This is a genomic window from Streptomyces sp. NPDC053750 (genome assembly GCF_044544295.1).
In the GTDB taxonomy this organism is placed as follows: domain Bacteria; phylum Actinomycetota; class Actinomycetes; order Streptomycetales; family Streptomycetaceae; genus Streptomyces.
Genome location: NZ_JBITXB010000007.1, coordinates 1 through 56,844 on the forward strand (window position 1 = coordinate 1; position 56,844 = coordinate 56,844).

52 protein-coding genes and 1 pseudogene (1 of these 53 only partly in view) are annotated in these 56,844 nt (G+C 71.1%); 38 read left to right on the forward strand and 15 right to left on the reverse strand.

The features are described 5' to 3' along the window. Positions 1-107 precede the first annotated feature (107 nt). From ACIGO6_RS20655 to ACIGO6_RS20690, 8 genes are all read left to right on the forward strand, one after another. Positions 108-752 (forward strand): HAD family hydrolase, encoded by a 645-nt coding sequence (locus ACIGO6_RS20655; RefSeq protein WP_399878220.1) that lies wholly within the window; start codon positions 108-110, stop codon positions 750-752. A gap of 58 nt (positions 753-810) precedes the next feature. Then, entirely contained in the window at positions 811-2,094 is a 1,284-nt protein-coding gene (locus tag ACIGO6_RS20660; protein ID WP_399878930.1) for an MFS transporter, read from the forward strand. Further along, positions 2,045-3,217 (forward strand): acetoin utilization protein AcuC, encoded by a 1,173-nt coding sequence (locus tag ACIGO6_RS20665; protein WP_399878223.1) that lies wholly within the window; start codon positions 2,045-2,047, stop codon positions 3,215-3,217. Before ACIGO6_RS20660 ends, ACIGO6_RS20665 begins: the two co-directional genes overlap by 50 nt. 243 nt (positions 3,218-3,460) lie before the next feature. Next, a complete protein-coding gene (locus ACIGO6_RS20670; RefSeq protein ID WP_399878225.1) occupies positions 3,461-4,276 on the forward strand; it encodes a phosphatase in 816 nt (271 codons plus the stop codon). Between the two features lie 129 nt (positions 4,277-4,405). Next, positions 4,406-4,618: a helix-turn-helix domain-containing protein gene (locus ACIGO6_RS20675; protein WP_004984898.1), complete on the forward strand. Its 213-nt coding sequence runs from the start codon at positions 4,406-4,408 to the stop codon at positions 4,616-4,618. 109 nt (positions 4,619-4,727) lie between these two features. After that, positions 4,728-4,826, forward strand: coding sequence for a 30S ribosomal protein bS22 (locus tag ACIGO6_RS20680; protein WP_003948845.1), 99 nt, complete (start codon positions 4,728-4,730; stop codon positions 4,824-4,826). Between the two features lie 212 nt (positions 4,827-5,038). Beyond that, complete coding sequence (locus ACIGO6_RS20685) at positions 5,039-6,100, forward strand: NAD-dependent epimerase/dehydratase family protein (RefSeq protein ID WP_399878229.1); 1,062 nt, start codon at positions 5,039-5,041, stop codon at positions 6,098-6,100. 14 nt (positions 6,101-6,114) lie between these two features. Next, the gene (locus tag ACIGO6_RS20690; protein WP_399878232.1) at positions 6,115-7,209 is read left to right on the forward strand and encodes a lysophospholipid acyltransferase family protein; all 1,095 of its coding nucleotides are present in this window, start codon (positions 6,115-6,117) and stop codon (positions 7,207-7,209) included. A gap of 67 nt (positions 7,210-7,276) precedes the next feature. Here the strand turns inward: ACIGO6_RS20690 and ACIGO6_RS20695 are convergent, their stop codons facing one another. From ACIGO6_RS20695 to ACIGO6_RS20705, 3 genes are all read right to left on the reverse strand, one after another. Next, positions 7,277-8,524 carry a DUF5667 domain-containing protein gene (locus ACIGO6_RS20695; protein WP_399878235.1) on the reverse strand — a complete coding sequence of 416 codons (1,248 nt, stop codon included), beginning with the start codon at positions 8,522-8,524 and terminating at the stop codon, positions 7,277-7,279. Positions 8,525-8,795: 271 nt separating this feature from the next. Continuing rightward, complete coding sequence (locus ACIGO6_RS20700; RefSeq protein ID WP_399878237.1) at positions 8,796-9,587, reverse strand: ECF subfamily RNA polymerase sigma factor, BldN family; 792 nt, start codon at positions 9,585-9,587, stop codon at positions 8,796-8,798. A gap of 312 nt (positions 9,588-9,899) precedes the next feature. Continuing rightward, the gene (locus ACIGO6_RS20705; protein WP_399878240.1) at positions 9,900-10,829 is read right to left on the reverse strand and encodes an HAD family hydrolase; all 930 of its coding nucleotides are present in this window, start codon (positions 10,827-10,829) and stop codon (positions 9,900-9,902) included. Positions 10,830-11,003: 174 nt separating this feature from the next. Here ACIGO6_RS20705 and ACIGO6_RS20710 point away from each other — a divergent pair, with 174 nt between their 5' ends. The 6 genes from ACIGO6_RS20710 to ACIGO6_RS20735 all read left to right on the forward strand — a co-directional run bounded on the left by ACIGO6_RS20710 (position 11,004) and on the right by ACIGO6_RS20735 (position 18,827). Continuing rightward, positions 11,004-11,381, forward strand: coding sequence for a glutaredoxin family protein (locus ACIGO6_RS20710; protein WP_399878243.1), 378 nt, complete (start codon positions 11,004-11,006; stop codon positions 11,379-11,381). Between the two features lie 274 nt (positions 11,382-11,655). Beyond that, positions 11,656-12,423, forward strand: coding sequence for a redox-sensing transcriptional repressor Rex (locus ACIGO6_RS20715; protein WP_399878246.1), 768 nt, complete (start codon positions 11,656-11,658; stop codon positions 12,421-12,423). Further along, complete coding sequence (locus ACIGO6_RS20720) at positions 12,420-14,162, forward strand: glutamyl-tRNA reductase (protein ID WP_399878249.1); 1,743 nt, start codon at positions 12,420-12,422, stop codon at positions 14,160-14,162. The genes ACIGO6_RS20715 and ACIGO6_RS20720 overlap by 4 nt, the downstream gene beginning before the upstream one ends. Then, the gene (hemC, locus tag ACIGO6_RS20725; RefSeq protein ID WP_399878251.1) at positions 14,159-15,118 is read left to right on the forward strand and encodes a hydroxymethylbilane synthase; all 960 of its coding nucleotides are present in this window, start codon (positions 14,159-14,161) and stop codon (positions 15,116-15,118) included. Before ACIGO6_RS20720 ends, hemC begins: the two co-directional genes overlap by 4 nt. Next, positions 15,115-16,812 carry a uroporphyrinogen-III synthase gene (locus ACIGO6_RS20730; protein ID WP_399878254.1) on the forward strand — a complete coding sequence of 566 codons (1,698 nt, stop codon included), beginning with the start codon at positions 15,115-15,117 and terminating at the stop codon, positions 16,810-16,812. The genes hemC and ACIGO6_RS20730 overlap by 4 nt, the downstream gene beginning before the upstream one ends. Positions 16,813-18,032: 1,220 nt before the next feature. Continuing rightward, positions 18,033-18,827, forward strand: a complete 795-nt coding sequence (locus ACIGO6_RS20735) for a hypothetical protein (protein WP_399878258.1) — start codon at positions 18,033-18,035, stop codon at positions 18,825-18,827. A gap of 137 nt (positions 18,828-18,964) precedes the next feature. Here the strand turns inward: ACIGO6_RS20735 and ACIGO6_RS20740 are convergent, their stop codons facing one another. Together ACIGO6_RS20740 and ACIGO6_RS20745 are read right to left on the reverse strand one after the other, a co-directional pair. Beyond that, a complete protein-coding gene (locus tag ACIGO6_RS20740; protein WP_399878260.1) occupies positions 18,965-19,798 on the reverse strand; it encodes an ABC transporter permease in 834 nt (277 codons plus the stop codon). Beyond that, positions 19,795-20,769, reverse strand: coding sequence for an ABC transporter ATP-binding protein (locus ACIGO6_RS20745; protein WP_399878263.1), 975 nt, complete (start codon positions 20,767-20,769; stop codon positions 19,795-19,797). Before ACIGO6_RS20745 ends, ACIGO6_RS20740 begins: the two co-directional genes overlap by 4 nt. A 241-nt stretch (positions 20,770-21,010) precedes the next feature. Between ACIGO6_RS20745 and ACIGO6_RS20750 the strand changes: the two genes are divergently transcribed. Both ACIGO6_RS20750 and ACIGO6_RS20755 read left to right on the forward strand, forming a co-directional pair. Next, positions 21,011-21,475, forward strand: coding sequence for a hypothetical protein (locus ACIGO6_RS20750; RefSeq protein WP_399878266.1), 465 nt, complete (start codon positions 21,011-21,013; stop codon positions 21,473-21,475). A gap of 14 nt (positions 21,476-21,489) precedes the next feature. Continuing rightward, on the forward strand, positions 21,490-21,822 hold the full coding sequence (locus ACIGO6_RS20755) for a transcriptional regulator (RefSeq protein ID WP_399878269.1): 333 nt from the start codon (positions 21,490-21,492) through the stop codon (positions 21,820-21,822). A gap of 49 nt (positions 21,823-21,871) precedes the next feature. On the opposite strand, the gene ACIGO6_RS20760 is transcribed toward ACIGO6_RS20755, so the two are convergent. Then, on the reverse strand, positions 21,872-23,779 hold the full coding sequence (locus tag ACIGO6_RS20760; protein ID WP_399878272.1) for an ABC transporter ATP-binding protein: 1,908 nt from the start codon (positions 23,777-23,779) through the stop codon (positions 21,872-21,874). Beyond that, complete coding sequence (locus ACIGO6_RS20765) at positions 23,776-25,527, reverse strand: ABC transporter ATP-binding protein (RefSeq protein ID WP_399878274.1); 1,752 nt, start codon at positions 25,525-25,527, stop codon at positions 23,776-23,778. Before ACIGO6_RS20765 ends, ACIGO6_RS20760 begins: the two co-directional genes overlap by 4 nt. Positions 25,528-25,732: 205 nt before the next feature. On the opposite strand from ACIGO6_RS20765, the gene lxmK reads away from it, so the two are divergent. The 9 genes from lxmK (at position 25,733) to ACIGO6_RS20810 (ending at position 34,783) form a co-directional block, all read left to right on the forward strand. Continuing rightward, on the forward strand, positions 25,733-26,830 hold the full coding sequence (lxmK, locus tag ACIGO6_RS20770; protein ID WP_399878277.1) for a class V lanthionine synthetase subunit LxmK: 1,098 nt from the start codon (positions 25,733-25,735) through the stop codon (positions 26,828-26,830). Next, on the forward strand, positions 26,827-27,792 hold the full coding sequence (locus tag ACIGO6_RS20775; protein WP_399878280.1) for a T3SS effector HopA1 family protein: 966 nt from the start codon (positions 26,827-26,829) through the stop codon (positions 27,790-27,792). The genes lxmK and ACIGO6_RS20775 overlap by 4 nt, the downstream gene beginning before the upstream one ends. Before the next feature lie 93 nt (positions 27,793-27,885). Beyond that, entirely contained in the window at positions 27,886-28,095 is a 210-nt protein-coding gene (locus ACIGO6_RS20780; protein ID WP_399878283.1) for an LxmA leader domain family RiPP, read from the forward strand. A 75-nt stretch (positions 28,096-28,170) separates the two neighbouring features. After that, positions 28,171-28,365, forward strand: coding sequence for a hypothetical protein (locus ACIGO6_RS20785; RefSeq protein ID WP_399878286.1), 195 nt, complete (start codon positions 28,171-28,173; stop codon positions 28,363-28,365). Positions 28,366-28,558: 193 nt separating this feature from the next. Continuing rightward, on the forward strand, positions 28,559-29,521 hold the full coding sequence (locus tag ACIGO6_RS20790) for an LLM class flavin-dependent oxidoreductase (RefSeq protein WP_399878289.1): 963 nt from the start codon (positions 28,559-28,561) through the stop codon (positions 29,519-29,521). After that, positions 29,518-30,114: a flavoprotein gene (locus ACIGO6_RS20795; protein ID WP_399878292.1), complete on the forward strand. Its 597-nt coding sequence runs from the start codon at positions 29,518-29,520 to the stop codon at positions 30,112-30,114. The genes ACIGO6_RS20790 and ACIGO6_RS20795 overlap by 4 nt, the downstream gene beginning before the upstream one ends. Further along, positions 30,111-31,010, forward strand: a complete 900-nt coding sequence (locus ACIGO6_RS20800) for a hypothetical protein (protein WP_399878295.1) — start codon at positions 30,111-30,113, stop codon at positions 31,008-31,010. Before ACIGO6_RS20795 ends, ACIGO6_RS20800 begins: the two co-directional genes overlap by 4 nt. Positions 31,011-31,031: 21 nt before the next feature. Further along, on the forward strand, positions 31,032-33,632 hold the full coding sequence (locus tag ACIGO6_RS20805) for an insulinase family protein (RefSeq protein WP_399878297.1): 2,601 nt from the start codon (positions 31,032-31,034) through the stop codon (positions 33,630-33,632). Positions 33,633-33,913: 281 nt separating this feature from the next. Next, entirely contained in the window at positions 33,914-34,783 is an 870-nt protein-coding gene (locus ACIGO6_RS20810; protein ID WP_399878300.1) for a nitroreductase/quinone reductase family protein, read from the forward strand. Here ACIGO6_RS20810 and ACIGO6_RS20815 read toward each other — a convergent pair. Beyond that, on the reverse strand, positions 34,780-35,238 hold the full coding sequence (locus tag ACIGO6_RS20815; RefSeq protein WP_399878303.1) for a MarR family winged helix-turn-helix transcriptional regulator: 459 nt from the start codon (positions 35,236-35,238) through the stop codon (positions 34,780-34,782). The genes ACIGO6_RS20810 and ACIGO6_RS20815 overlap by 4 nt on opposite strands. 111 nt (positions 35,239-35,349) lie before the next feature. On the opposite strand from ACIGO6_RS20815, the gene hemB reads away from it, so the two are divergent. Then, on the forward strand, positions 35,350-36,342 hold the full coding sequence (hemB, locus tag ACIGO6_RS20820) for a porphobilinogen synthase (protein WP_399878306.1): 993 nt from the start codon (positions 35,350-35,352) through the stop codon (positions 36,340-36,342). Between the two features lie 43 nt (positions 36,343-36,385). Here hemB and ACIGO6_RS20825 read toward each other — a convergent pair whose 3' ends face one another. Then, complete coding sequence (locus ACIGO6_RS20825; protein ID WP_399878308.1) at positions 36,386-37,117, reverse strand: DUF4232 domain-containing protein; 732 nt, start codon at positions 37,115-37,117, stop codon at positions 36,386-36,388. A gap of 210 nt (positions 37,118-37,327) precedes the next feature. Between ACIGO6_RS20825 and ACIGO6_RS20830 the strand changes: the two genes are divergently transcribed. The 5 genes and pseudogenes from ACIGO6_RS20830 (at position 37,328) to ACIGO6_RS20850 (ending at position 42,597) form a co-directional block, all read left to right on the forward strand. Further along, positions 37,328-38,683: a helix-turn-helix domain-containing protein gene (locus ACIGO6_RS20830; RefSeq protein WP_399878310.1), complete on the forward strand. Its 1,356-nt coding sequence runs from the start codon at positions 37,328-37,330 to the stop codon at positions 38,681-38,683. A gap of 102 nt (positions 38,684-38,785) precedes the next feature. Continuing rightward, positions 38,786-39,688, forward strand: a complete 903-nt coding sequence (locus ACIGO6_RS20835; RefSeq protein ID WP_399878313.1) for an SAM-dependent methyltransferase — start codon at positions 38,786-38,788, stop codon at positions 39,686-39,688. Between the two features lie 103 nt (positions 39,689-39,791). Beyond that, the gene (locus ACIGO6_RS20840) at positions 39,792-41,024 is read left to right on the forward strand and encodes a PLP-dependent aminotransferase family protein (RefSeq protein WP_399878315.1); all 1,233 of its coding nucleotides are present in this window, start codon (positions 39,792-39,794) and stop codon (positions 41,022-41,024) included. 195 nt (positions 41,025-41,219) lie between these two features. Next, positions 41,220-41,554 (forward strand): annotated as a pseudogene (locus ACIGO6_RS20845) (IS200/IS605 family accessory protein TnpB-related protein); the annotation flags it as partial. A gap of 194 nt (positions 41,555-41,748) precedes the next feature. Then, positions 41,749-42,597: an arylamine N-acetyltransferase gene (locus tag ACIGO6_RS20850; protein ID WP_399878317.1), complete on the forward strand. Its 849-nt coding sequence runs from the start codon at positions 41,749-41,751 to the stop codon at positions 42,595-42,597. 34 nt (positions 42,598-42,631) lie between these two features. On the opposite strand, the gene argS is transcribed toward ACIGO6_RS20850, so the two are convergent. Beyond that, a complete protein-coding gene (gene argS, locus ACIGO6_RS20855; protein ID WP_399878320.1) occupies positions 42,632-44,389 on the reverse strand; it encodes an arginine--tRNA ligase in 1,758 nt (585 codons plus the stop codon). Positions 44,390-44,543: 154 nt separating this feature from the next. On the opposite strand from argS, the gene lysS reads away from it, so the two are divergent. Next, entirely contained in the window at positions 44,544-46,307 is a 1,764-nt protein-coding gene (gene lysS / locus ACIGO6_RS20860; RefSeq protein WP_399878323.1) for a lysine--tRNA ligase, read from the forward strand. Positions 46,308-46,400: 93 nt separating this feature from the next. On the opposite strand, the gene ACIGO6_RS20865 is transcribed toward lysS, so the two are convergent. The 3 genes from ACIGO6_RS20865 to ACIGO6_RS20875 all read right to left on the reverse strand — a co-directional run bounded on the left by ACIGO6_RS20865 (position 46,401) and on the right by ACIGO6_RS20875 (position 49,726). Beyond that, the gene (locus ACIGO6_RS20865) at positions 46,401-47,756 is read right to left on the reverse strand and encodes a DUF2637 domain-containing protein (RefSeq protein ID WP_399878325.1); all 1,356 of its coding nucleotides are present in this window, start codon (positions 47,754-47,756) and stop codon (positions 46,401-46,403) included. 122 nt (positions 47,757-47,878) lie between these two features. Further along, complete coding sequence (locus tag ACIGO6_RS20870; RefSeq protein WP_399878328.1) at positions 47,879-48,748, reverse strand: DUF3558 family protein; 870 nt, start codon at positions 48,746-48,748, stop codon at positions 47,879-47,881. A gap of 117 nt (positions 48,749-48,865) precedes the next feature. Then, complete coding sequence (locus ACIGO6_RS20875; protein ID WP_399878330.1) at positions 48,866-49,726, reverse strand: DUF3558 domain-containing protein; 861 nt, start codon at positions 49,724-49,726, stop codon at positions 48,866-48,868. A gap of 204 nt (positions 49,727-49,930) precedes the next feature. Here ACIGO6_RS20875 and ACIGO6_RS20880 point away from each other — a divergent pair, with 204 nt between their 5' ends. Continuing rightward, positions 49,931-51,124, forward strand: coding sequence for an RtcB family protein (locus ACIGO6_RS20880; RefSeq protein WP_399878333.1), 1,194 nt, complete (start codon positions 49,931-49,933; stop codon positions 51,122-51,124). Between the two features lie 21 nt (positions 51,125-51,145). On the opposite strand, the gene ACIGO6_RS20885 is transcribed toward ACIGO6_RS20880, so the two are convergent. Then, positions 51,146-51,925: an SDR family NAD(P)-dependent oxidoreductase gene (locus ACIGO6_RS20885; RefSeq protein ID WP_399878335.1), complete on the reverse strand. Its 780-nt coding sequence runs from the start codon at positions 51,923-51,925 to the stop codon at positions 51,146-51,148. Positions 51,926-51,975: 50 nt separating this feature from the next. Then, positions 51,976-52,314, reverse strand: a complete 339-nt coding sequence (locus tag ACIGO6_RS20890) for a YnfA family protein (protein ID WP_399878338.1) — start codon at positions 52,312-52,314, stop codon at positions 51,976-51,978. Between the two features lie 94 nt (positions 52,315-52,408). Between ACIGO6_RS20890 and ACIGO6_RS20895 the strand changes: the two genes are divergently transcribed. The 5 genes from ACIGO6_RS20895 to ACIGO6_RS20915 all read left to right on the forward strand — a co-directional run. Then, positions 52,409-53,521, forward strand: a complete 1,113-nt coding sequence (locus ACIGO6_RS20895; RefSeq protein ID WP_399878341.1) for an LLM class flavin-dependent oxidoreductase — start codon at positions 52,409-52,411, stop codon at positions 53,519-53,521. Continuing rightward, positions 53,518-54,144 (forward strand): CE1759 family FMN reductase, encoded by a 627-nt coding sequence (locus tag ACIGO6_RS20900; RefSeq protein WP_399878343.1) that lies wholly within the window; start codon positions 53,518-53,520, stop codon positions 54,142-54,144. Before ACIGO6_RS20895 ends, ACIGO6_RS20900 begins: the two co-directional genes overlap by 4 nt. Before the next feature lie 61 nt (positions 54,145-54,205). Continuing rightward, on the forward strand, positions 54,206-54,991 hold the full coding sequence (locus ACIGO6_RS20905) for a response regulator transcription factor (protein WP_399878345.1): 786 nt from the start codon (positions 54,206-54,208) through the stop codon (positions 54,989-54,991). Beyond that, positions 54,992-56,473: an ATP-binding protein gene (locus ACIGO6_RS20910; protein WP_399878349.1), complete on the forward strand. Its 1,482-nt coding sequence runs from the start codon at positions 54,992-54,994 to the stop codon at positions 56,471-56,473. A 172-nt stretch (positions 56,474-56,645) separates the two neighbouring features. Beyond that, positions 56,646-56,844: the start of a hypothetical protein gene (locus ACIGO6_RS20915; RefSeq protein ID WP_399878351.1), read on the forward strand. The gene runs 323 nt beyond the window's last position; only the first 199 of its 522 coding nucleotides appear in the window; it begins with the start codon at positions 56,646-56,648; its stop codon lies off the right edge, out of view.

The following is a 56,844-nucleotide window of genomic DNA, read 5'->3' on the forward strand; positions in this document are numbered from 1 at the left end:
GGTACTGCAGGGGGGACCCTGTGGGAGAGTAGGACGCCGCCGAACAAATATTGCGAGAAAACCCCGCACCGTCACGGTGCGGGGTTTTCTGCGTTTACTGTCTCTGTATGCGCTACGACCTGGTTATCTTCGACAACGACGGCGTCCTCGTCGACAGTGAGCCGATCTCGAATCGGCTGCTGGCCGGCTACCTGACCGAGCTGGGGCATCCGACGTCGTACGACGACTCCCTTCGGGACTACATGGGGTCCGCGATGCACCGGGTCCATGACCTCGTTCTGGAGCGCACGGGGCGTCGGCTGCCGGAGGACTTCGACGACGTCTTTCACCAGCGGGTGTTCGCTGCCTTCGAACGGGACCTCGAGCCGGTGCCGGGGGCCGGTGGTGTGCTGGAGAAGCTAGCGGCGGACGGGGTGGCGTACTGCGTGGCTTCCTCCGGGAGCCATGAGCGGATTCGGGTGGGGCATCGGAAGACCGGGCTGGACCGGTGGTTCGACGACGCGCGGATCTTCAGTTCCCAGGATGTGGGGCGGGGGAAGCCGGCGCCGGATCTGTTCCTGCACGCGGCCGAGCGGATGGGGGTCGCGCCGCAGCGGTGTGTCGTGGTGGAGGACAGCCCGCTCGGGGTGCGGGCGGCTGTGGCTGCCGGGATGGATGTGTACGGGTTCACCGCGATGACGCCGGCCGCGCAGCTCGCCGAGGCCACCCAGCTCTTCGGTGACATGGGGGAGTTGGCTGACCTGCTGGTATGACGCCGGGCCTGGGGTGGTAGCGCCAAGCCCGGTGAAGGTGAGTGAAATTCACCTTTGGCTGGATCTACCCACGGGTAAGCCAGGGCCCTACGCTCCCGCCATGACTGATGTGCTGCGGCGCGGCAGGGCCTCGCTCGCCTTCGGCTTCTTCGCGCAGGGTGTCGCCTTCGCTCTGCTCGTGACGCGTATCCCGGCCATCCAGGACCGGTACGGCGTCTCCGACGCGCTGCTGCCGGTCTTCCTCGCTGCTGTGCCGATCCTGGCCGGCGTAGGGAGCGTGGCGACCGAGCGGCTGGTGCGGCGGGTCCGGCCCAGTCGGCTGCTGCGCTGGTCCCAGCCCGTGGTGCTCCTGGCGCTGCTCGGCGTCGGTGCGGGAGACCGGATGGCGGGGCTGGCGGTGGCGCTGGCCGCCTTCGGGCTGGCCGTGGGGGTGCTGGACGCGTCGATGAACATGCTCGGCGTGAGTCTGCAGCGGTCGTACGGGCGCAGCATCATGCTGGGGTTTCATGCGACGTACAGCCTCGGCGGGATTCTGGGTGCCTCGCTGGCGTGGGTGGGGGCGCACGGGGATCTGGCGTTGTGGGTGTCGTATCTGCCGGTTGTCGTGGTGCTGTTGCCGGCCGCGTTGGCGGGGAGTCGGTGGTACGTCGACGGGGACGGTGTGGGTGGGAAGAGCGCCGAGGAGCGGTCGAGGAAGGGGGAAGCAGCCGGCGTCGGGTTCAAGGTGTTGTTGCCGCTGTGTCTCGTGATGACCTTCGCGTACATCGGGGACTCGACCGTCTCCAACTGGAGCGCGAAGTACCTCCAGGACGTGCTGGGGAGTTCCGAGCAGCTGGCCACCGTGCCGTACAACGTGTACATGGTGACCACGCTGGTGGGGCGGGCCGTGGGGGACTTCGGGGTGCGGCGGTTCGGGGCCGTGGCGGTGGTGCGGGGTGGGGCGGTCGTGGCGGCGGGCGGGTTCGCCGTGGTGGCGGCGGCGCCGGGGGCGTGGGTGGGGATGCTCGGGTTCACCCTGCTGGGGCTCGGGTTGTGCGTGCTGGTGCCGCAGACGTTCGCCGCGGCGGGGCGGCTCGCCGACGACAGGCACGGTCCTGGGGCGTCCGATGCGGCGGTGGCGCGGCTCAACGTCTTCAACTATGTGGGGTTCCTGGTCGGTTCGCCGTTGGTGGGGGCGTTGGGGGACGCCTGGAGCTACCGCGGGGCCATGCTCGTACCGATGGTGTTGGTGCTGGTGACGCTCGTGTACGCCAGGTCGTTCGAGGCTCAACCGGACCGATACGGTGGCGGGCATGAGCGGCCGCGCACAGCTGATGTGGGACGAGGCAGTAACGGGGTATGACTTCGGTCCGGAGCATCCGATGGATCCGGTCCGGCTGGCCCTGACGCGAAGTCTGGTCGGTGCCCTGGGGCTGGACCGGGAGGTGGAGGTCGTCGCGGCGCGGGCGGCCGGGGAGTCGACGCTGCGGCTCGTCCACCGGGAGGACTACATCGACGCGGTGAAGGCGGCGTCGGTGGACCCTGGGGCGGCGGACGGGGCGTACGGGCTCGGGACGGTCGACGATCCGGCCTTCGAGGGGATGCACGAGGTGTCCGCGCTGATCGCCGGGCAGTCGGTGGGGGCGGCGGAGGCGGTGTGGCGCGGGGACGCGCTGCACGCGGTGAACTTCGCGGGCGGGCTGCACCATGCGATGCCGGGCGCGGCGTCCGGGTTCTGCGTGTACAACGACGCGGCGCTGGCGATCGCGCGGCTGTTGGAGCTCGGGGCCGAGCGGGTCGCGTACGTCGATGTGGACGTGCATCACGGGGACGGGGTGCAGGCGGCGTTCTGGGAGGATCCGCGGGTTCTGACGGTGTCGCTGCACGAGCATCCGCGGACGCTGTTCCCGCAGACCGGGTGGCCGGAGGAGACGGGCGCCGAGTGCGCGGAGGGGACTGCGGTGAACGTCGCGTTGCCGGCCGGGACCGGGGACGCGGGGTGGCTGCGGGCGTTCCACGCGGTGGTGCCGGAGGTGATCGCGGACTTCCGGCCGCAGGTGCTGGTGACGCAGCACGGGGCGGATACGCACTTCGAGGATCCGCTGGCGCATCTGGCGGTGTCGCTGGACGCGCAGCGGGCGGTGCAGGTGGCGTGTCATGAGCTGGCGCACGAGTACGCCGACGGGCGGTGGGTGGCGCTGGGGGGTGGTGGTTACGCCGTGGTGGAGGTGGTGCCGCGGTCGTGGACGCATCTGGTGGGGATCGCGGCGGGGCGGCCGGTGGAGCCGGAGACGGTGATTCCTGAGGGGTGGCGGCAGGAGGTGTATGCGCGGACGCGGCAGTTGGGGCCTCAGCGGATGACTGATGGGCGGTGGCCGGTGTCGTGGGCCTCTTGGGAGGAGGGGTACGACCCCGCGGATCGGTTGGATCAGGCGGTGGTCGCGGCTCGGCGGGCGGTGTTTCCGTTGCGGGGGCTTTTGGCTTGACGGGGCGGTGGCTCTTGGGTGGCCGGCGCTTGTAGGTGGCCCGCCGCTGGTGTCGACCAAGGGTGGGTGACGCGGCCCGGCGCTGCGGGGTGCCGCCTGCGCCCACCCGTGCCGCCCCAGCGGCACGACTGCCGCAGCTACGACGGCACGACTGCCCGCGGCTACGGCGGGGTGTTACGCCGACCGTGGGTAGGTTTGTGGGTTTCTCCGTGTGGGGGTGGGGGATGCGTCAGCATCGGTTCTGTGCTGACCCGTGGAGCTCTTCGGGCTCATCTTCTGGACGTGCGTCTTGCCGGGGTCGTGGCGACTTCCCGGGAGGTGAGTCTGCGGAGTTACCGCTTGTTCGCCGCCCGGGATCCGCGGGTGCTGATCGGGATCGACCCGGAGGGTGAGTGGGGGCAGCGGGAGCTGCTCGGGCTGATGGCGGAGAGGTGCGGGGTTTCGGCCGATCCGGACGACACTTCGGGCCAGGATGTGATCGATCCCGATCGCACCCTGGCCGCCCTCGACGCCTTCGCCGATCGGCTCGCCGCGGTTGCTCAGCGTCGCGGACCGGTGCTCCTCGGCACCGGGCACCCGCACCGACTGCTCGGTTTCTACGCCGCGTTGGCCGATGCGCTGTCGGCGGCCGGATGTGCCGTCCTCACTCCGGCGCAGGGCCACCGTGTCGACATAACGACCCGGTTCGGCCTACGCACCTACAACCTCGACTACGTCCGGGGAGTCGCGTTGGTGCGGGAACCCGCCGCGGGACGCGCCGGTGGTGAGCCCGGCGCACACACGCATTCCCCGCTCCCGGTTCGTACCGCGCTGGCCGTCGCGGCCGAGGCCGGCGGGCCGCTTCCCGAGCTGGTGATCGGGGACCACGGCTGGGTCTGCGGTGCAGGTCAGCTGGGGCTTGAGGCCGTCGGGCCGGCCGATACGGACGATCCCGCGCTCTTCGTCGGGGAGGCAGAGGGGTCCGTGTCCGTCGCCGTTCCACTTGATGACGCTGTGCGGTCTGAGTACTACCGGCCGCTTACCCGCTACGTACTCAATCGGGCGTGTCTGTCACGGTAGGGAAGCGATGGGTGCACCTCTTCCCCATTCGCATCACCCGCCCCTACATTGGGGAGTGAGCACGCAACGACGAAGAGTCACCGGAAGGGGAAGCCGGTGGCCGTCGAGTGCGGAAGGTTCAGGTGTGTCATGGCTGCAGCTGGCGAAAGGCCTCTGAACGAGGTTCAGTTCCTTACCGTGGCGGAGGTCGCCTCGGTGATGCGCGTGTCCAAGATGACCGTGTACCGGTTGGTGCACAGCGGTCATCTGCCCGCGATCCGGGTGGGACGGTCGTTCCGTGTCCCGGAGCAAGCGGTTCACGAGTACCTTCGCGAGAGCTATGTGGGGGTGGAAACGGCCTGACAACCCTCGATTACGACCTCAGCTCTCGGACGGGTAGGCTAGCCCCTCGTAGGTCGTGTGGGCCCATGGCGCCCAACAACCGAGTGATGAGAAGTGAGCGAGGGTAGTCGTGGGCTCTGTTATCAAGAAGCGGCGCAAGCGGATGGCCAAGAAGAAGCACCGCAAGCTGCTCAAGCGCACGCGCGTTCAGCGTCGCAACAAGAAGTAAGCGTCGCTGCGCCGTCAGCGTGTCCTGTGGCCCCCCACCGCATCCGGTGGGGGGCCACAGTCGTATCCCCGGTCCGGGACGGGTGACGACCCGCGATTTCTCGTCACGTGCTGCATCCGGTGGTCATCACAGCGCAACACCCACCGGCTAAGTTGGCCCGCAGGTGGGGAACGCGGCAGGGTACGGAGTAGGTCGGAAGGAAGGCGCGGATCTTGGGCAAGGTCGTGCTCGTGACCGGGGTGGCCCGTCAGCTGGGGGGCCGGTTCGTCCGGCGCATCCAGCGTGATCCCGACGTGGACCGGGTCGTCGCCGTGGACGCCGTCGCGCCGGAGCACCATCTGGGCGGTGCGGAGTTCGTCCAGGCGGACATCCGGCAGTCCGCCATCGGGCGGGTGCTCGCCGAGACGGGCGCCGACACGGTCGTCCACATGGACGTCACGGGCACGCCGCTGGGCAGCGGCAGCCGGACGTCGGTCAAGGAGACCAACGTCATCGGCACGATGCAGCTGTTGGGCGCCTGCCAGAAGTCGCCGACCGTGCAGCGGCTCGTGGTGAAGTCCAGTACGAACGTCTACGGGTCCGCGCCCCGGGACCCGGCCGTCTGCACCGAGACCACGGCGCCCAAGTCGCTGCCCAGCGGCGGCTTCGCCAAGGACGCGGTCGAGGTCGAGGGGTACGTGCGGGGCTTCGCGCGCCGTCGGCCCGACGTCGCGGTGACCGTGCTGCGGTTCGCCAACATTTTGGGGCCGGGGGCGGAGACGCCGCTCGCCTCGTACTTCGGGCTGCCGGTGCTGCCGACGGTGTTCGGGTACGACCCGCGGCTGCAGTTCGTGCACGAGGACGACGTGATCGAGGTGCTGCGGATCTCCTCGCACGAGCCGCGGCGGGGCACGCTGAACAGCGGCACCTTCAACATCGCCGGCGACGGCGTTCTGCTGCTCTCCCAGTGTTCGCGTCGGCTGGGCCGCCCCACGGTGCCGCTGCTGCTGCCCGCGGTCACCTGGGCGGGCTCGCTCGTGCGTACGCTGGGGATGACGGACTTCTCCCCCGAGCAGATCCGGCTGCTCACTCACGGGCGGGTGGTGGACACCACGCAGATGCGCGAAACCCTGGGCTTCCGGCCGAAGTACACGACGGCCGAGACGTTCGCGGACTTCGCGCGGGGTCGTGGGGCCGGACTGCTGCCGCCCGAGGCCCTCGCGGGGGCCGTCGACCGGATCGCGGAGCTGACCCTGCGGGGCAGCGGCCACCTCCCGACGCAGAGCGCCAACTGAGGAGCGCATCAACGATGGCGGACGCCAAGGTCATTCCGTTCGACGACGACCGGTCACGGGGGAGTGGTGGGAGTGGCGGGAGCGGCGGGAGTGCGGCACAGCGCCCGTCGCGACGCCGCGGCGCGGGGAGCCGGCGCAAGAGCACGGCGGAGTCCGTGCCGGTGCGCGAGGTGCAGCCGCTGCCCGTGCGGGGGGCCGCCGCGCAGGACGAGGCCCCCGTGACGCCCGAGGCGGCCGGGGAGCCCGAGGCGCGGGCGGAGGGCACGGACGGCGGCCTGGAGCGCCGTATCGCGGGCGGTCTGGCCTTCCTGCGCCGCCGGCTCACCGGCGACTACGAGGTCGACGACTTCGGCTACGACGCCGAGCTCACCGACCAGGTGCTGATGTCCCTGCTGCGGCCGGTGTACGAGAAGTACTTCCGGGTCGAGGTGAAGGGCGTGGAGAACATCCCGGCCGAGGGCGGCGCGCTGATCGTCGCCAACCACTCCGGGACGCTGCCGCTGGACGGCCTGATGATGCAGGTCGCCGTGCACGACCACCACCCGGCCGACCGGCATCTGCGGCTGTTGGCGGCGGACCTGGTGTTCGTGCTGCCGGTGGTCAACGAACTGGCCCGCAAGCTCGGCCACACCCTGGCCTGCGCGGAGGACGCCGAACGGCTGCTCGCGCAGGGGGAGCTGGTCGGGGTGATGCCGGAGGGCTTCAAGGGGATCGGCAAGCCGTTCGGCGAGCGGTACAAGCTCCAGCGGTTCGGGCGCGGCGGCTTCGTCTCGACGGCATTGCGGCAGGGCACGCCGATCATTCCCTGCTCGATCGTCGGGGCGGAGGAGATCTACCCGATGATCGGCAACGCCAAGACCCTGGCGCGGTTGCTGGGCTTTCCGTACTTCCCGCTGACGCCGACGTTCCCGTGGCTCGGTCCGTTGGGTGCGGTGCCGTTGCCGACGAAGTGGACGATCCAGTTCGGGGAGCCGATCCGCACGGACGGCTATCCGCCGGAGGCGGCCGAGGACCCGATGCTGATGTTCAACCTGACCGACCAGGTGCGGGAGCAGATCCAGCACACGCTCTACAAGCTGCTGGTGCAGCGGCGGTCGGTGTTCTTCTGACGCGGCGTTCTCCGGCTTCTGGCGGTACGGCGGTGGGGTGTCCCTGTATCAGGGGCACCCCACCGTCTCACTCGCCTCGCTCCGCGTCCTCCGCTTCGATGCCCAGGCCGGGAAGGAGGCCCGGGAGGAGGGGCGGGAGGGTGACGTCCGGCTTGGGGGGCGGGGTGTTGCCGCCCGTGGACGGGGAGGCGCTGCCGGTGCCCTGGGGCGGGTCGAGCAGGTCGCCGGTGTCGCCGCCGATGAGGCCGTCGTTCTCCTGGCCGGAGTCGGCGGACTCGCTGGGCCGGCCGCTGTCGGTGCGCCCGGCGTCGGGTGTGCCGGCGGTGCCGGGGGCCGACGAGGCGCCGGTGTCGGGCGTGTTGGTGGTCGCGGACTCGGAGCCGGTCTGCCCGCCGCCCTCACCGGTGTCGGCGTCCTCGGTCTGCGGCTGCGGCAGCATGGACTGCAGCGGGGCCACGTCGTCCTCTATGGCGTCGAACACCGACGACACCTGCTCACTGACGTCCCCGAGCTGCACGGGCAGCCGCTCGCGCAGGGCTCCCCAGGTCTCCCGATGGGAGCGGGAGAAGGAGGAGAGGGCCTGCATGGGGGCCAGCGAGCCGGGGTCGCGGGCGTAGGCCGCGCTGAGCAGGCGGTGGCCCTCGGAGGCGTCGTGGCGCATGCCGGACAGGGCTCGGCGGACCTCGCCGAGGGACTCGTGGTCGAGGGGCCCGCCGCGGTCGCGCTCCATCAGCCGGCGTGCCTCGCTCAGCCGGGTCGACGCCAGGTCCAGGTAGGCCCGGCCGCGCTCGTCGTCCCCGTCGGCGAGACCGAGGCGGAAGTCCTCTATGCCGCGCTTGAGGCCGTAGAGCGAGTCGCCGGGCAGGGCGTCCGAACTGGCGGCGGCGACTCCGCCGAAGGCTCCGGCGGCGACGCTCACGCTCAGTCCGCCCGCGGTGAGGCCCTTGGCCAGCCGTGAGCGTGGCCGGAACCTCTTCAGCGGGGTCGCCCGGTGGGTGCCGCGCGCCCGGCGTTGCTCCGGCACCGAAGTGTCCGGCGCTCCGCCGCCCGCGGTGCCCTCCTGAAGCATGGCCTCGAACGCGGCCACCAACTGGGCCCGCTGGACGACCTTGACCTCGGGATCCAGCTCGGGCCGGGGTAGCGTCTCCAGGCCGGTGGCGAGGGCCAGCAGACGGCCCTGCTCGGTCTGTTCCGCGGTGGCCCCCGTGGCCGCCGGTGCTTCGGACTGCTCGGCCGCCGCCCGGGGATCGGACTGCTCCTCCAGAGCCTGGGCGAAGGCGCTCGCCCGCCGGTGTGCCGATACGTTCGCGATCACTGGCGGCACCTCCTCTCGTCATGACGGTCGACTCCCCAGGGGGTCCTGAGGGTTGCACACCCTGATCGGAATCATCCGATCGTGTGATCGGGGTCGGCCAGGGGGTGACCACAGGGAGCCTGCATCCCGCACAACGAGCGGCGCGGCACTTGGGTTACGGACGTTGGATGCCTGGACCGCGGACTCAACGGACTTTCACTGCTGGTGACTTGGGGGATGCGGAGAGTTGCGACGGAGTGCGACGGGTTGGGCGCCCGGGGGCGCCGGGAGGTCAGCGGGCGTCGTCCGGGAGCAGTCGGGCGAGGGTGCGCACGGCCCGGTACTGGAGCGTCTTGATGGCGCCCTCGTTCTTGCCCATGACGCGGGCGGTCTCGGCGACGGAGAGGCCCTGGAGGAAGCGCAGGGTCACGCATTCCTGCTGCTGCGGGTTGAGCCGTCGTACGGCGTCGAGCAGGGCTGCGTTGGAGAGGGATTCGAGGACGGAGTCCTCGGGGGAGCGCTCGACCTCGTTGGCGTCGAGCATCTCGCCGGTGGTGACCTCCAGCCGGAAGCGGCTGGACTTGAAGTGGTCGGCGACCAGGTTGCGGGCGATGGTGACGAGCCAGGCGCCGAAGTCGCGGCCCTGCCAGGTGAAGGTGCCGATGCGGCGCAGGGCCCGCAGGAAGGTCTCGCTCGTGAGGTCCTCGGCGGTCGCCTTGCCGCCGACGCGGTAGTAGATGTAGCGGTAGACGGTGTCGCTGTACTGGTCGTAGAGCCGGCCGAAGGCGTCGGCCTCGCCGGCCTGGGCGCGCTCGACCAGGTCCATCATGCGGGCACTGTCGCTGTCGGCGGCGGGGCGGCGGTGGGTGGTGGCGGCCCCCGGCGAGGAGGACCGCGCGCGTCGGCCGACGGCGGCGCTTCCCTCGGCCAGGGCATAGCACGGGCCGACGGGGGCGGTGGCCGTGGCGAGGGCGGGGACGGCATACGCGGTGGGGACGAAGCCGCGCAACAGTTCTTGGGCTGATTTGACCGTTGCGCGCAGCGTAGCCAGGCCCGAGGCGTCAACCCCGACGTGTGGGTACACGGGACTCCCAGAGGCAGAGCTTCCATCACGTGCAGTACGGAACCATTCACCCGTCGTAGCGAAGGTGGGGCACCGGAATGCGTCTGAGGAGAATAACGCTTAGTGCAGGCACTGCTACGCCCAGTTGCTCAAATCATCGATTACGTCGCTTCTGTGCCCGATTGACGCTCGATCAGATGCGTCAGAGTGATCGGTTGATGACCGGAACGGTTCGGATTCCTGGTGACTGCAGAGCGTGTTGTGGCCGATGTGAGTAAAGGGGGCTGGAGAGGGTGTCCTGTGCCTGTCCCGGGGGTACGTCACATGGATGGCTCAGCGGCGGCGACGGTGCAGCGCGATGGCCGCCGCGGTGCCGCCGGCCACCGCGCCGACGCCCGCGGCCGCGGGGATGCCGACCTTGGCCGCCTTGCGACCGGTGCGGTAGTCGCGCAGGCGCCACTCCAGCTCGCGGGCGTGCTTGCGCAGCTTGGAATCGGGGTTGATCGCGTACGGGTGTCCCACCAGCGACAGCATCGGGATGTCGTTGTGGGAGTCGCTGTAGGCGGCGCAGCGGGACAGGTCCAGGCCCTCCGCCGCCGCCAGCGCCCGGACCGCCTCGGCCTTCGCGGGGCCGTGCAGCGGTTCGCCGACCAGCTTGCCCGTGTAGACGCCGCCGATCGACTCGGCCACCGTGCCCAGCGCGCCGGTCAGGCCGAGGCGCCGGGCGATCACCTGGGCGATCTCCACCGGTGCCGCCGTGACCAGCCAGACCTTCTGCCCGGCGTCCAGGTGGGCCTGGGCGAGAGCGCGGGTGCCCGGCCAGATCCGCTCGGCCATGTACTCGTCGTAGATCTCCTCGCCGATCGACCTCAGCTCGGAGACGCGGTGGCCCTTGACGATCGACAGGGCGGAGTCGCGGGCGTCCTGCATGTGCTCCGGGTCCTCGAACCCGGCGAGCCGGAACCACGCCTGCTGCCAGGCGAACCGGGCGAGGTCGCGGGTCTCGAAGAAGTTCCGCTTGTACAGGCCACGGCCGAAGTGGAACAGCGCGGCGCCCTGCATCACGGTGTTGTCGAGGTCGAAGAAGGCGGCTGCTCTCTCGTCACCGTGGACCGGGAAGTCCGGCTCCTCGCCGGAGACGGTGACGGTTCCGGTTTCTTCCTGGGTGGACTTGCGCGCTGCCTCCGCAGAGGCCTCGCCAGCCAACACGCTCCGCGCCGTGGCGGAGCGCCTACGGGGAGAGAGCCATCCGAGAGCGGCCATGTCCGTGAGCATAGCCAGTTTGTTCGGAGGCTTCGGAGCCGAGAGGTTCGGAGGCTGTGAACTCTGGGCGGCCACGGCGTTAAAGGGCCCGCGCCACGGGCGCGTCGGCGTGCCTTCCCGGCAGGCGGTCCGCTCGCCGCCGGGGGGTCGGCCCGCGGCGCCGTGCGCGCGAGAATGACCGGCATGAGTCCCCTCTTCCGCCGAAAGCCCGCGTCGGCCCCGCAGGTCCCGCCAACCACTCAGGCCACGCAGTCCTCCCAGGCCGCTCAGCCCTCTGAGTCCCCTCAGCCCTCTCAGTCCTCCGAGAACCATCTCGTCACCCTCATCCGCAAACCCGGCTGTCATCTGTGTGATGACGCACAGCTCGTCGTCGAGAGGGTGTGTGCCGACCTCGGTGTCCCCTGGGAGGGGAAGGACATCACCGAGGACCGCCAACTCCACGACGCGTACTGGGAGCAGATCCCGGTCGTCCTGGTCGACGGCAGGCAGCACACCTTCTGGCGTGTGAACGAGGAACGGCTGCGCAAGGCACTGACCGAGCAGTCCAAGTAGTCCGGATGGTCGCTTAGGATCGATGGCGACTTGGTCTCGGGGGCGTTGATCATGAGGAGCGTGGGCGGCTTTGCCCCCGATGGGAGAGGAACGCGTGTACGCGTGCGCCGGTTCCCGGTTCGTGCGCCGGGGGCGCGTGAGCCCGGTCACGTTGGCCGGGCAAATCGGACACCATCTTTGTGCACGCGTTCACAAAGACATAGCCTGCATTCGACGGGGCGGTCATGTAGGGACGTATGACCGCCTACAGCCCCGCTCTACCCGCAGGAGCACCGTGGCAACTGGCCGAACACACCGACCGGCGACCCGCAGCCGAGGGATTCCCGAGGCCACCGTCGCCAGGCTTCCGCTGTACCTCCGAGCCCTCACCGCTCTGTCGGAGCGCTCGGTGCCCACGGTCTCCTCCGAGGAGCTGGCGGCCGCGGCGGGAGTCAACTCCGCGAAGCTGCGCAAGGACTTCTCCTACCTGGGCTCCTACGGGACCCGGGGCGTCGGCTACGACGTCGAGTATCTCGTCTACCAGATCTCCCGCGAGCTGGGGCTCACCCAGGACTGGCCGGTTGTGATCGTAGGAATCGGTAACCTCGGCGCCGCGCTCGCCAACTACGGCGGGTTCGCGTCCCGTGGTTTCCGGGTCGCCGCGCTCATCGACGCCGATCCGGGGATGGCCGGAAAGCCCGTCGCGGGCATCCCGGTGCAGCACACCGACGAGCTGGAGAAGATCATCCAGGACGACGGTGTCTCGATCGGTGTGATCGCGACCCCCGCCGGTGCCGCCCAGCAGGTCTGCGACCGGCTCGTGGCCGCCGGTGTCACCTCCATCCTGAACTTCGCGCCGACCGTGCTGAACGTCCCCGAGGGCGTCGACGTGCGCAAGGTCGACCTCTCCATCGAGCTGCAGATCCTCGCCTTCCACGAGCAGCGCAAGGCCGGCGAGGAGGCCGCCGCCGACCCCGGCGTCGTGCCGCCCGCGGTGGCCCGCAAGCAGCACTCCGCCGACCAGGGACCCGACGGGGACGTGCCCGCCGTGATGCCGGCATGAGCCTCCTCGTCGTCGGACTGAGCCACCGCAGCGCCCCCGTGAGTGTGCTGGAGCGGGCTTCGCTGAGCGCGGACGCGCAGCTGAAGTTGCTCCAGGACACGGTCGCCGCCGAACCGGCCGCCGAGGCCGCGGTGCTGGCCACCTGCAACCGCATCGAGCTCTACGCCGACGTGGACAAGTTCCACGCCGGTGTCGCCGAGCTGTCCACGCTGCTCGCGCAGCACAGCGGGGTCGGCCTGGAGGAGCTCACTCCTTATCTCTACGTGCACTACGAGGACCGGGCCGTCCACCACCTGTTCTCGGTGGCCTGCGGGCTCGACTCGATGGTGGTCGGCGAGGGCCAGATCCTCGGCCAGATCAAGGACTCCCTGGCCCGCGCGCAGGACCTGCACACCGCCGGCCGGCTCCTCAACGACCTGTTCCAGCAGGCGCTGCGGGTCGGCAAGCGCGCCCACTCCGAGACCGGCATCGACCGCGCCGGGCAGTCCCTGGTCACCTTCGGCCTGGAGCAGCTGGCCGCCGGGGCGGACGTGAAGCAGTGGGCCGCGGGCAAGAAGGCCCTGGTCATCGGCGCGGGCTCGATGTCCTCGCTGGCCGCCGCGACGCTGGCGCGGGCCGGTGTCGCCGAGATCGTGGTCGCCAACCGCACCTTCGAGCGAGCCGAGCGCCTCGCGGCCCTGCTCGAAGAGCAATTTGGACCACGGCTGACCGAGGGTGACGACACCCACGTACGGGCCCGCGCGGTCCCGATGGACTCGGTGCCGGTCGAGCTGACACGTGCCGACGTGGCCGTCTCCTGCACCGGTGCGACCGGGCTCGTCCTCACGGCGGACGCCGTGGCGGCGACGGTGGAGGGCCGGACGGGTGCCCCCGTCGCCGTGTCCGTCTCCGTGGCCGAGGACGCCCGTCCCACCGCCGCGGGGACGGGTGCGGAAACGGCACTGCCGAGTGCCGGTGCCGACGAGAACTGCCCGCTGGACCTGTCCTCCGTGCCGTCCGGCTTCTCCGTCATGGGGGAGGCCGCCGTGGCCGGCCTGGACGCGGCGACGCTGGAGCAGCACGGGGCCTGGGCGGCGGGCGGTACGGCCGTGGACCGGCCGCGCGAGACCGGGCGGCCGGGCGCCGAGGCGGACGCCGAGCTGATCGGCGCGCTCGCCGCGACGGCGACGCGTGTCGGCCGGATCCCCGAGCGCCGCCGGCCCGAGCCGGTCGCCGAGGTGCCGCGGCCCGAGCCCGTGCTCTTCCTCCTCGACCTCGCGATGCCGCGCGACATCGACGCCGCCGTGCACCGGCTGGCCGGGGTGCGCCTGGTGGACATCGAGTCGCTCGCCGACGCCTCCGCGGACGCGCCGATGGCTTCCGACGTCGACCTGGTCCGCCGTATCGTCGCCGACGAGGTCGCCGCGTTCGGTGCCGCCCAGCGGGCCGCGCACATCACGCCGACCGTCGTCGCGCTGCGCAGCATGGCCGCCGACGTCGTGGCCGGCGAGATCGCCCGGCTGGAGGGGCGGCTGCCGGGGCTCGACGACAAGCACCGCGCCGAGATCACCCAGACCGTCAAGCGTGTGGTCGACAAGCTGCTGCACGCGCCGACGGTGCGGGTCAAGCAGCTCGCCGCCGAACCCGGCGGTGCCGGGTACGCCGACGCGCTGCGCACCCTGTTCGACCTCGACCCCGAGACGGTGGCCTCCGTCTCCCGCGCCGAGAACAGCACTGAGAAGAACCGAGGGCCGGCATGACTGAGAAGGCACTGAGGCTGGGGACCAGGCGGAGCAAGCTCGCCATGGCCCAGTCCGGGCAGGTGGCGGACGCCGTGAGCCAGGTGACCGGTCGGCCCGTTGAGCTGGTCGAGATCACCACGTACGGTGATGTGTCGCGGGAGCACCTGGCGCAGATCGGCGGCACGGGTGTGTTCGTGGCCGCGCTGCGCGAGGCGCTGCTGCGGGGCGAGGTGGACTTCGCGGTTCACTCGCTCAAGGACCTCCCGACCGCGCAGCACGAGGGCCTCGTCGTGGCCGCCGTGCCGGAGCGTGAGGACCCGCGGGACGTGGTCGTCGCCCGGGACGCGCGCAAGCTCACCGACCTCCCGCGCGGGGCGCGGATAGGTACGGGGGCGCCGCGTCGCATGGCGCAGCTGAACGCGTACGCCCGTACCCACGGGCTGGAGATCGAGACGGTCCCGATCCGGGGCAACGTCGACACGCGCATCGGGTACGTCCGCAGCGGCGAGCTCGACGCCGTCGTGCTGGCCGCCGCCGGGCTGAACCGGGTGGGCCGCATCGACGAGGTGACCGACTTCCTGTCGGTCGACACGGTTTTGCCGGCTCCCGGCCAGGGGGCCCTGGCGATCGAGTGCACCGCGGACAACGCGGACCTCGTCGCCGCGCTCGCCGAGCTCGACGACCCGTTCACGCGGGTCGCCGTGACGGCCGAGCGGTCACTGCTCGCCGCCCTGGAGGCCGGTTGCAGCGCACCCGTGGGTGCGTTGGCCGACCTTCTGGCCGACGGGCAGATTGTCAAGGAAATGCGCCTGCGCGGCGTCGTCGGCACGACCGACGGCTCGACGCTGGTGCAGCTGTCCACCACCGGTCCCGTGCCCGAGACGCACGAGGCGGCGCTGGCTTTCGGTCGCGAACTCGCCACCGAGATGCTCGCCCAGGGCGCGGCCGGTCTGATGGGGGAGCGAGCACATTGAGCCCCACCACCTTTCCCGCCGGTCCGGAACACGGGCACGTCACCTTCCTGGGTGCCGGACCCGGAGATCCGGGACTACTGACTCTGCGCGCCGTGGAGGCGCTGGCGCACGCGGACGTCCTCGTCGCCGAGCACGAGGTGCTCGACGTCGTACGCACGCATGCGCGGCAGGGCGTCGCCGAGATGCACACGGATGCCGATCCGTCGGATCCGGGCGCAGGCACGCCCCAGCTGACGGTTGTTGACGGTGCGTCAACGGCCGTCGGTGTCCCCGCCGTGCGGGATGCCGCACATCTTGTCATGGAGGCCGCGCGGGGCGGCAGGCGGGTCGTGCGTGCGGTGACCGGGGACCCCGGGCTCGACGCGGACGCCGCCGAGGAGATGCTGGCGTGCGCCGCGGCCGGGGTGCCCTTCGAGGTCGTCCCGGGCATCGCGAACGCCGTCGGTGTGCCCGCGTACGCCGGTGTGCCGCTGCGCGACGCCGAGGGCGCCGACGTGCGGTTCGTGGACGCGCGTACGGCGTCGGACCGCTGCTGGACCGAGGTGGGCGCCTCCGACGGCACGGTGGTCGTGTCGACGACGCTGGACTCGGTGGCCGCGGCCGCCGGGGAGCTGGTGTCGGCCGGTCGCAAGCCGGACACCCCGCTGACGGTGACGATCGCCGGTACGACGACGCGGCAGCGCACCTGGTCGGCGACGCTCGGCACGGTGGCGCAGACGCTGAAGCAGGCGAAGGTGCTGCCGTCCCCGGACGGTGGCCGGCCGGTCATAGCCGTGGTCGGTGAGCGCTCCGCCGCCGCCCGCCGCGACCAGCTGTCGTGGTTCGAGTCCAAGCCGCTGTTCGGCTGGAAGGTCCTCGTGCCGCGCACGAAGGAGCAGGCGGCGTCGCTCTCCGACCAGCTGCGGTCGTACGGGGCCGTGCCGAGCGAGGTCCCCACCATCGCGGTCGAGCCGCCGCGCACGCCCCAGCAGATGGAGCGGGCGGTCAAGGGCCTGGTGACGGGCCGGTACGAGTGGATCGCGTTCACCTCGGTCAACGCGGTGAAGGCGGTCCGGGAGAAGTTCGAGGAGTACGGGCTGGACGCCCGTGCCTTCGCGGGCATCAAGGTCGCCGCGGTGGGCGAGCAGACGGCGAACGCCCTCATCGCCTTCGGCGTGAAGCCGGACCTGGTGCCGAGCGGCGAGCAGTCGGCCGCCGGTCTGCTGGAGGACTGGCCGCCGTACGACCCGGTCTTCGACCCGATCGACCGGGTGTTCCTGCCGCGCGCCGACATCGCCACGGAGACCCTGGTCGCCGGGCTCATCGAGCTGGGCTGGGAGGTCGACGACGTCACCGCCTACCGGACGGTGCGCGCCTCGCCGCCGCCCGCCACGACGCGGGAGGCGATCAAGGGCGGTGGCTTCGACGCGGTGCTGTTCACCTCGTCGTCCACGGTGCGGAACCTGGTCGGCATCGCCGGCAAGCCGCACAACGTCACGGTGATCGCCTGCATCGGCCCGGCGACGGCCAAGACGGCCGAGGAACACGGGCTGCGGGTCGACGTCATGGCTCCCGAGCCGTCCGTCCACAAGCTGGCGGAGGCCCTGGCCGACTTCGGCCTGCGGCGCCGCGCGGCGGCGGTGGAGGCCGGGGATCCTGTGACGCGGCCGAGCGAGCGGCGGCCGGGGGCGCGGAGGCGGCGGTCTTCGACCTGAGGTGATGCGGGGCGCTCCTTGCGGGGCGCCCTGCTCTCTTGGACTGTGGGGCGTTTTTCCCACGCCGGGCATCGGATTGTTGGGGGTCTCCAGGCTGCGCGGGCCGACGGTGTTTGTTCCGTCAGTGCCCGGAGGCGTACGGCAGGAAGGTCGTCCATGCGGGGGCTGCGGGTTCCCGGAGTCGCGGACGAAGACGTGTTTCTCGTCCGGGGTGGCCACTCCGACGCAGTCGGGGCCGCTGGACGTGCTGAAACTGCTCTCTTTGTGCACTCCAGGATGATTCCGTACGGGATGTCCAGGAGCTGCAGCTCTTTCGGCTCCGCGATCACGTGGCTGATGTGCGCCACTTCGACATGACCAACTGTGGTGCCGTCCCCGCGCCTGAGTGTCCTGAACGAGCCGTCGAGCCCCGAGTTCTCCTCGCGGCTCAGGGGCAGCGCCTGAAGGTCGTTGCTGCGACCGTGCGTATCACCGCTCCGGCCTCTTCGTCGTCCAGCACCGCCTCCCACTTGCTCATGCCGCCGCCCTCCCGCCGAGCGCCCTTCCCCGGACCAACCTCCGACCTTCGTTACCGGTCGCCCCGGGCAGCCCGGACGGAACCGGACGCACCACGGACAGCCATCGACCGCAGGGGCCGGCCGTCTTCACGGCTGATGTACGTATGAACACGCTGGGTGACACAAAACAGGCCACGGCCGACGTCGTCCACCGTGTTCTTCTCTTCGGTCGCCCGCCCTGCCTGAACGCCGGTGCGCGGCCATCCTCGTCAAGGGTGCCATGTGTCGGCCCGTAGCAGGCCGATGTCCGTAATCCGAAGAAATGTTTCCAATCGAGAAGACAGCCTCCTAAGTTCCAAGTGGGCGGTGTCGGTACGTTGCATAGGCATAGCTTCTGGATGGCGGGTGGGTAGTGGTCGCGGGAGCGAGTCTCTTCCCACGTGTAGTGACACGTGTCACATGCTACTCGTGCGTAACGTGATCACCGCGTGGGCATTGGTCACCTTTGGTGGGTTTTGGTGTTTGTCGCGCACACAGAGAGCCAACGATGTGCGGCCCGGATGGGCATACCGTGACTTTGCTGTGGTCCTACGATCAATAAGCGATCAAGATGGCAACGCCCCACGGTGCAACCGGAAACCGGGAGGGCGCGCTCCGGCGGGGACCGACGGAGGCGCAGTCTGCGCACCCCAGGGGTGGGGACAGCTTCGAACGGGGAAACGCATGAAAATTCGCGAAGCGACATCGGCCGACCAGTCCCTGTCACGACCGGACGGGGGGCAGGTCGGGGTGGAGGTGCTCAACGGCGCGCAGTCGATCAGAGGGGAGGTCGAGAAGCTGGCCTCCCGCACGCGGTACCAGGCCTTGGTCTGTATCGACCCGGGAAAGTGGGGGCCGGAAGAATTCGACTGTTACCACTACCTGACCCTCATGAGCCTGCGCCGGGGCGTCGCTCTCAGACTGCTTGTCTCGCGGGCCGCGCTCGACGACGCCGTCGCGCTGTCCTACCTGGGGCGGATGAGGAGGGAGGGGGCTGAGGTACGGGTCACCGACGGCCCCGGCAACGCTCTGCTGCTGTGTGACGGACGAACGGCGATCGTGTCGCATCGCGGAGGCCCGTGGGCCGAGGAGGGCTTCGTCATGGAGGAACGGGGCGTGGTCGCCAGTCTGTCGGCGTTGTTCCAGCAGGCATGGGAGGGGGCGGCGGATCTGAGGACGTTCGCCGACCGCCAGGTCGGGCTGCAGAAGGAGGACCGTCGGCTGCTCGCCCTCATCATCAGCCCGGGCAAGGATGTCTTCCGCGCCCGCGAACTGGGCGTCTCCGTACGGACGTTCCACCGCCGGGTCGCGGACCTCTACGAACGGCTCGGCATCGGCAATCGGGCGGAGGCCGCACTCGTGGCCCGCGACTACCGCGTGCTGCCCGTGGACTCCGAAGTGGGCATGAGCGGTGTGCCGCACTCCGCCCCCCAACGATGGGACACGCCCAAGACGGGCCACGCCGACGTCGGCGCCTAGGCCTACTTCGGCGGACGCCGCTGACCTGAGGCCAGGTCCTCGGCCCGTGCTCCCGCGGCGACACGCGGAGCTTCGGGCCGAGGCCGCTGGACTGTTCGCATCCCGTGCGTCGTACGAGAACACGGCGGGGAGCACGGTCAGTAGGCCGTCTTGGCCATCCGCTGCCGCTCGCGCGCGGAGAGCCGGCTTCCGGATTCACGGCGGGTCATCCGCTGGAGCAGCCGCGGAGCCAGCGCGAGCCCGGCGACGGCCCACAGTGCGAGCACGCCCGCGACGGTCAGGTGCTGCCATGCGCCGGACACCTCGAGTGCCTGGGCGCTGTCGGGCAGCAGCGTGGAACGGAGTCCCTGAGCGATCCAGCGCAGCGGGAAGACGGACACGACGTTCTGCAGCCACGCGGGCAGGTCGCGCAGCGGGAAGAAGGTGCCGGAGGCGATCATCAGGCCCATCATGGGCAGCATGTAGATGCCGAGCGCCTCCCGGGCGGCGGGCAGCAGCGATCCGACAGCCGCGCCGATCGGTACGACGGCCATGATGCCGAGGGTGACGACCCACAGGAGCGTGAGCCAGCGCTGGGGTGTGTCGGGGAGTTCGATCCCCAGTAGAGCCCAACCGCCCAACAGCAGCAACGTGATGGACACCGCGATGTTCACAAGGACGAAGAGGGTCTTCCCGGTCACGTAGACGGTCATCGCGCCCGGTACACCGCGCAGGCGCAGCAGTGTGCCGTCCTCGCGGTCCCCGAAGAGGAACTGCGGCACGGTCAGCAGACCGAACATGAAGATGGTGGAGGCGATGCCGCCGGCCAGGGAGAGCTGGGTCGTGGCGTCGTCGCCGTCCCGCGACTGCCAGTAGGAGACGGCGAGGAACAGCAGCGGTGTCGAGAGGTAGGAGTAGATGTCCTTGCGGCTGCGCAGGACCTGACGCAGTTCGATGGCGCCGCGGGACAGGCCGAGTCGGTAGGGGTTCACGCAGCTGCCTCCTCGTGGTGGGCGGCGGACGGTACGGCGGTGTCCGGCCTGTGTTCCTTCGTCGCGTCCGCGGCTGACGCCTTGTCCTCCGCGATCATGCGGAGGTAGGTGTCCTCCAGCGTGGGACGGCGTACCTCCAGCTCGGGGATCGGCCCCTGGAGTCGTTGGTGCAATTCCCATACGACCTTCGACGGGTCCGCGGTGAGCCGCCGCTGCGGCAGGCCGTCCGGCTCTGTCCAGACGACTTCGGACCGGGTCCTGGCGGCGGCGGAGAGCTCGGCGAGGGTGCCGCAGGCGGTGATGCGACCGTGCTGAAGGATGCCGATGCGGTCGGCGAGCTGTTGAGCCTCGCTCATGTCATGGGTGGTGAGCAGCATCGTCGTACCGAGGCTGTCGCGCAGGCCGCGAATGAGGTCGTGGAAGTCGCGGCGTGCTTCTGGGTCGAAGCCGGTGGTGGGTTCGTCGAGGAAGAGCAGTTCCGGCCGGCCGACTATGCCCAGGGCGACGTCGAGGCGTCGTCGCTGGCCCCCGGAGAGTGTGCTCACCTGCTGGGTGGCCTGTGCGGTGAGGCCCACCAGTCGGAGCAGTTCGGCCGGGTCGAAGGCGCGCGTGTAGTAGCGGGCGAAGTGGCCCAGCAGGTCGCCGACCCGCCAGCGGCCGTGGTCGCGGTTGGCCTGGAGGACGATGCCCAGGCGGCCTCGCCAGGTGGCGTCCTCGTGTGCGGGGTCGTGTCCCAGGACCTCGGCGTCACCGCCGGAGCGGGCGCGGTAGCCCTCCAGGATTTCGATCGTGGTGCTCTTCCCCGCGCCGTTGGGGCCGAGCAGCGCGAACAGCTCGCCCCTGCGTACCTCCAGATCGAGCCCGCTCAGCACATCGCGTGTGCCGTAGCGCATCCGCAGCCCGCGGACGCGGATCGCCGGCTGCGGCGTGGAGGCCCGGTCGGCCTCCGGTGCCGTCTCCTGCAAAGTCATCGAACTCCCCAGTGATGTCAAGCGTCGTGGCCGCGCGCCATGGCCCGGGTGTCGTGTCACGGTCCGAGCGTCGGGAGACGCCTCGGACGCCCCGACGCCCCGCACGGCGCGTACGGCCCGAGGGGGCGGGATGCGCCCTGCCGTCACGGCCTGTTCTTTCCGTGAAAGTAGCACTTGCCAGTGCGGAAAGTAAATGCGAGTATTGCAATCAGATGCCGATCCCGATGGTCTGGAGGACCCGATGCACGACACCCCCGCTCACGGCGCCGTCGACGCCGCTGCCGCGCTGCGTGCCGCAGAGGCCGCGCGGGACGCGGCCGCCCGGCCGGGTGCCGCCCTGCCTGCCTGGTACCCGGCCGTCAACGGCGGGCTGGTGGCCGTCGGACTCGTCCTGATCGGCCTGCGGTGGGTGGTGGACGGCCCCTTGGCGCTGTCCGTCGGGCTGCTCCTCGCGGGTGCCCTGCTCGTGGCCGTCCAGGTGGTGCTCGCCCAGCGCTTCGAGCAGAAGCCCGGCATCATCCAGGCCTTTCCGCGTCACACCGGCCGCCGGCCGGTGATGCTGACGTACGCCGTCGTGCTGGTGGTGGCCGTGGGCGCGGGAGCGTTCCTCGGTCTGGCGGGTCTCTTCATCGCCGGCGGCGTCGGCGGGGGCCTGGCCAACTGGTGGCTGCTGACCCGGGAACGCGCGGGAGACCAGCGGCCGTGAAGGGCGAGGAAAAGGTGCAACCCGCACTGGACGAGCGCATTCACCACCCCACCCGGCTGGCGGTCATGGCTTTCCTGTCCGGATGTGCCGAGGCCGAGTTCCGTGCCGTACGGGAGGGGTGCCAGATCTCGGACTCGGTGCTGAGCAAGGTGGTCGCCGCTCTGGAGGCCGCTCAGTACATCGAGGTGCGCAAGGGATACGTGGGCAAGCGCCCGCGCACCTGGCTGCGGCTGAGCCCGGAGGGCCGCAGGGCCCTCCTCGCGCACCTCGAGGCGCTGCGCGGTCTGGCTGCCCAGGCCGCGGCGCTGGGCGCGGGGGCCGACGAGGCCCCCACGGCCGAGACGTAGTCCTGGCCCCTTCGCGAACCGCCGCCGTCCGCTCGAAGCGGGCGGCGGCTCAGTGCCGGCCGGCCACGGAGTCGTCGAACTGCGCCGCGTGCAGTCGGGCGTAGGCGCCGCCGTGGGCCAGCAGCCCTTCGTGCGTGCCCTGTTCGACGACGCGGCCCCCGTCCAGGACCAGGATGAGGTCGGCGTCGCGCACCGTCGAGAGCCGGTGGGCGACGATCACGGACGTACGGCCGGAGCGCAGCCGTGCCAGTGCCTGCCGCACCAGCAGTTCGGTGCGTGTGTCCACCGAGCTGGTGGCCTCATCCAGGACCAGGACGGCCGGATCGGCGAGGAAGGCCCGGGCGATGGTGACGAGTTGCCTCTCCCCGGAGCTCAGACCCAGTCCGCTCTCGCCGACCACGGTGTCGTATCCGTCCGGCAGCGTGCGGACGAAGTGGTCCACCCGGACGGCCTTCGCCGCGCGCACGACCGCTTCCCGCGAGGCCCCCGGCACACCGTAGGCGATGTTGTCGGCGATGCTGCCGTCGAAGAGCCAGGGGTCCTGGGCCACCAGACCCGTCCGCGAGCGCAGTTCTCCGCGGGGCAGGACGGAGATGTCGGTACCGTCCAGCACGACGCGGCCCCCGGCCGGCTCGTAGAAGCGCATGAGCAGGTTGAGCAGCGTCGTCTTGCCCGCCCCGGAAGGCCCCACCACGGCGACGGTCTGCCCCGGTGCCACGGAGAAGGAGACGTTGTCCATGAGCGGGGCGGACTCGTCGTAGCGGAAGGACACGTCTTCGAAGGCGATGCCGCCGCGGACGTCCGGGACGGGTCCGGGCGGCGTGGCGTCGGGCGACTCCTCTTCTTCCTCCAGGAACTCCAGGATCCGCTGCGCGGAGGCCGCGCCGGACTGCACAAGGGTCGTCAGTGTGGCCATCTGGGTCAGTGGCTGGCTGAACTGCCGTGCGTACTGAACGAACGCCTGGACGTCGCCCAGCGTGAGCGAGCCGGACGCCACTCGCAGACAGCCGACGACGGCCACGAGGACGTAGTTGACGTTGGAGGCGAAGACGGTGGCCGGCTGGATCACCCCGGAGGCGACCTGGGCCTCGAACGCCGCCGTGCTCAGTGCGGCGTTCTCCTCACGGAAGCGAAGCAGCGCCCGTTCCTCCTGGGCGTAGACCTTCACCAGGTCATGTCCGGTGTATGTCTCCTCGACGTGGGCGCTGAGCCGACCGGTGCTCTGCCACTGGGCGGCGAACTGCGGCTGCGCCCTGCGCCCCGCGTACACCACGATGAGCGCGAAGACGGGAACGACGGTCAGGGCCACGAGCGCGAGGATCCACGAGATCCAGAACATCATCGCCAGTACCCCCGTCACCGTGAGCACGGATGTCAGCAACTGGCTCAGCACCTGCTGCGCGCTCTGCTGGACGTTGTCGATGTCGTTCGTGGTCCGGCTGAGCACTTCGCCGCGCGGCTGCCGGTCGAAATACGCCATCGGCAGCCGGGTCAGCTTGTCGGCGATCCGCTCGCGCAGCGCGAAGACGGAGCGCTGCACGAGGGCGGTGACCAGGCGGGCCTGGAGCCAGCCGACTGCCGCGAGGGCCGCGTAGGCCGCGGTGGTCCACAGCAGGACCGTACCGACCGCCTGGAAGTCGGTGCCGTGGCCGGGGACGACGTCCAGCGCGGACACCATGTCCGCCAGGGAGTCCTGCCCCTGGGCCCGCAGTGCCACGACCGCCTCGGATTTGCTGACGCCTTCGGGCAACTGGCGGCCGATGATGCCGGCGACCACCAGGTCGGTGGCCCGGCCCAGCAGCCAGGGGCCGAGCACGGACAGTGCCACCGCCGCGGCGGCGAGGACCGACGACGCCAGGACGAGCGTCCGCTGCGGCCGCAGGACCCCCCACAGCCGGCGCGCGGCGCTCCCGAGAGCCGTTGCGGTCTCCTGCAACCGGGGTGTGCGCACGCTCACGCGACGGCCTCCTTCTCGGACTGGGACTGGGACAGGGCCAGCTGCCGGTAGGCCTCGCAGGAGCGCATCAGCTCCGGATGGGTTCCGCTGCCCACGACGGCTCCTTCGTCGAGAAGTACGACCCGGTCGGCGTGCCGGGCCGCCGAGACCTGCTGGGTGGTGATGACGACGGCGGCGTCCGCGGTCTCCTCGGCCAGGGCGCCGCGCAGCCTGGCGGCAGTGCTGTAGTCCAGGGAGGCAAAGGTGTCGTCGAGGAGGAAGATCCTCGGGCGGGGCACCAGGGCACGGGCGATGGCCAGGCGCTGGCGCTGACCACCGGAGAGGTTGGCCCCGCCCGGTGCGACGGGGGCGTCCAGCCCCAGTTCCAGCTCCGTGACGAAGTCCCTGGCCTGGGTGACGTCAAGGGCGTGCCACAGCTCCGCGTCGCTCGCCTCGGGGTTGCCGTAGCGGAGGTTGGAGGCGATCGTGCCCGAGAAGAGATACGGCTGCTGGGGGACGTAGCCGATCAGACGGGCCAGGGAACGGGGTGCCAAGTCCCGTACGTCCATGCCGTCCACCTCGACCGTGCCCGCCGTGGCGCCGTACAGCCGGGCCACGAGCCCGAGGAGCGTGGACTTGCCGCTGCCTGTCGAGCCCACCACCGCGGTGACCTCCCCCGCGCCGACCCGCAGGTCCAGGTCCCTGAGCACGGGTTCCAGGGCGCCTGGGTACCGGTACTGGGCGCCGCGGATCTCCAGCAGCTTCCTCCCGTCCGACATCCGGTCGCCGCGCCCGCCTGTGCCGCCACCCGGCCGGGCCGCGGGCCGCGTGGCGAGCACCTCCTGTATCCGCTCGGCGCTCACCTCGGCCCGCGGCACGAGCATGAAGATGAGCGTGGCCATCATGACCGAGCCCAGGATCTGGGCCAGATAGCCCAGGAACGCCGTGAGCGCGCCGATCCGCAGGTTGCCGTCGTCGATCCGGTGGCCGCCGAACCAGACGACGGCCACGGAGGACAGGTTCGCGATCAGCATCACGGCGGGAAGCATGAGTGCCGCCAGTCGCCCGGCGTGCAGGGACACGTCGCGCAGGTCCGCGCTCGCCCGGCCGAACCGGCGCCGTTCGTCGGCGTCTCGCGCGAAGGCCCGTACGGTACGGACACCCGCGATCTGTTCCCGCACCACACGGTTGACCTCGTCGACCCGGTCCTGCATCCCCCGGAAGACACCGCGCATACGGTGGGTGATCAGCACCGCCACCACCCCGAGCGCGGGAACGCTGACCAGCAGCAGCGACGACAGCGGCACATCCTGGTCGAGCGCCATCACCACACCGCCGACACACATGAGGGGCGCCGGCACCAGCATGGTCGTCCCCATGGCGACGAGCGCCTGGACCTGCTGCACGTCGTTGGTGGTCCGAGTGATCAGCGAGGCCACGCCGAACCTGCCCGACTCCTGTGCGGAGACCGTGAGCACGTGCGCGAAGACCTCCTCCCGCAGCGCGCGTCCCACGTCCGTCGCCAGTCGGGCACCCAGGTACAGGGCACCGAGCGAGCACAGGGCCTGGAGCAGCGTGACCGCGCTCATCACCCCGCCCAGCCGCCATATTTCCCCGGTGTCGCCGGCGAGCAGTCCGTCATCGATGATCGCCGCGTTGATGTCTGGGAGATAAAGGGCCGCTGCCGTCTGTGTGCATTGCAGCAGGACGAGAAATGAAAGGCGGCCGCGGTGCTGCCGCAGCTGTCTGTGGAGAATATGGCGCAGCATGGCGTCTTCCTCGGCGTGATGATGGGACGGGCGTGACTGTACGCGACCCGGATCGTTCGCCTTGGCGGTCGACTGTCAGTTCCTTGGCGACCGAATGCCATGCTCCTGGCAGTGGAATGTCAGGCGATTCCCTGGCTTCCGGCAGCGAGCCCGTGCATGATCGTCATCGGGCCGGAACAGACGGGGGTATTCGGGGGATGTACACATGAGCTCTATCGCCGCGCAGGATCTGGGCGCGTTCCCTGAGGTGGACGAGCTCCTCGGCCGTCTGGGCCTGGAGGGGTTCGACCGGGACTCGGTCACCTCGCGCCCGGGGCGCAACGAGGCCTGGCTCGGCACGACGACGAACGGCGAGCGGGTGTTCGTCAAGCGCCTGCGCGGCGGCGTCGGTGACACCGGAGCGCGGCTGCGTCGGCTCCTGGACTTCCAGGGGTTCGCCGACCGGATCTCCGCTGGCGAGCTGCGGTATCCGCGGTTGCTCGGCCATGACGAACGGGCGCGACTCGTCGTCTTCGAAGCGGTGGACGATGCCCGCAGCGGGGCGGAGCTCATGGTCGACGAAACCTTTGACGACGTCCTGGCGCACACCGTGGGACGGGCGGTCGGCCGGCTCCACGCGTCGCACCACTCCGGGATGGAGCTCCACCGGGAAGTGCCGCCGTTGCCCTCCCGGGAAATGCTCCGCGGAGTCTCGCAGAGCATGTTCGAGCAGTCCAGCTTCGGTCAGCTGTCGGCTCTTTCCCTCATGCAGCGCGACGGTGAACTGGCCGACGGGATCGACGCCCTGCTCAAAGCGGAGCAGGAATCTGTTAAAGTCCCGTCCCATTGCGACCTGAGGGTCGATCAATTCTTGATACGGGGCGACGGCGTATTCATCGCCGACTGGGAAGAATTCCGACTTGCCGATGCGGCGCGAGATATCGGAAGTTTTGCCGGAGAATGGCTCTACAGGTCGGTGCTGGATATTGTGACTCATCGGGGCGACGAAGGTCTCGTCGAATTCGAACTGAGTCATGACCTCATCGTGTCCCGCGGCGCCGAGAAGCTGGAACGGCTCCGGCCGCGTATCGAGAACTTCTGCCGGGGCTACCGGGAGGTCCGCCCGCACACCGACCCGGGACTGTGGGAACGGGCCACGGCGTTCGCGGGCTGGCACGCCCTCGACCGGCTCATCGCCAGTGCGGCCAGGAGCGCCCGGCTGTCCGGCATCGAACGGGCCGCGGCAGGTGTGGGACGCAATGCCCTGCTCCACCCCGCCAGGTTCGCCCCGGCCCTGGGAATGGAAACGAAGGTGACGGCATGACCGCCGCGACACGGACCGCCCTCCTGCCTGATCGCCTGACGGAGGCGATGCGGCAGACATGGGTGAGCGAGGACCTCATGGCCGCGCGCGTGGGGGACCGGGAGCTCACCGCCGAACACCCCCGCGAACTGCGGCGCCTGCTGTCGATGGCCCTGTACGAGGAACTGCACGCCGGAATGGTGGAGAAGGAGCCGGGCGCGGTCCCCTTCCACCTGCGTGATCCGCGCTTCGAGGAGCAGCTGGCCGCGGCGGTCCCGCACCGGACGACGCCCCGGTCGGCGACGGTCATTGCCGTGCCGGCGGACGGTGACGGCCATGTCCTGCTGGAACGCGAGGGTGTCCGTGTGTGGACGCCGTCGGAGGACATAGAGGACGACGGGCCGCTCGCTGCGGGTCAGAGGGTCACCGTGACCGCCGCCGCCGCGCGGCCCGCCCTGTCTCCGGGATTCTTCCTGGTGGACGGAGCGCGGCCGGCTGCGCCGGAGCCGGGTGGCCTCCTCCGCGTGTACGTGCACCTGACAGGTGCGGAGGCGGCCGTCGGCGTCTGGACGAACGCGCTCCGCTTCCTGGAGGAACGGCAGGCGGACTACCGGGCGAAGGTGCTCTCGGCCCGGTCGCTGTACCCCCGGCGCGACGCACTGGTCGTCTATCTCCGGCAGGGGTCCTGGGATCTGGCTCACGACTTGGCCCGGGCCCTGCGTGGCCAGCCCGCGCTCGGGGACACCGTCTCGCTGTTCGCCAAGCAACTCGTGCCCGGGATCGCGGCAGCCTGGGAGCCCGCGGACCGGCGGCCCGGCATGCGCGGACTCAGTTTCGGGCAGCACCGGGCGGGCGCGCTCGCCGGGGCCCTGATCGAGCACCGCAAGACCTCCGGTGACCTGGCGGAGATCGTCGCGCGCCACTTCGCGGAAGCCGGCATTTCGGCGACCGACCCAGCGGACAACTCCGTCCCGCCGAGTTGAGGCGCTTGCAGGGAGTGAGTGCACGCACTTCCTGTTTTCACCCCAAACCGGCTTGTTGCCACCAAGAAGCACTTACATCAACAAAGGGGAACCATGAACAACCACGCCATCGCCATGGACCTGGTCGCCGGCTACGGCGCCTACGCGGACACCGCGGAGCTCACCGCTTCCGCCGTCTCCGACGCCCCCGCGACCACGTGGGTCTGCGTCACCGTGGTCAGCCTCGAGAGCTCGGCCGGCTGCGCCGCCTCGGCGTCGGCCGCCGTCAGCGCCGTCAGCGGCACCATCGCCGAGGGCTGCTGACCTCCGCCTGTCACTGAACGGCCAGTCATCTACCCGGTCAACCGGGCTCAAGAGAAAAGGGAGTGTGAGCCAGCCATGTCCCAGCACAAGGTCGCCATGGACCTGGTCGCCGGCTACGGCGCTTACGTCAGCGTCGAGGGCATGACCGTCGACGCGCTGTCCGACGCGCCGGCCACCACGCCGGCGTGCATCATCAGCGCCATCGAGAGTGCCGCGGCCAGCTTCGCCAGCGCCACGGTCGTGTCGGCCACCATCAACGACGGCTGCTGACCGTCCGGACCGCCGACCGCAACAGCTGACGTACGTCCGATCGTACGAAGCTGCGGCATACGAAAAAGCCGCAGCGGGTGCCGAGAGAAGCGGCACCCGCTGCGGCGGCTCCTGCACGACCGCATGACCGGCGCGGACCTGAGGGCCCACGCGACGGATCGTGTCGCAGTGCCAGACTACCCGGAGTGCACCCGTGACCACAGTGTCCGTCCTTGTTCCCTTCGTTCCGCACCGGCCGGAGCAGATCGTGCCGTTCGCCGCCTACGTCCAGTGGAGCCCCGCGCACCGCCTGTGGCAGGGACAGGCGACGCTGGTGGACCCGCACCAGTCGTTCTCCTTCGCCGCGGGCGCCGGATTCCGGGTACCGGCCGGAACCGGAGTCACCCTGATGCCGCTGCGGCATCCCTACGACGCGGCCATGCAGGCCCGCTCCCTGGCGGCGGCGACCGGGCACCCGGTGGTCGCCGGCCTCGGCCCCGCGGCCAAGTCGTTCCAGGAGGGCCTGCTCGGCGCTCCGTACGCCAGCCAGCTCACCGCCGTTCGGGAGTACGTGCGAGTGGTGCGCAAACTGCTCGACGGGGACCTGGTCGAGCAGCAGGGCGAGTACTTTTCGGTGCGGACGATGCTGAGCACCCTGCCGACGCCCCCCGTCGAAGTGGGCCTCGGTGTGCTGCGTCCCGGCATGGCACGGGTCGCCGGAGCCCTCGCGGACGTGGCGATCACCTGGCTGACGCCCGCGGACTACCTGCGCAGCCACGTCCTGCCCGCGCTGCGTGAAGGCGCTGAGGCCGAAGGCCGGGCGATGCCCCGGGTGACCGCCATCGTTCCCATGGCGGTGAGCGGACCGGACCGCGACCCGGCCAGGATCGCGCTCGCCAGCAACATCGGGCATCTGCGCCTGCCCCATTACCAGGACATGCTCAAGCGGGCCGGAGTCGACACCGACCCAGGGAACGTCGAGGACGGAGCCAAGGCGCTGGTTGCGGGCGGCGCCTTCCTGTACGGAACGGTCACGGAACTGGCCGACCGGATCCGTGACTTCTGGGCCGCAGGCGTGGACGAGGTCGTGGTGAACCTGTCCGGCGTCCACCAACTGCACGGACTGCAGCCCACCCTCGCCGAACTCGACGAGATCGTCCGGGAGGCGGCGCGATGACCACTCCGCTGTCCGGGCCGCCGGGGGAAGGCGGCGCTCCCGCCCTCGGCGTCGAGCGGCTGTTGCTGGTGGTCACCGGCTCGGTGTCGGCCGCGCACATGCCGTTCTGGCTCAACTGGCTGGGCATGAGCTATCCCGGCCTGCAGACCAACGTCGTCCTCACCCGCAGTGCCGGACGGTTCGTCACCCGGTCCGCGCTGTCCACCGGGTCGGAAGGCTGTGAAGTCCACACGGACACCTGGCCGGAGGAGGACACCCACGCCCGGCACGTCGAATGGGGGGAGTGGGCCCAGGCCGTCCTGGTGTACCCAGCCTCCTTCCATTTCCTGGCCCGGCTGGCCCTCGGCCTGGCAGACTCCCCCGCGCTGTTGGCGGCGCAGTGCACAACCGCTCCTGTGGTCGTGGCACCCGCTCTGCCCCCGGGGGGGTGGCAGAGTCCCGCCTGCGTCGCTCATGTCACTGCCCTCGCGGCCCGCCCCAACACAGAGGTCCTCACTCCCCTCCAGGGCGTCAGCAGGACGACGGGCCGCCAGGAGGCGTGGTCGCCGGCCCTGCTGCCGGACGCGCTGCGAGCCATCGAGCGGCTGCGATGACCGAAGGCGGCCCGACCGAGCGCGTACGCCGCTACGGCACCGGCCTGCTGTCCACCGAGGTGTACGCCGACGGCACGGGAGGTTACCTGTGGCGCCGGGCTCCCGGGCCGTCCGCGCGCACCCCCTTCACGCCCGTTCCCGCAGGTCTGGCAGCAGCGATCGGGGCCCTGTCGCAGGATGGGCCGGGATGCTGCGTCCTGGGGCGGGAGGAGAACCGGACGCGTGTCTACCGCGTGGGCGGCGAAGCCTCAGTGGCCGAACGGGCATTACGGGAGGGCCCGGGCCGTGGACTCGGCGAGACCCTGTACGCCGTCGGAGCTCTGCTCGGCCGGTTCCACGCGCTGCCGGAACACCACGCCGCCGACAGCGGGCTGCCCGTCGGCTCGGCGGGCATGCACAGACTGACGTCCTGGTGGTCTGGCCGGACCACGAACGGCCGGTCCGCGACCGCGGCAGAGCTGCTGCGTGCCGAGCTGGGCGCGGACAACTGGCGTCTGGCGCAGCGGTGGCTCGCCGGAGCACTGGCCGACACCCGGTCGATGGTCGTCTCCCACGGAGCACCCACGCTCGGCTCGGTCATTCACACCGGGCCGGACGATGAGGTGCACCTGCTGACGGGCGAGAACCTCTGCCTCGCACCCTGGTACGCCGACCTCGGCTGGTTGGTCGGCGAGCTCGTCGAACTGGCCTGGCACCACGGTGACGACCACGCCCAGTGGCAGGCCGCGCTGGACGCACTGTTCGAGGGCTACGGACGGGACCTCGGCGCCCACTGGAACCGGGCGGCGGCGGTCCGGATAGCACTGCACCTGCACGACTACAGCGCCTACGTGGCGCTGAACCCTCTCGAAATACGCCGGTACGCGAGCTTTCTTTCGCACCTCATCACCCTGTGACGGAACGCGGTGACGCAAACAGTGACGACCACGTGGAGACAGGCGCCCGGAACGGCGACGAAGCCCGGCCCGCTGCGCGCCGGACTCGCCAACGGCCTACGGGTGCTGATGGACCCCGTCGCGGGCGCGCCCCGGGTCTCGGTCTGCGTCACCTACGGCGTGGGCTTCCGCTCGGAGCGACCCGGGCAGGAAGGCCTGGCCCATCTCTTCGAGCACCTGATGTTCCGCGGTAGTGAGAACCTGCCACCGGGACGGTTCTACAACCACATCCACCCACTGGGGGGCGAGGCGAACGGAACGACGCACCAGGACTACACGGACTACTACCAGACGGTGCCGTCGGCGGCGCTGGAACCCGCGCTGTTCGCCGAGGCCGACCGCATGCGTGCCCCCCTGCTCACCGAGGCCGTGCTGGCCGAGCAACTGGCGGGTGTGGAGCGGGAGATCAAGGAGCGCGTTCTCGACCGGCCCCTGGGAGACGTTCCCTGGCCGCTGCTCCCGCAGGCACTCTTCGGCCTCCACGCCAACGCGCACGACGGTTTCGGTGACATCTCCCGCCTGCGAGGTGTCACGCAGGCGGACTGCGCGACGTTCTTCCATCAGCACTACGCACCCGGCAACGCCGTACTCACCCTCGTCGGCGGCTTCGAGCCCGACACGGCGTTCGCTCTCGTGACGCGTCATTTCGGCGACGTGGCCGCCCGTCCCCTCCCGCCGCGGCCGGACCTGGCCGAGTGCACGGACGGCGAGGACCGGTGGCTGCGCTGCACACAGCCTCACCTGCCCGCCGCGGTCGTCGCCCTCGGACACCGGCTCCCCGGACCCGATGCCGACCTGGGCCGCTACCTGGCCACGATGGTCATGGCGCGCGTCGTCGCGGACCGCGGAGCGTACGCCGCTCCGGGGCGCGCCCTGCGAGTGAGCAGCGGCTGCGGGTTCTTCGGCCCGCTGGACGCACTGAGCCCCGATGCCCTCATCACGACGGGTGTGCTGCCGGACGGGGTGTCACCGGAACGGTTCGTCGACGCGGTCTCGGACGCCCTCCCGGCCGGCCTCGACACCCTGGAGCCCGCCGTGGCACGGACGCGTCTGCGTCTCGCCTCCGAACACGCGCGGGTCCACGGCGACCAGACGACGCGCTGCCGCTCCCTGGGCCGCCTGGAGCAGCTGTTCGGCAGGGCGGAGTTGGTCGACGAGATACCCGCACGGCTCGGGGCCGTGACGCCCTCGCAGGTGGCCGAGGCGGCGGAAGGCCTCCGGAAGGCGCCGCGCGGTGTGCTGGTCGTCGAACCGGGACCGGTGCGGTCGCGTCCGGTCGGCCGAACGGCCGGGGAGGTCCACAGGCCCGGGGAGGTCCGGAAGGCCGGGGGAGAGCCCCTGGGACACGTGCGGGCGGGCGCTCGAACCCCTGCCCCGGCGTCGCGGCGTCCGGTGCCCCTCCCGACGCCGGGTGCGCTGCGCGGACCGGTGCTCCCGTCCGCCGCGAGCGAGGTCCTCGGCACGGGCCTGCTCGTGTCGGTGGTCGAGGACCACCGCGCCCCCCTCGTTGAGATCCGGCTGCGGGTGCCGCTCGGACCGGCCGGGCTCCTCGCACCGGCAGCGGTCGACACGCTCGTGCGCTCCGCATGGCCGCCGGCTGCCGAAGCGCACCGGGCTCTCGTGGTCCGGCGTACCCCGGACGGGCTGTGGATCGAGGCCACCGGTTACGTCTCCACGGCGGACCTCGCCCCGCTGCTCCACGCACTGGCCGGGCTGACCACGGCGCTCGGTGCGGTGACCCTCCCGTCAGGGACGACGGCGCCGGACGCGACTACGTCCAGCGGTACACCGGATGCCGCTATGGACGCGTTGCTGTGCGCGACGGCGACACGACGGCTCGCCGGACGACGACCTCCCGAGGCACCGGCCGGTATCCCGCTCACGGCCGGCGCGGGCTGCCTGACGGTCGTCGGCCCGACACCTCCCGCTGAGGTGCTGGACACCCTGCGCCGCACCGGCGAGGCCCGTTCCGTTCCTGCCGCGGATCACCGGCACGGCACCGGGTGGGAGGCCGCGGCCCTGGTCCGCCGGGAGCGGCACGGCGGATCCGAGTACGGGCCCGCCGCCACCCGGGCACTCCTGTGCGCGCCCGAACCCGAGGCAGGAGAGGACGAGGCCGCACGCTACCTGGCGGCGGCCGTGCTGGGTCTGCACCTTCGTACGCATCTGCCCAAGGCGTTGGGGGCGCTCCATGGGGACGTGCCGGTGACCCACGACATCCGTGTCGGGCGCGATGTCTTCCTCGGGCTGCCACGAGCCTGGGTCCGCGTGTACGCGCCCGGCACGGAGCCCGGCGTGCTTCCGGCAGCGCTGCGGACGGTGACGAACCGGCTCGACGAGGGGCCGGACGCGTCGGACGTCCGGCGTGCGGCCCAGTTCTGCGCCGCACAGATGCTGGCCGTGTTCGACTCCCCCTCGGTCCTCGCCGACTCCTTGGCGCGCTTCGGCCCCTCGGGTTGGCGGGCGTCGACGATCGCCGGCTTCCCCGACCGGCTGCGGGCCGTGTCCCCGGCCCAGGTGTCCGACGCGATCGTGCGTCTGTACCGGCCGGCCGTGAGTGCGCCCGTACACCGCTTCGACTGAGGGGGACGCCCGGTGGGCCGGGCCGCGAGGCGTTGACAGCCCGGTGGGTGGGTGCGTGTAATGAGGGCGGTGCCGCGTGGCGCCGGTCAAAGAGCAGTGGGCCGGCCGGCGATCGGGCGAGCGCCCTTCACCAAGGGGTACGTGATGGGTTCATACTCCGCACCCTGACACGACGTAGCGCATCCGCACGTCGTCGTCCTTCTTCTTGCTTCTTCTTCCTTCATCCCTTTCCGGCACCGTGCCGTCTGCCGCGGCCTGCCGTCATGGAGGCACAGAACCGTATGCCCACGTCTTTTCAGTCTTCTCAGCAGTCCGTCGCCGAAGAAGACGGAAACCTGCTCCTGTTGACCACCACCGGCGCCAGGACGGGACTCCCGCGGACCACCCCGCTCGGCTACGTCCGCCACGGGGAGTCCCTGCTGGTCGTCGCGTCCAACCTCGGCGGCCCGCGGCAACCGGGCTGGTATCACAACCTGCTCGCGCATCCCGTCGTACAAGTGGAGGTCGGCACCTCGAGCTTCGAGGCGCTGGCCGTTCCTGCCGAGGGAGCGCGGCGCGAGGAGTTGTTCGCGTACGTCGTGCGGGCCGTGCCCGGGTACGGCGACTACCAGGAACGGACCCGGCGGGTCCTGCCGGTCGTGGTGCTGGAGCGGGCCGAGCCCGAGGGGTGGGACGGGCCGGGAGAAGTCCGGACGCTCGCCGACAAGCTCCTGGAGGTCCACACCTGGCTGCGGGGGCAGTTGCGGCAGGTGCGGGCCGAGACCGACGCACACTTCGCGGACCGGGGGGCCGGTGCGTCGCCGGGTCTCGGGTTGCAGATCCGGCAGCGGTGCCTCGCGTTCTGTCAGGCGCTGGAGTTCCATCACGTGAGCGAGGACGGGCACCTGTTCCCCGGGATCGCCCGGCACCACCCCCACCTCGCCGACGTCTTCGAGCGGCTCGCCGACGAGCACCGCACGGTCGCCCGCATCCAGGGCGAGTTGGCGACCCTGCTGGGCGGTATCGCGATCGCCGATCCGTCGCGCTTCCGGACGGAACTGGAGGAGATGTCCGCCCAGCTCAACGCGCACCTGGACCACGAGGAGGAGGCCCTGCTTCCGTTGCTGGCCGACGTGCCGTGGCCGCCGGTAGGGCCTCCTGCCGGGCCCTAGTGGTGCCAGGCCTTGCCGCCCGTGTTGTGGATGAAGCGCTGGAGCACCTTCAGGGTGGTCAGGTACTCCTCGTCGGAGATGCCGGCGTGGCGTTCCGTCCACAGGTCGGTCTGGAGGGCTGCCGCCTTCTCGTAGAAGGCGCGGCCCTCGGGAGTGAGGGTCAGGTGGCCGTCGGGGGTCTGGGTGGTCCAGCCCCGGGTGAGGGTCGCGTCGATCTCCGCCTCCATCGCCTCCGGGCCCGTGTCGAGGTAGTTCCGCAGGAGTCGGGAGATCTCGCCGCGGGTCTTCGGGGTGTCCGCGCGGGCGATCTGGGCGAGGGTCCACCACTGGGGCTGGGTCGTGCCGAGCTCGGCCAGGGCGGCACGGGTGCGGGTGACGACGGCCTTGAAGGCGGCCCAGCTCCAGTAGCCGATGGGCTGCTGGATCAGTTCGGTGTCCGTGTGTGAGTACTCCATGGCCTCGACCGTAGAAGCTGAAGTTTGGTTGAGGTCAAGCCGGTCAAGCCGTGTCCCGGGCCGACTCTTCGTCGGCAAAGGCACGGGTGGGGCGGGCGTAGCGTAGGTGGTATGTCGACGTACGGTTCCTTTCCCGGCACCCGGCCCCGGCGGCTGCGGAGCACCCCTGTCATGCGTCGGATGGTCGCCGAGACCCGGCTGCACCCCGCCGACTTCATCCTCCCCGCCTTCGTGCGCGAGGGCGTGAGCGAGCCGGTGCCGATCGCGGCGATGCCCGGGGTCGTGCAGCACACCCGGGACACGCTGAAGAAGGCCGCCGCGGAGGCGGTCGAGGCCGGAATCTCCGGGATCATGCTCTTCGGGGTGCCGGAGGAGGAGAAGAAGGACGCCGCCGGGACGGCCGGCACCGATCCGGACGGCATTCTGCAGGTCGCGCTGCGGGACGTGCGGGCCGAGGTCGGGGACGAGCTGCTCGTCATGTCCGACCTGTGCCTCGACGAGTTCACCGATCACGGCCACTGCGGTGTGCTCGACGCCGAGGGGCGGGTCGACAACGACGCCACCCTCGAGCGGTACGCCGAGATGGCGCAGGTGCAGGCCGACGCGGGTGCCCATGTGGTGGGGCCCAGCGGGATGATGGACGGGCAGATCGGGGTCATTCGTGACGCCCTCGATCAGATCGGGCGGGAGGACGTCGCGATCCTCGCCTACACCGTCAAGTACGCGTCCGCCTTCTACGGGCCCTTCCGCGAGGCCGTCGGGTCCTCGCTCAAGGGCGACCGCAAGACCTACCAGCAGGACGCCGCCAATGTGCGCGACGCCATGCGGGAGTTGGCCCTCGACCTGGAGGAGGGCGCCGACATGGTGATGGTCAAGCCGGCCGGGCCCTACCTCGACATCCTCGCCAAGGTCGCCGAGGCCGTGGACGTGCCCGTCGCCGCCTACCAGATCTCCGGCGAGTACTCGATGATCGAGGCCGCCGCCGAGAAGGGCTGGATCGACCGCGACCGGGCCATCCTGGAGGCCCTCACCGGCATCAAGCGGGCCGGCGCGCGCAACATCCTGACCTACTGGGCCACCGAGGTCGCTCGCACGCTGCGCTGAGCATTCTCGGCCGGCCCCTCGTGCAGGGGGTGCGTGGACCCCTTCAGTGCTCGAGGGCGTTGTCGATGCTGGTCTGCCAGTAGGTCACCGACAGCTTGTTGTCGACGACCACGCCGGAGGGCAGGGCGACGTTGGCGATGGAGTCGTCGTCGAAGGGGATCCTGAGGGTGTTCACGCTGATGGCCTCCCCGCCGCTGCCGTCGGCCGCCGTCAGCAGCACCCCGGCGTAGGCGGTCTCACCGGGACCGACTCCGGCCACCGAATGCGGCTGGGACGCCTCGACGACCGGCGGCACGGACTGGGCCTCGCCGAAGCGCGCCACCGGGTACGGCGGCAGCATGCACGTCTTCGAACCGGTGCCGGTGGCGGTCAGCAGCAGGTGGTTGATCGGGCGGGACACCTTCGTCGCGGTGATCTTCACGTCGGACGCGGAGCACTTCCCCGGCATCTCCGAGTCGTCCTGGTCGCCGGTGCTCGATCCGGCGTTCGAGCCGGAGCCCGACGAGCCGGAGCCCGACGAGCCGCCACCCGACTTGTCCGAGCCGGTGGAGCCGTTGGAGCCGTTCGCGCCGTCGGTTCCCTTGTTGTCGTCCGAGCCGCTCCCGCCGGTGGACGGCTTGGCCTGGTCGCCGGCCGGGGCGGAGGAAGCCGGGGCGGAGGGGGCCGCGGCGCCCGTGTCCGTTCCGTCGTCGCCCTCGCAGGCCGTCAGAGCGAGCGCGGCCAGTACGACCGTGGTGGCGGCGAACAGGCGGGTGCGGGTGGTGCGTACGGACATGAGGTATGCCCCTTCGGGTGGAGTTGAGGTGAGCCGCTCGACGGTTCGCCGGGGGCGGCTGCTTGGATGACCACAGCTTGGGACCGGAGCCGTCCCAGTCGCCAGGGGCGCCGGGACATGCGGGATACTGGGACGCGGGGAACGGCTCTGACCTGCGGGAACGGTGTCCCACTGGGATGCTGTACGGGGATACGGGAAGAGGGAGAAACGGTGGCGGGGGACGACTTCGCGGGGCTGCTGCGGGAGCTGAAGGAGCGGTCCGGACTCAGCTACGGGACACTGGGCAAGCGATTGCACATGAGTGCGTCCACACTCCACCGGTACGTCAGCGGGGAGGTCGTACCCGTCGAGTTCGCGCCCGTCGAACGCCTCGCCCGGGCGTGCCGGGCGACCCCCGAGGAGCTGCTCGAACTCCACCGCCACTGGATCCGTGCCGACGCTCTGCGCGGCGTGAAGAGGCCGGAGGAGACGCGGGAGTCTCAGGAGACGGCGGAGACGGAAAAGGGCGGGACGGCGAAGGGGGACACGGCGGAAGCCGTCGTGCCCGAGGCCGCCGAGGTGCCGGAGGTGCCCGGCGTCTCCGTCGCGGAGAAAGACGCACCGCCCGCGCCTGACGTACTGCCCGCGCCTGACGCACCGTCCGCACCCTCCGCCCCCGTCGAACGGCGTCGCCGGGTACCGCGCGCCGCCCTCTACGCCGCCACCGGCGTCGCCGCCGTGGCTCTCGCCGTCAGCCTCCTGCCCGGCACGGGCGACGGAGGGGAGAAGCACGATCCGGCCGGAGCCGCCGCCGGAACCTCCGTGTCGGTGACCGGGAGCGGCACCCGGTCGGCGTCGCCCAGCGCGAGTGCCTCTCCGTCCCCGTCGTCCGCCTCCCCGTCCGCGTCCGCGTCCTCCGTCCCCTCCCCGTCCGCGACGCGCCGGAGCACGGCCACGCCGAGCGGCCGAGCCCCGGGGAACAGCGGCCCCGCGCTCACCGTGTCGACAACCCCGTACTTCTGGGACGTCCCCTGCGAGCAGTCCTTCCTGGTGGACCGCAGCCCGCAGAACGTGCTGAACCCGCCCACCCAGCCGGACGTGGTCGGCTGGGTCACCGCCTTGGGCGCGGTCGCCGCCGACCGGCAGATGACCGTGTTCACCGTGCAGGGCACCGGTCCGGAGACCGTGGTCCTGGAGAACCTGCACGTCCGTGTGGTGGACAGCAAAGAGCCGCTGGACTGGAACGAGTACGCCATGGGCATCGGCTGCGGCGGCGACGCGAGCACCAAGTCCTTCGACGTCTCCCTGGACCTGGGCAACCCCCTGGCGATGCCGATCGCCGGGCAGAAGGCCTTCCCGTACACGGTCACCGAGTCCGACCCCGAGCTCTTCTACGTCAATGCGCACACCAGCGACCACGACGTCACCTGGTACCTGGAACTGGAGTGGTCCAGCGGCGGCCGACAGGGCATCATGCGGATCGACGACCACGGCAAGCCGTTCCGCACCAGCGCCTCCAAGGGCAGCGCCTACTACGGGCAGATGCTGGGCGGCGAGGGCGTCTGGGAGTACTTCCCGGGCGACTGAGCCCGGGCGGGGCGGTGAGCCGGCTGTGAGGCCGGGCACCGTCAAATGCGGCCGGGAGATAGGTTGTTAACCAGACAACGGTTCGTTCGTCAGGAGACGCCCATGCCCGGTGACGCCCTCAGCCAGGACCCCGCGGAGCTGAGAAGGAGGATCGACAGCAGCAAGGCGCACCCGGCCCGCGTCTACGACGTCTTCCTCGGCGGCAAGGACCACTACCCCGCCGACCTCGACGCGGCCGCCGCCGGGCTCGCCGCCAACCCGCGCGGCTACCTCGACGTACGGCACAACCGGGACTTCCTGCGGCGCGCGGTGACGACGCTGGCGCGCGAGGACGGCATCCGGCAGTTCCTCGACATCGGCACCGGGCTGCCGACCGCGGAGAACGTGCACCAGATCGCCCAGCGCATCGCCCCCGAGTCGCGGGTGGTCTACGTCGACAACGACCCGGTCGTCCTCGCCCACGCCCGCGCCCTGCTCACCAGCGGCCCCGAGGGGCGTACGGACTACATCGACGCCGATCTGAAGAGCCCGGCACAGATCCTCGAACAGGCCGTTCAGACCCTTGACTTCGACCGGCCGATCGCCCTGTGCCTGGTCGCCATCCTGCACTTCGTCGAGGACGAGGAGGCCTATCCGATCGTCCGCGAGCTGGTCGAGGCGCTGCCCGCCGGCAGCCGGCTCGTGCTCAGCCACCTCACCGACGACCTCAACCCGGAGAACATCCGCGCGGTGCAACGGACGTACACCGAGCGGGGTTTCACGTTCGTGCTGCGCTCCCGCAAGGACGTCGAGCGCTTCTTCACGGAGAACGGGCTGGAGCTCGCCGACCCGGGTGTCGTGCCGGTCCACCACTGGCGCCCGGACCACGCCGCCCCGGTGCCGGAGCAGCCGGAGACGTCCTACCTGGCCGACCTCGACGACATCGAGAAGGTCCGCTACAAGGACATCAACGACGTCACGGACGCCGACATCAACGTGTACGGGGGGCTGGCGGCCAAGGGCTGACGGCTCGGCAGCTCGGCAGCTCGGCAGCTCGGCGGCAGGTGCAGGGGCGTCCGGATCGCGGAAAGTTTCTTGTAGGCGGCACGTACCTCTTTAGGGTGCGGGCATGACCGTGACTGAGACCGCGTCCCCCGCCACCGCCCCCGCCCCCCTGCCCCCGCTCGCCGCGCGGGCCCGGTCGACCGGCGGTTCGGCCGTACGGGAGATCCTCGCCGTTACCGCCCGCCCCGAGGTGATCAACTTCGCGGGCGGGCTGCCGGCCCCGGAGCTGTTCGACGCGGAGGGCATCGCCGCCGCGTACAGGGCCGTTTTCGCCGAGGCGCCCGCGCGGGCACTCCAGTACTCCACCACCGAGGGCGAACCCGCCCTGCGGGCCGCGCTCGCAGCCCGCACCACGGCGCGCGGACTGGCCACCGACCCCGACGACCTCCTCGTCACCACCGGCTCGCAGCAGGCCCTGTCCCTGCTCGCCACCGCGCTGCTCGAACCCGGCGACACCGTCCTCGTCGAAAGCCCCTGCTACCTGGCCGCCCTCCAGGCCTTCGGCTTCGCCGGGGCCCGGGTCGTCGCCGTGCCCGGGGACGAGGACGGGATGGACCCGGTGGCACTGGAGGAGCTGGTGCTGCGCGAGCGCCCCAAGCTGCTCTACACCGTCCCCACCTTCCAGAACCCCACCGGACGCACCATGTCCGCCGCCCGCCGCGCCGCCGTGGCCGAGGTCGCCGGACGGTGCGGGCTGTGGATCGTCGAGGACGACCCGTACGGGGAGCTGCGCTTCGAGGGCGAGCGGGTGCCGTGGATCGCCTCCTACGACGGCGCCCGCGACCGGACCGTGCTGCTGGGCTCCTTCTCCAAGGTCATGGCCCCCGGCCTGCGCCTCGGCTGGCTGCGGGCGCCCGCCGCACTGCGCCGGGCCTGCGCGGTCGCCAAGCAGGCCGCCGACCTGCACACCCCGACCGTCAACCAGCTCGCCGCCGCCCGGTACCTGGCCGACCGGGACCTGGACGCCCACGTCGCACGCGTCGCCGCCGCCTACGGCACACGCCGGGACGCCATGCTCGCGGGCCTGGCGGACGCCCTCCCGGCAGGGTCGGCCTGGACCCGCCCCGAGGGCGGCATGTTCCTGTGGGCGCGCCTGCCGGAGCGGTACGACACCACGGCCCTGCTCCCCGAGGTGGTCCGGCACGACGTGGCGTACGTCCCCGGCGCCCCCTTCCACGCCGGTGAGCCCGACCGGGCCACGCTGCGGCTGTGCTTCGTGACGCAGACGCCGGAGCAGATCGCGGAGGGGCTGCGGAGGCTGGGGGCGGCCCTGCGGGAGGCGACGCCGGAGGCGTAGGCGACGCCGCCCACCGCGGGGGAGGGGATCAGCGGCCGAAGACCTGGCGGCTCCGGCCGAGGTCGAGGAAGACGGTCTCGCCGGTGGCGTCGTCCAGGCCGTCGTTGTCGGTGACGGCGTGGACCCGGCCGTTCCCGGCGACGGCCAGGCCCTCCAGCTTCTCCTGCGTCCAGCCGCCCGTCGCCCGCAGGCCGGGGCGCCCAGCACTGGCAGAAACCCCTCACCACCCCCACCCGTAAGACGACCCGGCATGATGCGGCGACCATCGCGATCGGGCGACGCGCCCAGGGCCATCCCATCCGGCGTCGGACGGCACCGCCCCGCACCCACCAGCGCGATGGATGCAGGCATCGGACCGCCCAGACCGGACCGGACAGCCCCGGGCGTGAGGGACCCCGCCCCCGTATCCCCGGACACGATCCGTGCCCCCGGACACGGCGCGAACGCGGGCGACCAGGACACCCAACACCGCTCGGGATGTCCGCAGTACGCAGGAATGGGTCCAGGACTCACTCCTGCACACTGAATAGAAACGGTTCGGAATCGCCTTCGCGATTCTGCTCCTCGGCCTCATTCTCGACGGACGGCCCTCGGCGCACGGCTACTTCGGTTACCCGCCCCGTCGACAGGGCCACCCGCGAAGGGCGCGATGAGCAGCTTGCCGTCCAGGTCCTAGGCCCAATGGCCGAGTGCCGGCCGGTGCGGGCGCACATACGGTGACGCCATGGCTGACAGCGCACGGACGACGACGCCCTTCGACCTCGACGCGTACCTCGACCGGATCGGCTGGGAGGGGGAGCGCCGGCCGGACGCGGACACGCTCCGGGGTGTGCACCTCGCCCACCTCAGGGCCATCCCGTTCGAGAACCTCGACGCCCTCGGCGGGACGGCGCCCTCCCTCGACCTCGCCGACCTGATGACCAAGCTGGTGCACGGCCGTCGGCGCGGCGCCTACTGCTATGAGCACAACACGCTGTTCGCGGCGGCGCTGGAGGCGCTGGGTGTCCGGGTGACCCGGCTGGCCGCGCGGGTCGTCGTCGGTGCTGAGCGGTTCGAGGAGCGGCCGCGCACCCACATGGCCCTGCTCGCCGAGCTGCCCGGCGATCCGCAGCCGTATCTGGCCGACGTCGGCTTCGGCGCCATCGGCTCCCTGCTGGAACCGGTGCCGCTGCTGGCGGACACCGAGTTCCACGACGCCGGACGCCGCCACCGGCTGGTGCACGCACCGCACCCCGGCCCGCTGGAGATGTGGGTGCTGGAGGCGCACGAGGCGCAGGAGGGAGGCGGCTGGGTGGCGCAGTACGCCTTCACCCTGGAGCCCTTCGAGCAGCCCGACTACGAGGTCATCAACTGGCACATCGCCACGAACCCCCGCTCACCGTTCTCCCGTCGCCCCTACGTCCAGTGCCTCACCCCGGACGCGCACCTGTCCCTCGACGGCGACCGCTTCACCGCGACCCGCGCCGACGGCACGGCCACCGAGCGGAAGCCGGCGGACGAGGCGGAGGCACGCCGGATGCTGGCGGAGGACTTCGGCATCGACGTCCCCGAGGGGCTGACGCTGCTGCGGTGAGGACGGGGGGCCCGCCCTCACCTCCGGGGCGTACTCAGAGCCGCTCGGGCGTCCGGACGCCCAGCAGGGCCATGCCCTGGTGCAGGGTGCGGGCCGTGAGGTCGCACAGGAAGAGGCGGTTCTCCACCTGCTGCGGCGTCTCGGCCTTCAGGACCGGGCACTTGTCGTAGAACGACGTGTACAGCGACGCCAGCTGGTACAGGTACGCGGCCAGCTTGTGCGGGGCGTACTCCGCGGCCGCCTCGAAGACCGTGTCCCCGAACGCGTCCAGGTGCAGGCCCAGCGCGCGCTCCGCCTCGTGCAGCTCCAGCTCCGGGTGGGCGGCGGGGCGGACCTCGCCGGCCTTGCGGAGGATGGACTGGATCCGGGCGTAGGCGTACTGGAGGTACACGCTGGTGTCGCCGTTGAGCGAGACCATCTGGTCCAGGTCGAACTTGTAGTCCCGGTTCGGCGACGTCGACAGGTCCGCGTACTTCACGGCCCCGATGCCGACCTGCGCGGCCCGCTCCTGGATCTCGTCCTCGGTGAGGTCCCGCGCCTTCTCCCGCACGACCTCGGCGGCCCGCTGCACCGCCTCGTCCAGCAGGTCCTCGAGGCGTACGGTCTCGCCCTCACGCGTCTTGAAGGGCTTGCCGTCGGCGCCGAGCACCGTGCCGTAGCCCATGTTGTGCGCGGTGACGTCGCCGTTCAGCCAGCCGGCCCGGCGGGCCGTCTCGAAGACCATCTTGAAGTGGAGCGACTGGCGCACGTCGACGACGTACAGCAGCGTGGTCGCGTGCAGGTCGGTGACCCGGTTGCGGATCGCGGTGAGGTCGGAGGCCGCGTAGCCGAAGCCGCCGTCGGCCTTCTGCACGATCAGAGGGACCGGCTGGTCGTCCTTGCCGCGGATGTCGTCGAAGAACACCACGAGCGCGCCCTCGGAGCGCACCGCGACGCCCATCTCCTCCAGGAGGCGGGCGGTCTCGGGCATGCCCTCGTTGTACGCGGACTCGCCGACGATCTCCTCGTCGCGGATCTCCATGTCGAGCTTCTCGAAGACGGAGTAGAAGTAGACCTTCGACTCGTCCACGAACTGCTGCCACAGCTCGAGCGTCTCCTTGTCGCCGGACTGGAGCGCGACGACCCGCTTACGGGCCCGCTCCTTGAACTCGTCGTCCGCGTCGAAGAACGCACGCGACGCCTTGTACACCCGGTTCAGGTTCGACATGGCCTGCTCGCCGTCGACCTCGTCCGCCGGGGCCAGCTCGCCCGGGTGCTCGAACAGGTACTGGATGAGCATGCCGAACTGGGTGCCCCAGTCGCCGATGTGGTGCCGGCCGATCGTCTGCTCGCCGGTGAAGTCGAGCATGCCGCGCAGGGCGTCGCCGATGACCGCCGACCGCAGGTGGCCGACGTGCATCTCCTTCGCCACGTTCGGCTGGGCGTAGTCGACGACCGTGATGCCCGCGTCCTCCTTCAGCGGCACGCCGAGGCGCTCGCCGTCCGCGAGCCGCGCGGCGAGGTTCTGCGTGATCGCGCGGTCGCTGAGGGTGATGTTCAGGAACCCGGGCCCGGAGACCTCGACGTCCTTGATCAGGTCGCCGGTCGTGATCTGCGCGACGACCTCGGCCGCCAGCTCCCGCGGGTTCGCCTTCGCCTTCTTGGCCAGGGCGAGGATGCCGTTGGCCTGGTAGTCCGCCCGGTCGCTGCGTCGCAGCAGCGGGTCGGCACCGGCGGCCTCCGGCCGGGTGGCCGTGAGGGCGGACGCGAGCTGCTGCTGGACGGAGGCGGTGAGGGACGTGACCGAGGCCATGGAGTGGCTGCCGTTCTGCTCGGGTTCCTGGAAGTAGTACAGAAACCGAGTATCCCACGCGGTGAAAAGCGGTTTTCGCGGATGCGGGCCGGGCTGGGAGAATGGAGCGGTCAGCCGTGCGACCGTACCGGCTGCCCGAGTCAGAAAGAAGGACGTGCCGATCGTGGCTCAGAGCACAGAGACCACCGACTGGGTCTCCCGTTTCGCGGACGAGGTCATCGCCGAGTCGGAGCGTCGTGCCCCGGGCGCGAAAACATCACTCGCTACCGCTCCGGTCATCGTGGTCGCGTCCGGACTGTCCCCCTCCGGCCCCATCCACCTCGGCAACCTGCGCGAGGTCATGACCCCGCACCTGGTCGCCGACGAGATCCGCCGCCGCGGCCACGAGGTCCGGCACCTGATCTCCTGGGACGACTACGACCGCTACCGCAAGGTGCCGGCCGGTGTCGCCGGAGTGGACGACTCGTGGGCCGAGCACATCGGCAAGCCGCTCACCTCCGTCCCGGCCCCCAAGGGCTCCCCGCACCCGAACTGGGCCGAGCACTTCAAGGCCGCGATGGTCGCCTCGCTCGCCGAGATGGGCGTCGAGTTCGACGGGATCAGCCAGACCGAGCAGTACACCTCCGGTGTCTACCGCGAGCAGATCCTGCACGCCATGAAGCACCGGCAGGACATCGACGCGATCCTCGCCCAGTACCGCACCAAGAAGGCCCCCGCGAAGAAGTCGCAGAAGCCCGTCGACGAGGCCGAACTGGAGGCCGCCGAGGGCTCCGGCGCCGCCGCCGAGGACGACGGCAGCTCCGGCTCCGCCGGGTACTTCCCGTACAAGCCGTACTGCGGCAACTGCGAGAAGGACCTGACGACGGTCACCTCCTACGACGACGACTCGACCGAGCTGACCTACGCCTGCACCGCCTGCGGCTTCGGTGAGACGGTCCGGCTCGACGAGTTCAACCGCGGCAAGCTGGTCTGGAAGGTCGACTGGCCCATGCGCTGGGCGTACGAGGGGGTCGTCTTCGAGCCGAGCGGCGTGGACCACTCGTCTCCCGGGTCGTCGTTCCAGGTCGGCGGGCAGATCGTCGGGATCTTCGGCGGCAAGCAGCCCATCGGGCCGATGTACGCCTTCGTCGGCATCAGTGGCATGGCGAAGATGTCCTCCTCCAAGGGCGGCGTGCCCACCCCGGCCGACGCGCTCCAGATCATGGAGCCGCAGCTGCTGCGCTGGCTCTACGCCCGCCGCCGGCCCAACCAGTCCTTCAAGATCGCCTTCGACCAGGAGATCCAGCGGCTGTACGACGAGTGGGACCGCCTCGACGCCAAGGTCGCCGACGGCAGCGCCCTGCCCGCCGACGTCGCCGCGCACGCGCGTGCCGTGCGCACGGCCGCCGGTGAGCTGCCGCGCACGCCCAGGCCGCTGCCGTACCGCACGCTCGCCTCCGTCGCCGACATCACCGCCGGCCACGAGGACCAGGCGCTGCGCATCCTCAGCGAGCTCGACCCGGCCAACCCGCTGGGCGCCCTGGAGGAGGCCCGGCCGCGGTACGACAAGGCCGAGGCGTGGATCAACACCCACGTCCCCGCCGACCAGCGGACCGTCGTGCGCGAGGAGCCCGACGCCGAGCTGCTGAAGTCCCTCGACGAGCAGGGCCGCGCCTCGCTGCGGCTGCTGCTCGACGGGCTCGCCGACCACTGGTCGCTGGACGGGCTCACCCACCTCGTCTACGGCGTGCCCAAGGTCCAGGCCGGCTTCTCCGCCGACGCCACGCCCAAGGAGCTGCCGCCGGAGATCAAGACCGCCCAGCGGTCGTTCTTCGCGCTGCTCTACCACCTGCTCGTCGGCCGTGACACCGGCCCGCGCCTGCCCACGCTGCTGCTGGCGGTGGGGCAGGAGCGGGTGCGGACCCTGCTCGGGGAGTAGGACCCGTCCGACCCGCCCGGCCACACAGACCGACGGCCCGCCCCGAACGCTTCGGGGCGGGCCGTCGGTCTGTGGCGCGGGCCGACGGGTCGGCTACGCGATGTGCTCCTCCTCCAGCTCCGCCGAATGCCGTTCCTGGAAGCGCAGCACCATCTGCTTGGCGTCGGCGTCCGGGAGCGTCACGCCGTACGTCGCCTCCACGTTGTAGCCGAACTCGCGCGGCGTCGGGTAGCCGCTGCCGCTGATCGACTGCTTGAAGACCTGGTAGAAGTCGTCCTCGTCCGGCACCGCCTGCGGGCTGCCGCCGCCCTCCCCCAGCTCGCGGGTGCGGTGCGGCCCCACCGGGATGGGGAAACTGCCGGTGTCCTCGGGAGCGGGCTCCTGGACGGGCGGCGCCTCCTCGAACTGCCGGTGGTACTCGTCGGCCTGCTGCTGCTCCGCGTACCACTGGGCGTACTGGTCGTCCGGGTCGTAGGCGGGGTCGTAGTCCCCGTGGTACTCGACGGACTGCGGGTCCCGGGCGTGCAGCCACGGGTTCTGGTCCACCGCGGGCTCCTTCCGCACCGGCTCCCGCACCGCCGACTCCTGCCTCTGCGCCTGCGCCTGCCCTTGCCTGTGCCCCTGCGCCGGGCCGGGCTCCCGGCCGCGCTCCAGCTCGGGGCGCTGCTCGGCGGCGGGCTCCCCCTTCCGCAGGGAGGGCGGCGTCCCGTCGGCGGCGCCGACCGCGTCGGCCTGCGGCGCCGGCGGGAGCAGGGCCGGCTCGATGCCCGCCGCGGCCAGGCCCGCCGGGGCCGTCTGCGCCAGCGGGACGCCGTAGCGAGCCAGGCGCAGCGGCATCAGCGACTCCACCGGGGCCTTGCGGCGCCAACTCCGGCCGAAGCGGGAGCGCAGGCGGGCCTGATAGACCAGGCGCTCCTGCTCCAGCTTGATGACCTGCTCGTAGGAGCGCAGCTCCCACAGCTTCATCCGGCGCCACAGCAGGAAGGTGGGCACCGGGGAGAGTATCCAGCGGGTGAGGCGGACGCCCTCCATGTGCTTGTCGGCGGTGATGTCGGCGATCCGGCCGATCGCGTGCCGGGCGGCCTCGACGGACACCACGAACAGGATCGGGATCACCCCGTGCATGCCCACGCCCAGCGGGTCCGGCCAGGCCGCCGCGCCGTTGAACGCGATCGTCGCCGCTGTCAGGAGCCACGCCGTCTGCCGCAGCAGCGGGAACGGGATGCGGATCCAGGTCAGCAGCAGATCCAGCGCCAGCAGCACGCAGATGCCCGCGTCGATGCCGATCGGGAAGACGTAACTGAAGTTCCCGAAGCCCTTCTTCAGGGCCAGCTCACGTACCGCCGCATACGAACCCGCGAAACCGATCCCGGCGATGATGACGGCACCGAAGACGACCATGCCGATGAGAACGCGATGCGTCCGTGTCAGCTGTAGTGGCGCGGCCACCCGTACTCCCCTCCCAGTGCCTGTTGTTGCGCGCAACAGAGTGGCACATGTGTGCGGGGAACGGGTGGCCGGTGGGGTCGGTCCGTGCCCTCAGCTCACGCCGACGTGGACTTCGACGTCGATTACGACGACGTCTTGGAGGGCGACTTCGACGACGACTTCGAGGCCGACGTGGAGGGAGACTTCGACGTCGACTGGGACGGCGACGTGCTCGACTTGCCGCCACCCGCGCCCGCGCCGTTGGCGGCCGTCACCGCGGCCACCGCCTCCTTGGCCGCCTTCTGCGCGTCCTTCACCAGGTCCTCGGCGTCCGGCGTCTTGTCACCGGCCAGGCCCGCACCGTTGAAGTCGACGGTGACGACGACGTTCTCGACGCGCGCGACCACCGTCTGCTGCTTGAAGGTGCCTTCCTTCTTCTTCAGCTCGTAGCTCACGACCGCCGCCTCGTCGCCCGTACCGCTCACCGGCGTGGTCTTCACGCTCTTCGCGCCCTCGGCGGTCTGGGCGTCCTGAAGCTGCTTCGTGTAGTAGTCCCGCGCCAGCTTGTCGCCCGCGCCGCGCGTCACGTCCGACTCGAAGCGCAGCATCGACACGCTCAGCCAGCGGAACTGCGAGCCCTTCACCCCGTTGTCGGCCAGGCTGTCCCAGGAGCAACCGGCCCGCGTCGCCGTGTCGTTCGACGTGCCCTCCTTGCCGGAGTCGGCCTTCGGCACCAGGTCGTCCAGCGTCTTCTCCGTCACCACCGAACACGGCTCCGGAAGCTTCCCGTACGCCGCCGCCTGCACCGTCGGGGACGGACTCGCGGACTTGGAAGCCGAGCTCTTCTCCGCCGCCTTGTCCTTGCCGTCGTCGGAGCCGGAGTCCGAGGAGCAGCCGGCTGCCACCAGCATCACGGGTACGGCGGCCGCGGAGACAAGAACGCGGCGGAGTCGCTTCACTCGCTGGTCATGATGGTCACGCTGGGCTCGTCGCTGCATGGTTCCTTCACTCATGGCACGTTTGGTTCCTGCGGTCGGAACGGGTCCGAGGGGTCACGGTACGCGCTGGGAAAACCGCGTGGCGCTCCTTCAGACGCTTCGCGCACCCACCCCCACGAGCCCCGACCGGGCTCAGCCGCTCAGTGAATCCGCCAGCTGGGAAGCCAGTTTCCACGCCATGTCCTGCATTTCCTTGCTGTCGGGCACGACACCGAGCGTCGCCGACTGCTCCACGTACTCGACCGTCACCATCACGTTCGACGTGCGGAACGCCACAGTCACCGTGCGCCGCTTCGCCGTCGAACCGGAGCTGCTCAGCTCGTCGTCCACGAACGCCTCGTCGCCCAGGTCGTCCAGGAGCCGCGGCTGGAGTTCGTCGGGGGTGACACTCGCGGACGGGCTCGACGAGACGTCCGTGGACGACGACGCGGAGCCGGAGGGCGTGGCGCCCGGGACGGCGGACGTCGTACCCGACGGGGACGGCGAAGCGGACCCGGATCCGGACGCGGACTCCGACGAGGACGCCGAGTCCGAGACGACCGGCTCGGGCAGGTCGGCCGCCTCCACCTGCTCCGCGAAGAGCTGCTCTGCCTGGGTGGCGTCGCTCACCGAGTTGTCGTACGACACCACCCGCTCGAAGTCGACGAAGAGATGGTTGGTGGCGTCGGCCGACTCGACCTTCCAGCGGCAGCCGACCTTGCGGTCCGTGTCGTACGCGAGCGTCGCCTCGCCCGCGTACGCCTTCTCGCGCTGCTCGTCGTCCGTGATCTCCTGGATGCCGGGCAGCAGCGAGTCGAGGGTCTTGTCGCCGACCGCGCTGCACGGCTCCGGCAGGGTGCGGTACTTGCCGGGCTCGGCCGCCTCGGTCGCGACGCCGGGCTGCCCCGGGTTGGAGTTGTCCGAGGTGGCGCCGTCGTCCGAGCCGCCGGTGCAGCCGGCCAGCACCACCGCCAGGAGGGCGGCGACGCCGGGTACGTAGGCCTTCCGCTGCACGGTGCGGCTCCTCTCGCCGGTGTGGCTGTGGTCGGTGCTCCAGTGTCCCCGCTGGTTATTCGCTTGCCGCGCGGGGGCGACCCCTGCAGACAATGTGTATCGCACGCGCTGCCGTGAACGCCGGTCAGTCGTCCCTTTGACTGCCCTTGGCGCCGGTTTTGCGCTTTGAGACTTCTGTTTGCTTTCCGGGGGAATGAGGACGACATGTCGTACGTGGAGATGCCGGGCGCGAAGGTGCCGATCCGCATGTGGACCGACCCGGCGACGGTCGAGGAGGGCGCGCTCCAGCAGCTGCGCAACGTCGCGACCCTGCCGTGGATCAAGGGCCTGGCGGTCATGCCGGACGTGCACTACGGCAAGGGTGCGACGGTCGGTTCCGTGATCGCCATGCGGGGTGCGGTGTGCCCGGCCGCGGTGGGCGTGGACATCGGCTGCGGAATGTCGGCGGTGAAGACGTCCCTGACGGCGAACGACCTGCCGGGCGACCTGTCGCGGCTGCGCTCGAAGATCGAGCAGGCGATTCCGGTGGGGCGGGGCATGCACGACAGCCCCGTCGACCCGGGGCGCTTCCACGGGCTGGCGACGGCCGGGTGGGACGACTTCTGGGGGCGGTTCGGCGGGGTCGCCGAAGCGGTCAAGTTCCGTCACGAGCGGGCCGAAAAGCAGATGGGGACGCTCGGATCCGGAAATCATTTTGTCGAAGTGTGCACGGATACGACCGGTTCTGTGTGGTTGATGCTTCACTCCGGTTCCCGCAACATCGGCAAGGAACTGGCCGAGCACCACATCGGCGTCGCCCAGAAGCTCCCGCACAACCAGGGGCTGATCGACCGCGACCTCGCCGTGTTCGTCGCGGACACCCCGCAGATGGCGGCGTACCGCAACGACCTGTTCTGGGCGCAGGAGTACGCGAAGTACAACCGCACGATCATGATGGCGCTCCTGAAGGACGTGGTCCGCAAGGAGTTCAAGAAGGCCAGGCCCGTCTTCGAGCAGGAGATCTCCTGCCACCACAACTACGTGGCGGAGGAGCGGTACGAGGGCATGGACCTGCTGGTGACCCGCAAGGGCGCCATCCGTGCGGGTTCCGGGGACTACGGGATCATCCCCGGTTCCATGGGCACGGGTTCGTACATCGTCAAGGGCCTCGGCAACGACAAGTCCTTCAACTCCGCCTCCCACGGCGCCGGCCGGCGCATGAGCCGCAACGCCGCCAAGCGCCGCTTCTCCACCACGGACCTGGAGGAGCAGACGCGCGGCGTGGAGTGCCGCAAGGACTCCGGTGTCGTGGACGAGATCCCGGGCGCCTACAAGCCGATCGACCAGGTCATCGACCAGCAGCGCGACCTCGTGGAGGTCGTGGCGAAGCTGAAGCAGGTCGTCTGCGTCAAGGGCTGACGCGCCGGTGCACCGGGAGGTCTACGCCTCCCGGTGCACCTTCGTGTTCGAGGCCTGGGCGCGGGGGCGGACGATCATGAGGTCGATGTTGACGTGGGCGGGGCGGGTGACCGCCCAGGTGATGGTGTCGGCGACGTCGTCGGCGGTGAGGGGTTCGGCGACGCCCTGGTAGACCTTGGCCGCCTTGTCCTGGTCGCCGCCGAAGCGGGTCAGGGCGAACTCGTCGGTCTTGACCATGCCGGGTGCGATCTCGACGACGCGGACCGGGCGGCCGACGATCTCCAGGCGGAGGGTCTCGGCGAGGACGTGTTCGCCGTGCTTGGCGGCGACGTAGCCCGCGCCGCCCTCGTAGGTGGCGAAGCCGGCGGTGGACGAGACGACGACGATCGTGCCGTCGCCGCTCGCCTCCAGCTTGGGGAGCAGAGCCTGGGTGAGGTGGAGGGTGCCGATGACGTTCGTCTCGTACATGCGGCGCCAGTCGTCCGGGTCGCCGGTGGCCACGGGGTCGGCGCCGAGCGCGCCGCCCGCGTTGTTGACGAGGACGCCGATGGTCTTGAAGGCGGTCGCGAACTCGTCGACCGCCGCGCGGTCGGTGACGTCCAGGGGGTAGGCCGTCGCCTTGTGGCCGGCCGCCTCGATCTCCTCGGCGAGCGCCTCGATGCGGTCCTTGCGGCGGGCGGTGAGGACGACGCGGTATCCGGCGGCGGCGAGCTGCCGGGCCGTGGCGGCGCCGATGCCGCTGCTCGCACCGGTGACGACGGCGATTCGGGAGGCGGCGGACGGGGCGGCTGCGGTGGCCATGGGCTGCTCCTGGGCGTCAGGGACGGTACGAACGGTCGCCGCCAGCGTAGTCAGCCGCCGTTGCGCGGGGCCCACATGATCACGGCCATCCCGGCGAGGCAGACCAGGGCGCCGGTGATGTCCCAGCGGTCCGGGCGGTAGCCGTCGGCGATCACGCCCCACAGGATCGAGCCGGCCACGAAGATCCCGCCGTACGCGGCGAGGATGCGGCCGAAGTGGGCGTCGGGCTGGAAGGTGGCGACGAAGCCGTACGCGCCGAGGGCGAGGACGCCGCCGGTGGCCCACAGCCAGCCGCGGTTCTCGCGTACGCCCTGCCAGACGAGCCAGGCGCCGCCGATCTCGAAGAGGGCGGCGACGACGAAGAGGGCGGCGGAGCGGAGGACCAGCATGGGGGCAGCTTCGCACGGGCCTGCGGAATAACGGCCGGGGGCCGACCGTTGGGCGGGTATAGTTGAACCGTCAACAAACGGAGGTTGAGCGACCATGCAGTTCGGCATCTTCACCGTCGGCGACGTCACCCCGGACCCGACCACGGGGCGTACGCCGACCGAGCGTGAGCGCATCAAGGCCATGGTCGCCATCGCGCTGAAGGCGGAGGAGGTCGGGCTCGACGTCTTCGCGACCGGCGAGCACCACAACCCGCCGTTCGTGCCGTCGTCGCCGACCACGATGCTCGGCTACGTCGCGGCGCGCACGGAGCGGCTGGTGCTGTCCACCTCCACGACCCTGATCACCACGAACGACCCGGTGAAGATCGCCGAGGACTTCGCGATGCTCCAGCACCTGGCCGACGGCCGGGTGGACCTGATGATGGGGCGCGGCAACACCGGCCCGGTCTACCCCTGGTTCGGCAAGGACATCCGTGAGGGCATCAACCTCGCGGTGGAGAACTACGCGCTGCTGCACCGGCTGTGGCGCGAGGACGTCGTGAACTGGGAGGGGAAGTTCCGCACGCCGCTGCAGGGCTTCACGTCCACGCCGCGGCCGCTGGACGGGGTCGCGCCGTTCGTCTGGCACGGCTCGATCCGTTCCCCGGAGATCGCCGAGCAGGCCGCGTACTACGGCGACGGCTTCTTCCACAACAACATCTTCTGGCCCGCCGACCACACCAAGCGGATGGTCGAGCTGTACCGGGCCCGCTACGCCCACTACGGGCACGGCACCCCCGAGCAGGCGATCGTCGGGCTCGGCGGTCAGGTGTTCATGCGGAGGAACAGCCAGGACGCGGTGCGCGAGTTCCGTCCGTACTTCGACGTCGCGCCGGTCTACGGGCACGGGCCGTCGCTGGAGGACTTCACCGAGCAGACCCCGCTGACGGTCGGCTCGCCGCAGCAGGTGATCGAGAAGACCCTCGCCTTCCGCGACTACGCCGGTGACTACCAGCGCCAGCTCTTCCTGATGGACCACGCCGGGCTGCCGCTGAAGACCGTCCTGGAGCAGCTCGACCTGCTCGGCGAGGAGGTCGTGCCGGTGCTGCGCGAGGAGTTCGCCAAGAACCGCCCGGCGAACGTGCCGGACGCCCCGACCCACGCCTCCCTGCTGGCCGCCCGCAACGAGAGCACGAAGGACAACGAGAAGGAAGGAGTACGGGCATGAAGCTCGTCGTCGTCTCGGCGGGACTGAGCGTTCCGTCCTCCACCCGGCTGCTCGGCGACCGGCTGGCCGCCGCCACCGCCGGGCGGTCCGGCGCCGACGTCCAGGTGGTCGAGGTGCGCGACCTGGCCGTGGAGATCGCGCACACCTTCACCAACGGGTTCCCCGGGCGTGCGCTGTCCGCCGCGTTCGACGCGGTGGCGGCGGCCGACGGCCTGATCGTCGTGACGCCCGTGTTCTCCGCGTCGTACAGCGGGCTGTTCAAGTCGTTCTTCGACGCGCTGAGCGCGACCGACGCCGACGCGCTCGCCGGGAAGCCGGTGCTGATCGCCGCGACCGGCGGCAGCGCCCGGCACTCGCTCGTCCTGGAGCACGCGCTGCGCCCGCTCTTCGCCTACCTCAAGGCCGTCGTCGTCCCGACCGGCGTGTACGCCGCCTCCGAGGACTGGGGTGCCGAGGGTCTGGACGGGCGGATCGAGCGGGCGGCGGGGGAGCTGGCCGCGCTGATGGGCGGGTTGGCGGCGGTCCCCGGACAGGCCGGGAAGCCGGCCGGCAAGGCGGCCCGGGGCGCCGACGAGGTGGTGCCGTTCGAGGAGCGGCTCGCCGCGCTGCGGCCCGCCGGGTGAGATCTCGGTAAGAAGCCCGGCCGTCCGGTTCCGGGGCCTCTGGCCTTGGCAGACTGGACGGGTGCCCCGGACTGTTCTGCTCGCCGAAGACGACCGCGCCATCCGCCACGCCCTGGAGCGCGCCCTCACCCTGGAGGGGTACCGGGTCACGGCGGTCGCGGACGGCGTCGAGGCGCTGGCGCAGGCCCACCGCGGGCGGCCGGACGTGCTCGTGCTGGACGTGATGATGCCGGGCCTCGACGGCCTCCAGGTCTGCCGGGAGCTGCGTGCCGAGGGCGACCCCACGCCGATCCTGATGCTGACGGCGCTGGTGGAGACCGCCGACCGGATCGCGGGCCTGGACGCGGGCGCCGACGACTACGTGGTGAAGCCCTTCGACGTCGAGGAGGTCTTCGCCCGGCTGCGTGCCCTGCTGCGCCGCACGGACCGCGACCGCACGGACCGCGACCAAACGGACCGTGGGGCGGAGACGGGGCCGCCGGACGCGACCGCCCCGGCGCCGGACGTACCGCTGCCGGAGCCCGGACCGGAGGAGCCGGACGGCGGCCGGTACCTGGAGGCGGCCGGGCTGCGCATGGACCCGCGGGCCCGCCGCGCCTGGCGGGGCGGGCGCGAGCTGGAGCTGACCCGCACCGAGTTCGAGCTGCTGGAGCTGCTGGTCCGCAACGCGGGCATCGTGCTCGACCACTCCACCATCTACGACCGCATCTGGGGCTACGACTTCGGTCCCGGCTCCAAGAACCTCGCCGTCTACGTCGGCTATCTGCGCCGCAAGCTGGACCAGCCGGGCGCGCCGCGGCTGATCCACACCGTCCGCGGGGTGGGTTACGTGCTGCGGGAGCACTGAGTGGGCGCCTCCCCGCTCGGGCGCCGGCCCCGGCTGCTGTCGCTGCGGACGACGTTCGCGGTGTCGTTCGCGACGCTCACCGCGGTGGTGACGGTGCTCGTCGGGGTGCTGTCGTACAACGCCGCGGCCCGGCTCGTCCGGGTGGACCAGGAGTCGGTCTTCGCGCAGGTCGTGCAGGATCTGCGGGTCGAGGTGCGGCAGCAGCGGATGTCGCCGGGCGACTTCTCCTCGTCCGCGCCCGGTCACGACATCGTGCGCCCGGCCCGTACCGACGTGCAGGTGCTGGGGCCGGACGGTGAGGTCTCCGACCCGGCCGGTCCGCGGCTGCCGGTCACCGACGCCGACCGGCGGATCGCGGGCGCCGCCGTGGCCGGACGGATGGTCCAGCATCAGGACGTCGATGTCGGCCACGACGTCTTCCGGGTCGCGACGGTCTCCCTCGGCGGTGGCCGGGGTGCGGTGCAGGTGGCGCAGGAGTTCAGCGACACGGAGGACCTGCTGCGGGCCCTGCAGCGGCGGACACTGGTCCTGATGGCGGCGGTGGTGACGGCGGCGGGCCTGTTCGGCTGGTGGCTGGCCCGGCGTATCACCCGCCGTCTGATCGCCCTGACCTCGGCCGCCGAGGACGTCGCCCGGACCCGGCGGCTCGGCATCCAGGTGCCGGTCACCGGCCACGACGAGGTGGGCCGTCTCGGCCGCGCCTTCGACCGCATGCTGGGCCGCCTCGCCCAGTCGGAGGAGGACCAGCGGCGCCTGGTCCAGGACGCGGGCCACGAACTGCGGACGCCGCTCACCTCGCTGCGGACCAACATCTCGCTGCTGGGCCGCATCGACGAACTCCCGCCCGCCGCCCGGGAGGAACTGGTCGCCGACCTGGGCCAGGAGGCCCGCGAGCTGACCGACCTGGTCAACGAACTGGTCGAGCTGGCGGCCGGTCAGTCGGCCAGTGAGCCCCCGCAGCGGGTCGACGTGGCCGGGATCGCCCACGAGGTGGCGACCCTGGCCCGGCGCCGCACCGGGCGGGAGATCGGTGTGCGGGCCTGCGGCGAGACGACGACCGACGGCAGGCCGGCGATGCTGACCCGAGCGATCTCCAACCTGGTCGAGAACGCGGCGAAGTTCGATCCCGGCGGCACCGGTCCCATCGAGGTCGCCGTCGCCGGGCCCGCCCGGCCCGGCACGATCCGCGTCGAGGTCCGCGACCGCGGCCCCGGCATCGCCGAAGGTGACCTGACCCGGGTGTTCGACCGCTTCTACCGCGCCGCCGACGCCCGCTCCCGGCCCGGTTCGGGGCTCGGTCTGTCCATCGTGCGGGAGGTGGCGCTGGCGCACGGGGGAGCACCGTTCGCCTTTCGGCGGGACGGGGGTGGGGCGGTGATCGGGTTCACGGTCGCGTCCGGTGTCTCCGAGGTCTCCGGTGTCTCCGAGGTCTCCGAGGTTTCTGGGGCACGTCCGTCTGCTGGCGTGCGTGGCGCCATGTGACGCCAATCGGTGCCATACCGTGGCGCTGACGGTGTGCCGACCTGTCCACGGCAGCTGTGCCGGAGGCTCGGCTCTCACGTTTGCGCAGGTCAGGGCCGTCGCGCTGGAGTTTCTGAGAGTCAGGCGCCATGGATGCTTGCGTGTGGCGCCACTGTGGTGCCATGATGGCGTCATGGACCTCACCCCGTATGTCGACACCCTCCGCCGCGAACTCGCGGTGGCCGCCGAGGCCGGCGGTGACGAAGCTCGCGAGCTCGCCGAACGGCTCACCGCTCCGCTGGAGTCGGCGACCCGGCTGACCCTGCTCAACGTGCTCTCCGCCGCGATGGACGAGATCACCCGCGAACTCGCCCCCGGCTCGGTCGACGTAC

Excerpts from the sequence above, each read along its gene's own strand:
- ACIGO6_RS20710 (WP_399878243.1), top strand. The coding sequence starts at position 11,004 with ATGACCGGCATGAGTCCCCTCTTCCGCCGAAAGCCCGCGTCGGCCCCG.
- ACIGO6_RS20810 (WP_399878300.1), top strand. The coding sequence starts at position 33,914 with ATGCCCACGTCTTTTCAGTCTTCTCAGCAGTCCGTCGCCGAAGAAGAC.
- ACIGO6_RS20780 (WP_399878283.1), top strand. The coding sequence starts at position 27,886 with ATGAACAACCACGCCATCGCCATGGACCTGGTCGCCGGCTACGGCGCC.
- ACIGO6_RS20870 (WP_399878328.1), bottom strand. The coding sequence starts at position 48,748 with ATGAGTGAAGGAACCATGCAGCGACGAGCCCAGCGTGACCATCATGAC.
- hemC (WP_399878251.1), top strand. The coding sequence starts at position 14,159 with ATGACTGAGAAGGCACTGAGGCTGGGGACCAGGCGGAGCAAGCTCGCC.
- ACIGO6_RS20815 (WP_399878303.1), bottom strand. The coding sequence starts at position 35,238 with ATGGAGTACTCACACACGGACACCGAACTGATCCAGCAGCCCATCGGC.
- ACIGO6_RS20795 (WP_399878292.1), top strand. The coding sequence starts at position 29,518 with ATGACCACTCCGCTGTCCGGGCCGCCGGGGGAAGGCGGCGCTCCCGCC.
- ACIGO6_RS20835 (WP_399878313.1), top strand. The coding sequence starts at position 38,786 with ATGCCCGGTGACGCCCTCAGCCAGGACCCCGCGGAGCTGAGAAGGAGG.
- lxmK (WP_399878277.1), top strand. The coding sequence starts at position 25,733 with ATGAGCTCTATCGCCGCGCAGGATCTGGGCGCGTTCCCTGAGGTGGAC.
- ACIGO6_RS20665 (WP_399878223.1), top strand. The coding sequence starts at position 2,045 with ATGAGCGGCCGCGCACAGCTGATGTGGGACGAGGCAGTAACGGGGTAT.
- ACIGO6_RS20745 (WP_399878263.1), bottom strand. The coding sequence starts at position 20,769 with ATGACTTTGCAGGAGACGGCACCGGAGGCCGACCGGGCCTCCACGCCG.
- ACIGO6_RS20880 (WP_399878333.1), top strand. The coding sequence starts at position 49,931 with ATGTCGTACGTGGAGATGCCGGGCGCGAAGGTGCCGATCCGCATGTGG.
- ACIGO6_RS20675 (WP_004984898.1), top strand. The coding sequence starts at position 4,406 with ATGGCTGCAGCTGGCGAAAGGCCTCTGAACGAGGTTCAGTTCCTTACC.
- ACIGO6_RS20800 (WP_399878295.1), top strand. The coding sequence starts at position 30,111 with ATGACCGAAGGCGGCCCGACCGAGCGCGTACGCCGCTACGGCACCGGC.
- ACIGO6_RS20785 (WP_399878286.1), top strand. The coding sequence starts at position 28,171 with ATGTCCCAGCACAAGGTCGCCATGGACCTGGTCGCCGGCTACGGCGCT.
- hemB (WP_399878306.1), top strand. The coding sequence starts at position 35,350 with ATGTCGACGTACGGTTCCTTTCCCGGCACCCGGCCCCGGCGGCTGCGG.
- ACIGO6_RS20690 (WP_399878232.1), top strand. The coding sequence starts at position 6,115 with ATGGCGGACGCCAAGGTCATTCCGTTCGACGACGACCGGTCACGGGGG.
- ACIGO6_RS20720 (WP_399878249.1), top strand. The coding sequence starts at position 12,420 with ATGAGCCTCCTCGTCGTCGGACTGAGCCACCGCAGCGCCCCCGTGAGT.
- ACIGO6_RS20900 (WP_399878343.1), top strand. The coding sequence starts at position 53,518 with ATGAAGCTCGTCGTCGTCTCGGCGGGACTGAGCGTTCCGTCCTCCACC.
- ACIGO6_RS20765 (WP_399878274.1), bottom strand. The coding sequence starts at position 25,527 with ATGCTGCGCCATATTCTCCACAGACAGCTGCGGCAGCACCGCGGCCGC.
- ACIGO6_RS20750 (WP_399878266.1), top strand. The coding sequence starts at position 21,011 with ATGCACGACACCCCCGCTCACGGCGCCGTCGACGCCGCTGCCGCGCTG.
- ACIGO6_RS20850 (WP_399878317.1), top strand. The coding sequence starts at position 41,749 with ATGGCTGACAGCGCACGGACGACGACGCCCTTCGACCTCGACGCGTAC.
- ACIGO6_RS20655 (WP_399878220.1), top strand. The coding sequence starts at position 108 with ATGCGCTACGACCTGGTTATCTTCGACAACGACGGCGTCCTCGTCGAC.
- ACIGO6_RS20890 (WP_399878338.1), bottom strand. The coding sequence starts at position 52,314 with ATGCTGGTCCTCCGCTCCGCCGCCCTCTTCGTCGTCGCCGCCCTCTTC.
- ACIGO6_RS20825 (WP_399878308.1), bottom strand. The coding sequence starts at position 37,117 with ATGTCCGTACGCACCACCCGCACCCGCCTGTTCGCCGCCACCACGGTC.
- ACIGO6_RS20775 (WP_399878280.1), top strand. The coding sequence starts at position 26,827 with ATGACCGCCGCGACACGGACCGCCCTCCTGCCTGATCGCCTGACGGAG.
- ACIGO6_RS20705 (WP_399878240.1), bottom strand. The coding sequence starts at position 10,829 with ATGGCCGCTCTCGGATGGCTCTCTCCCCGTAGGCGCTCCGCCACGGCG.
- ACIGO6_RS20840 (WP_399878315.1), top strand. The coding sequence starts at position 39,792 with ATGACCGTGACTGAGACCGCGTCCCCCGCCACCGCCCCCGCCCCCCTG.
- argS (WP_399878320.1), bottom strand. The coding sequence starts at position 44,389 with ATGGCCTCGGTCACGTCCCTCACCGCCTCCGTCCAGCAGCAGCTCGCG.
- ACIGO6_RS20735 (WP_399878258.1), top strand. The coding sequence starts at position 18,033 with ATGAAAATTCGCGAAGCGACATCGGCCGACCAGTCCCTGTCACGACCG.
- ACIGO6_RS20895 (WP_399878341.1), top strand. The coding sequence starts at position 52,409 with ATGCAGTTCGGCATCTTCACCGTCGGCGACGTCACCCCGGACCCGACC.
- ACIGO6_RS20885 (WP_399878335.1), bottom strand. The coding sequence starts at position 51,925 with ATGGCCACCGCAGCCGCCCCGTCCGCCGCCTCCCGAATCGCCGTCGTC.